Genomic DNA, 57,671 nt, shown 5'->3' on the forward strand with positions numbered 1-57,671 from the left:
CAAGTAGCGAGTTGATTGCACGAACCTCTCCAACTATTTGGGATGTTCTCATTGCTATTGCTGGTGGGATAGCAGGTGTAATTGGTTCAAGGAAAAAAGAAGCAAACAATATCGTGCCTGGCGTAGCCATTGCAACAGCTCTGATGCCACCTATCTGTACTGCAGGCTATGGTTTAGCTAATGGAAATGTGCGATTTTTATTCGGGGCTCTCTATCTTTTCTTGATTAACTGTGTCTTTATCATGCTAACCAATATTGTTGGAACAAGAATTTTAATGAGAAAATCTCCTTTAAGTTCATTTAAAGAGCTAAACATTAAAATGAGAATTGGGCTGATATCCTTGATTGTATTATTGGTTCTTCCAGCCAGCTATTCAGCAGTCACTCTGACGATGGATCAAGCACGAAAAGAAGGGATTAAACAGTTTGTAGGCAAAGAGTTCTCTAATCATACGATCATTAATCAAGTCTACAAGTCAAGTAGCAATGAATTAGTCTTGACAGTTGTTGGAGATCCGATTTCAGAAGAAGAATTAGAAACAATTCGCCAAAAGCAAGCCTCATACGGTATTCAATCTGTTCAATTGAAAGTCAATCAAGTCCATAATTCGACAAAATTAGATAGTGAGATGACCAAGGAATTTTATGAAACCATTAACAAGTATATCGATCAAAAACTCTCTGAAAAAGATTCTCAAAAAGATCTCGTAAAAGAAAATGAAGCAGACAAGGATTGAGGATATTGACCTTATCTAACTCGAGGAAGCAAATCTTGGGAGGATATCCTATATCCAAAAGTTAGTGGATAGAAAGAATTGTTGATGAGGATACTATTTGTGGTGGTTTGACAGATCACTACTAGCTCAGCTTAATCAAAATGTAAAAAAGCAACAACTATTTCAGTTGTTGCTTTTTAGGTGGCTAGGATTTTGTCCTAGGTTTTATCTCTTATTTCTCAACACGAGATTTGTTGGCGATATCTGCAAGAATCAATTCGACAAATGCATCTACTGGCATGGTTTCTGTTTCTTTTTGACCATAACGACGTACGTTTACAGCCTTGTCTTCCATTTCCTTGTCACCAACAATCAATTGGTAAGGAATTTTTTGAGTTTGTGAAGCACGGATCTTGAACTGCATTTTTTCATTGCGTTCATCCACATCGGCACGAACACCACGGTCACGAAGTTTCTTCGCTACTTCCCAAGCGTAGTCCACGTGTTTTTCGTTCGATACTGGGATAAGGGTTACTTGGTGAGGAGCAAGCCAGGTTGGGAAAGCTCCCTTGTAGTTTTCAATCAAGATCGCAGTAAAGCGTTCCATGGTTGAGATAACCCCACGGTGGATCATGACTGGACGGTGTTCTTCCCCATCTGCTCCGATGTAATGAAGATCAAAGCGTTCTGGAAGCAAGAAGTCCAATTGGATAGTTGAAAGAGTTTCTTCTTTACCAAGAGCTGTTTTCACTTGGATATCCAATTTTGGTCCGTAGAAGGCTGCTTCACCTTCAGCTTCATAGTACTCAACACCCATATCATCAACAGCGGCTTTCAACATGCGTTGAGCATTTTCCCACATCTCATCGTTGTCAAAGTATTTGTGTTTGTCTTCAGGATCACGGTAAGACAAGCGGAAACGGTAATCTGTCAAGTTAAAGTCTTCATACACATCGATGATCAATTGAAGGATCTTCTTGAATTCTTCCTCGATTTGTTCTGGAGCCACAAAAGTATGACCATCATTCAGAGACATTTCACGCACACGTTGAAGACCAGTCAAAGCACCAGATTTTTCATAACGGTGCATCATACCGATTTCAGCGATACGGATTGGCAATTCACGGTAAGAGTGCACATGATGTTTGTAGACTTCAATGTGGTGAGGACAGTTCATTGGACGAAGAACAAACTCTTCTCCATCCCCCATATCCATTGGTGGGAACATGTCTTCACGGTAGTGATCCCAGTGACCTGAAGTTTTATACAGTTCTACAGAAGCAATTGGTGGAGTGTAGACGTGTTGGTAGCCTGCTGCTACTTCTTTATCAACGATATAGCGTTCCAACTCACGACGGATGGTCGCACCATTTGGCAACCAGAATGGAAGACCTTGACCAACTTCTTGAGAAATCATGAAGAGGTCAAGCTCTTTCCCAAGTTTACGGTGGTCACGTTCTTTGGCTTCTTCACGCATTTGAAGATAGTCCTTCAAATCTTTCTTATCAAACCAAGCTGTACCGTAGATCCGTTGCATCATGGCATTGTCGCTATTACCACGCCAGTATGCACCTGCCACATTAAGAAGGTGGAAGATTTGGATGCGACCTGTTGATGGCACGTGTGGGCCACGGCAAAGGTCTACGTATTCCCCTTGACGGTAGATGGTCAAGCCACCTGCATCTTCAGAGTGTTCTTCGATCAATTCCAATTTGTATGGATCGTTTTTGAAGATTTCGCGCGCTTCATCCTTAGTCACTTCTTCACGAATTGATGGGAAGTTTTCTTTCACGATTTTCTTCATTTCTTCTTCGATACGAGGAAGATCTTCGTTAGAGATTTGACCAGCTTGATTGTCCGTATCGTAGTAGAAGCCGTCTTCAATAGCTGGACCGACACCCAAGTGGATATCTGGGAAAAGACGACGAGCAGCTTGGGCAAATAAGTGAGCCGCTGAGTGACGCAAGATTGGAAGGGCATCTTCGTGATCAGGTGTCACGATTTCAATGCTTCCATCTTCAGTGATGGCACGAGTAGTGTCAATCAATTTGCCGTTAAATTTACCAGCAAGAGCTTTTTTAGAGAGGGAATTGCTGATGGATTGGGCAATTTCAAAAGTAGTAACGCCAGATTCGAATTCACGAACAGCGCCATCAGGGAAAGTAATCTTAATCATGGTTTTCTCCTTATAAAGTTTTTAGTAGCTAAATGGGTGGGAGGTGTCTTTGAACATTGGAATCGGCACTCCTTTTGATGTCTTCATTAAGAAATCAAAAAAGCGACCTCCTCGAAAGGACGTCGCAACGTGGTTCCACCTTCATTTATGTTCCTCAAAAAAGAGGGACACCTCTGATTGGCTCTAACGTAGCCACCGTTTTATGTTTGCATAAAAGAATCACGAGTAGTCCCAAACCTATCCTCTACGCGATTTCCAGCCCCACGCGCTCTCTATCAGATTTCCTAGATTTGATATGTCTCTGTCAGTTATTATAGCACGATTGAAAAATTTTGCAAGAAAAAGTTTCATTTTCAATCAAAGAAATGCGTGATTTTACGGATTTTCTTCACTTGTTTGACCGAAGCCTTCATCATCTTCACAGATCCATTGACCGGAAGAGCAATCACCTTGGTCGGGATTTTCACGATGGTCTTAGACATCCGCTTGACCCGACTTTGCTCAGGATTCAAATCATTTGAAAAGTCTTTAGAGATGATTTTATCCAGGTAAAATTCGTAGACCCGACGGCCAAAGGTTGCTGCAGAAATATCATCAATCTTTTCTGCCCACTTGGTCTCATCGATTGCAGGCATCTCGTCAATCGCTTCAAGAATCGCTTGTGCCAGATCGCTCTCTTCATAAAAGAGCTTTCCAAACATAGGGTCATCAATCACATGATCGAGATAAGGATTGCCATGAGCGATGATCGGGGTACCACTCGCAATACTCTCTAAATAGGTCAACCCTTGCGTCTCACTCGTTGAAGCTGAAATAAAGAAGTCAGCCGCCTTATAGTAGAGAGCTGTCTCATTTGGTGGGATCATCCCTGTAAAGACAACCGCATCTGAAATCCCCAGTTTCGCCGCTTGTTTTTTCAAATCATCCAAATAAGGACCATCTCCAGCCACGATCAACTTAACTTTTTGATTGACCTTGAGGACACCAGGAAGGGCCGCGATAACAGCCTGAATATTCTTTTCATAGGAGACCCGCGACAGGCTCAATAAAAGCGTTTCATCTTCTGCGACTTCATATTTTTCACGAAGGGCTGCTGTCTCTGTCGGAGTGATTTCCGGTCGGTCAAACTTGGCCAAATCAATCCCTGTCGGAATAATGCGTTTTTCTGCCTTGACCTTGTACTTTTGGAGCAAGTCATAGACGATCTCACTAGGACAGATCACTCCATCCAGATCATTCATATAACTTCTCACAATGTATTTGACCATACTTGGGCGAATGACCATACCTCTCGCAATATAGCGGACATAGTCCTCATACTGGGTATGGTAGGTATGAATAACTGGAATCCGCAACTCGCGTCCAATCCACACTCCCAAAAGGCCCAGTGAAAACTCAGTCTGGGTATGGATAATATCCAGCTGGTATTGCTTGGCAATGGCAAGCGCCTTTGAGAAGCCACGATAAGCAACGCGGCGGTCCTTAAAGGCGAAGAAAGGCACACTTGGAATCCGAATGATCTGCCAATCTTCATAGCGGTTGACATCTTTATCCGTTGTCGTAAAGATAAAGACCGTGTGTCCCAATTTTTCTAATTCTGTTTTGAGCGTCCGAATACTGGTCGCTACTCCCGAAACTTGCGGGAAATAGGTATCTGTAAATAACCCTACACGCATCTTACATCTCCAAAACTGTTTGATAGGCTTCGACCAATTGATAAGCCACTAAGTCAATCGAACGACTTTCAGCGACCTTGTAGCCTGCCTCCCGCTTGTCTACTTGTCCGTTCAAGACCTTGTTCAAGGAATCCACAAATTCGTCTACATTGTGGCACAATTCAGATGACGTCTCGTCGATCCAGCCATTGTATACGGGAATATCCCGCAAGACCGTGTGCTGATGACTGGCCAAGGCTTCCAAAACAACGATTCCTTCTGTTTCTTCATAAGATGGGAAGAAGAAAGCATCTGAACCCGTCATAGCCCCTTGGAAGACTGCTCCCTTGAAGTAGCCAGGGAATTCCACATTACTCGGATGATCCTTTTCCACGATACGACGAATCTTACGCGGAATGATCCATTTGTTGATAGAACCTAGCCAAATAAAGCGAACATCCGGCATGCGACGGGCCACTTCTACGAAATCTTCAATCCCTTTGCGTTTAAAATAAAGCCCTGCACAGATGACAACCTTTTGGCCTTCTTGGATATTAAAATGCTTTCGAAAGACCTCTTCTTTTTTCGGATCCTTCTTGTATTTTTCCAAATCAATTCCATTGGAGACCGCGATAATCGGTGTGGTCACCCCATAAGACTGAATCAGGTGTTTAGAATATTCAGATGGCGTGATCACATAGTCTGCCTTTTGGTACATGTGAGCCAAATACTTTCCAAACAAGGGCGCAAAAAAGTTAGACCCGATAAAGGAATTTTCAAAATCCTCACGGGTTGAATGGCCATGCATGATGACTTTCTTTCCACGACGCTTTGCTGCATGGAGCAAAAGGAAACTCCGTGGGCCATAGGTATTGATATGCACCACATCATAATCTCCTAAAATATCTGTCGTATACGGAATCCCAGCCAAATCAAGCGCATGCATTTGATGCTGCAAGGCTCGACCAATTCCTGATTTTTGTAATACGGATTTTCCTTCTAAATACAGTAAAACTTTCATACCTTCTATTATACCGAAATAAAGAGTGCCCAGCAAGTCTCTACCTGTTTGCAGTATAAAAAAGAGGCTAGAACAGTTCTGTTCGAAATTTAAAATTCTATTTTATTTATATACGATATACAAAATCCAATTGCGATTCTGTTTTTCCTCAATTTTTGAAAAACCAATACTTGTTAGTAACTGACTAAATTCATGACTTGTACGATAATCTGTCATATGATAATGTATTTTTTCTTTTTCAGAAGCAATTATCAAAGTAGAATTGCTGGACAGGACTCTATAAACTTCTTGAAAACTCTTTTTTATATCCTTCCAAAAAATATGGGTCTGAATAGCAAATATTCTATCAAAATAGTTATTTTGATAAGGCATATTCTCCACATTTCCAATCTTAAGTTGGACACTACCTTTTCTTATGGAATCTGAATGAACACGTTGGGCAGTTCTATATGATTCCTTAGAAATATCAATACCATGAATCTCAAGATTTTTATTTAAAGCAAGAAGGTTCTTGATAGTACTCCCGCCACCGTAACCAATTTCTAAAATTCTATAATTATCTGAAATAGTAGTCTGTTTAATCGCCCAAAGACTAAGTTTTTTAAAATAGAATGACCATATTTTTGTGATGACTCTACCAATAAGACCACTAGGTTTTTGAGACTGCTTAATAAGAAATTCAGTTAACATTAAATATCTTCCCTCAATTATTATAAGTTTGAAATATCATTAATTATATTTCAAACTTAATTGTATTGTAAATATCAGATATCGTCAAGAATTAATGAAATAATCTGAGATAAATTTCAAAGTTGTGCTATAATTGATATCAAATGGAGTGTTCAAATGAATCAATATCAAAAAACAACAGAAAAAAAGAAGCAAGCTATTATTCAGTCTGCTCTTTCTTTATTTAAAGAAAAAGGGTTTAAAGAAACAAGTATACAATCAATTGCAAAAGTCGCAGAAGTTTCTCCTGTGTCAATCTACAATTACTTTGATAAGAAAGATAATTTAGTAGCTTTATGTATTAATGAATTGTTTAAAGACATCATACAAGAAGCTGAAAACATTCTACTCAGTAATATAGATTATAAATCAAAATTAAATCAAGCCTTAGCTTTATGTCAGAAAAAAATAAGCCAACAGATTTCTAACTACTTTCAAGAAAAAACGTTAGAGGATCCTACTTTTACGAAACTTATGACAAAAGCGATAGATGAGAAAAAGCGTGAAATATATCGTGCATATATTGAGCTAGGTAAAAATGAAAATATAATTGCTAAAGATTTGTCAACAGAGGTTATTTTAAACGTCATGAGTGCTCTCAATAGCACAGGAAATCATCTATCTCCAAATAAAAACATAGAAGACGAAACAAAACAAATTCATCATATTTTGTTGTATGGTATTTTAACAAACTCTAGAACGATTTAATTGTAACTTACACATCAATATTTGAACCAACACTCATTCAATTTCACTTCATCATTACTTATGATTAATGACACATATAAAAAGAGGCTAGAACAGTTCTGTTCTAGCCTCTTAGACTAGTAGACACGTCTTCCCAAGTCGAGACTCTAGTCTACTAATCCTTATTTTTTGGTCGTTCCACGTTGGTTGATCGTATGAGACAACAGTACTTCGCGTTCTTCCAACTCTTCTTTATGCATGATCTTGGTCAACATGCGCATACTGATCGCACCAAGGTCATACAAAGGTTGGCCAATCGTTGATAGATTTGGACGCGTGTAACGAGTTACTTGTGAATCATCGCTGGTGATAATTTCAAAGTCTTCTGGTACCTTGATTCCCTTATCAGACAAGCCGTTCAAGAGACCTGCAGCCAATTCATCCCCTGTTACAAAGGCAGCTGTTGCTTTTGACGCAATGATGCGTTCTGCCAAGTTATAACCTTCATCGTAACGGTACTTGGATTCAAACACAAGTCCTTCGCTATAGCTCAATTTTTTCGCTTTCAAGGCTTCTTTGTAACCTGTCAAACGAATTTTTCCATTGATATCATCCACCAATGGGCCACTTACAAAAGCAATTTTCTTGTTGTGTTTTGCCAACTGTGTAACAGCATCAACGGTCGCTTGCTTGTAGTCGATATTGACACTTGGTAATTGGTGTTCAACATCCACTGTCCCAGCAAGGACAACTGGCGTCCGAGAGCGTGAAAATTCTGAGCGAATCTTTTCAGTCAAATGATAGCCCATGAAAATGATCCCATCCACTTGTTTTGAAAAGAGGTTGTTCACCACTGAAACTTCTTTGTCATCGTCTTCATCGCTATTTGCAAGAACAATATTGTACTTGTACATTTCAGCAATATCATCGATCCCCTTAGCCAATGTAGAGAAATAGCTGTTCGTGATGTTTGGAATCACAACACCGACTGTTGTTGTTTTCTTACTAGCAAGACCACGCGCAACAGCATTTGGACGGTAATCCAAGCGTTCGATCACTTCTAATACTTTTTTACGTGTATTTTCTTTAACGTTCTTATTTCCATTCACTACACGACTAACGGTTGCCATTGAAACCCCTGCTTCACGGGCGACATCATAAATCGTTACTGTATCGTCTGTATTCATAAGATTTCCTTTCATTATTGAAAATTTCGTTTTCACTCTCTAATTAATCCTATTTTATCATGGATTGTAAACACTTTCAAGTATTTTGGTAAAATTTTGTAAACTCTTGCTTTTTTGGGGAAAATTTGACAAAATAGATCCATAGAAAGAAGGTAGCATTATGTCTAAATTAGATCAAATCGTCGATTTTCTTGAAACTGAAAAAACAGATGTCGCTGTTGTATCCGATCCTGTCACCATCAATTACCTGACTGGATTTTACAGTGATCCCCACGAACGTCAACTCTTCTTGTTCATTTACACAGACCACGAACCACTTCTCTTCGTTCCTGCACTTGAAGTGGAACGGGCGACTGCAGTTGTGGATTTCCAAGTGGTTGGCTATGTGGATTCTGAAAACCCTTGGGAAAAGATTAAAGGGGCTATCGCAAAACCAGATGCTAAAACCGTTGCACTTGAATATGATAACTTGATCCTTACCAAATACAATGGCTTGCGTACTGTCTTTGAAAAGGCTCAATTCACCAACTTGACACCACGGATTAACCGGATGCGCTTGATCAAATCTGCTGATGAGATCCAAAAAATGTTGGTGGCTGGTCAATATGCAGATAAGGCTGTCAATATGGGATTCGACGCCATCTCACTGGATAAAACAGAAACTGATATCGTAGCAGAAATCGACTTTGGTATCAAACGCTTGGGTTATGAAATGAGCTTTGAAACCATGGTCTTGACTGGAAATAATGCAGCTAACCCACACGGAATTCCTGGAAGCAACAAAGTCGAAAACGATGCCCTCTTGCTCTTTGACCTTGGCTGTATGGTGAATGGTTATGCGTCTGATATGACTCGTACTGTTGCAGTTGGAAAACCAGATGATTTCAAAAAAGAAATCTACCACTTGACGTTAGAAGCTCAACAAGCAGCCATTGACATGATCAAACCAGGTGTAACAGCACATGACGTAGACCGTGCTGCACGGAGAGTCATCGAAAAAGCTGGTTATGGTGAGTACTTCAACCACCGCCTCGGACACGGGATCGGTATGGATGTGCATGAATTCCCTTCTATTATGGAAGGAAATGACATGGTGCTTGAAGAAGGCATGTGCTTCTCAGTTGAACCAGGAATCTATATTCCAGGTAAAGTCGGTGTCCGTATTGAAGATTGTGGTTACGTCACAAAAGACGGATTTGGACTCTTCACAGAAACCAGCAAAGACTTACTTTACTTCGACTAATCCTTTTGCAATCAATTACAAAAAAGAATCAGGTCACTAAAGTGTACTGACCCAAAAAAATTAGACAAATAATTTAATTAAAGGATTTAGTTCTGTACTGTACAGGACTAAGTCCTTTTCTACCATTTGTGAAGTATATCAAGGTATTTGATTGAATTCCATAGTTAAACTACGGGAATTGCCTTCTTTTTGAACTAAAGTTTAGTGAAAAAAAGTGTACACTAAACCAACACCTCATTTGGTGATTTTTAGTGCCTTTTTATAAGCTTCACTATCCTTTTTGTATGCAGTGTTTTTATTGCTAGAAGTAAAATAACTGCCTGTATCATATTTTAAATTACCACCTGCTTTTAAATCATAGGTAACGACAATGTCACGACTATTAACAGAAAATGTAAAACTCTTGTTTTTTGTATCAACATTAGTTATAGCACGAGTTTCAATCTCGTAGAATCTTCCACCATTTTCATTAAACTCTAAGATAAGTTTAGCTTTACCATCATAAATATCATAATACTTTCCATTAAGAGTATTTTGTTTGGAACACGATATTAGAAATATAGTAGCAATTCCTATAATTAACAAAGTAATTAGTTTTTCATTTTGCAAGCCTCCTATAATAATATTACACTAGAAAAATGTTACAGTTATTTAATACATATACTAAGAATAGAAATTTAGAAATATACAGGCTGAAGAAAAAGTCCATTTTGGAAAATTTTCTTCAGTCTTTGTCTTTTACTAGAGAAAGTAAAAGTCTCTTAAGAATAGCGCTACATCAGTATTCCTAAGAGTTTTCACTATAAAACTAACAACCTCCAACAGGTCAATTTTTTTACTGCAGATAGGATTTGTATACATTCTGAGAAATTTATTCTATTTTGTTATTCTAATCATTGGTTTTTAAATCCTTTAGAGATACAATACAACTAGATAAAAGCGCTTCGATTATTATAGAGAGAAGAGAAGTAGGTATATGACTCCCCGTCATGTTTAAATGAAAAGGATTAAAAGATGCATTGTTAATTAATACTAGCATTTATTCTTATTCAATAGAAAATTTGAGTGTTTACTTAATATATGTAAAGGGTAATATTTACTTATGTTAAAAAAGCACTAGTTCCACTAGATAAATTATAATACAACAATAAAGATTTAACATTTTTATCCTTTGTGTGGTTTAATTTAGCAAAGAGAAAGGAGAAAGTTATAATATGAAAAATTTGGGATTATTTTTTTCTATTGTTTTTATATTGGGTAGTATACTTTTATCATATTATGGTTTTAAAAATGGGAATATTTTTTAGTACTTTCTGGCATATTAGGGATTATTGTTTTTTTAACCAATATAGTAAAATTAGAAAAGAAGTAAGGTTATGAAAGCTAGGAGAAGTATTTGGGTACTAATAGCTCTGTCTTTAGGAGTTGTATTTTGCTTTATATTTTCCAAACCAGTAAATGCTGATATATATAATGTTGGAAATTATACAGTTACAGAAAATGGGAATGTAATTTCTGCAACTAATCAAGAAACAGGTTTATCAGCTTATTTAAACAGAGATACTGGCTTACTCACAGATATTGATGGTACACTCTCTTATGTTGACATAAACAATGACAATGGTGCTGATTATATTCCAGCATTTTCTAGTACTGATTTCTTAGTTGCTTCAGGACTTCGTCCTGGTGTTTGGAATTATGTCACAACCGTCACATATAATTTAGGATATCTCCAGTCAGTACAATCATTTATCTTAGGTTTGATTGCTTTAATACCGAGTCCAGCAAGCTCTTATACTAGTGGAGCAAGTCTTGCACTTGGGGGTGCTTCTTTAGTGAACAGTAAAGTTACCGTAAAATTAACTCAATATTATGACCCTGCTCAATCAAGAAAAATTAAAGAAGTCGTAGTCACTTATTCAAATGGACGAAAAGTCGGTTCAACTTCTTATGTACGTGATATTTTTTTAAATTTATATTACGCCTTAATATTCATGTACTAAATATTATCTCATTTTAGAGAGTGGGACAGAAATCGGTAATTCGTTAGAATTCGATTTCGTTGTCCCACCTCCGCACAGTTGAGTAAGGCTGTAAAAGCTGATGAAATCAGTGTAGTATATCCCACTCAACCACTGCGTCTTGCTCGACAGTCCAAAAACAATTGAGAGGCCAGGACTTTTGTCCAGCCTCTTTTCAATATAATCAAAAAAGATAGTATAAGACTTTATTGAAACGTGAATCTTATAGCCTTCTTTCAAAAGAGGTCATATAACCTCTTTGAAAGAACTTAGAAATAAAAAATTATCTTATTTAAATAAGATAACCTCTATGAACTGCAAAAAAGTACACCCTATTTGAACCTCGTCCCTAGAATTTTCCATTGTCATCAAATGTTCTTCCTATTTCCTGAAAAATCGATGAATCATCCATAGAACATCTTTAAGTCCTTCTTTATAAATGAATGATGCCTTAGTCAGTTTTTCTTGCATAGAAATCCATCCATATCCTCCTTACTTCTTCTTTAACAAGATGCTTCGGAATTCACAACTTAATTTTTTTATTGAATAGCTTAGTCACTTTCTAATTATTTTCTTTTTGTACAGGAAAAACAGCTATTATACTATAAATAATTGATTGTAAATCAACCGATTTTAGTTTATAATGCAGATGAAAAGTTTAACAAATTTCTATTTTTATAATGGAAATTTTGATTACATTTAGGAGACCTCATCATATGAAAAAATTAACGAAATTAGGTATCGCATCGATTTCCGTATTTGTATTAAATACTTATACTCATACGATTGTGAAAGCTGATGAGAATAGGAGTTCAGAGACTTCTGTAACAGTAGAATTATCAACAACTGAAGCAAATGCACCACAGGGAGAACATTCTATCGTAACGAACAATGATTCTTCGAGCGCTGAGGACAATGTTCCTTCTAGTGTTGGAGATTATACTCTAGCTACAACCACTTCGGAAACTACTAGGAGTACAGCCACTCCTCCAAAAAGTAATATCGTAAACGAAGATGGATATGTCAATGTTGAGGGACATCCCGCAGCTTTAACAGATGATGGTAAGAATGTTGTCTATTCTTATACCGTTGCGTTTAAAGGAATGCATTCTAGCGATCATGGACAAACAGTTCGCGATATCAGACTCCGTATTCCAGACATTCCAGGCGCTAAAGTTGATTTCACACTAATAGGAACACGAGATGCCAATGAAAATCCTGTTCCCGTCAATGTACCAATGAAAGTCATTCTTCCTGATGAAATTGTTTCGGATTCTGACACTGATCCTACTACTACCCTTAATTCAGATTCCTCAATTGTTCCAACAGCAGAAGAATTAAGGGCAGGAAAAAAACCGGCAATTGTTAATATGGATGAGAGTGGATATAACTATTCTGGCGATGGAATTGTTCACTTATATGGAATTAGTTCTAAAACTCTAAAAAGTACTGCTTTTCGTGTAGCTATCACACTTCCATTAGAGGAGGCAAAAAAAATCAAATACTTACCGATTGATGCCCGTTTTGCATGGAAATGTAGCCAAGAAGGTGGGATAGCCAGTTATGAAGAAGGCTGTCAGAGTTTAGAAGAATATAAATCTAATCAGGTTTATTTTGCTGATGAGGATGGTAATCTAAGTTATGGTGGGTTGGGCAATCCTACCCTAGTGGATGAAAGTTACGTACAGGATGGTCATCTCATCAAGTCCGTTGCAAGTCCAAATACCTACATTACACCTAATAATGGGGACTGGACCAAAATTCCAAATGACACCAATATTGATCCCGATACTTTCTTTAACTATGTGAAAATATTTTCCTTAAAGGAAAATAAATCTATTACGTATTATGCATCTGAAACAGAAGATATGGCTGATCAAGACGTATCTGCTTTTTACCAAGGAAACGTTCTGATCGACTATGTGATCAACGGATCCAACCAATCCATCAAACCTACATATACTGATATTGCCATGACTTCTGTCTATGGATTGGATGGTAGACTTAAAAACTACAACACAACAGAAAATAATCTCGAACGCCCAGACTATATTATTTTTAATGGACAAAAATATCTTCTAGTAGGGATTTCATCCTCATCTGCACCAGAGATTGGTCCTATGAAAGAGGGGACGCTCCATGTAGTATATGAATATGTGAAGGAAGCTTATAATCCTGTTACTCCCGTAACACCAACTCCAACACCCGTTTCACCAATAGTCCCTGAACCAGTTCAACCAAGCCAAGAAGAAGTTAAAAAAGAAAATCCGCTCTCTCACGAAGGAACTGTAGATCCTCAACCATCTCAGAATTCTGTTACTAAATCAGTAATGGATTTAAAACAAGTAGGATTGCCAAAAACCGGAGATTCTAGTAGCAATGTATTCTTTAGCTTCTTGGGTGCCTTAACAGGTTTCCTTGGATTCTCCCTCATCAAAAAAAGAAAGAGTGAAAGATAATAGAAAATTCTAAGCCGTTCACCTGTCTGGAAGCTGGCAAATTCTAATAAGAGGTTATTTTAAACCCTCAAAAGTCTTTCCCTCTACTTGTTGATCGCAACAGTCTATTTTCTCTTTAACTTTGCTCTCTCTAGCTTTCCTCACCACTTATTCATAAAGTGGGCAGAAGCTGTAGACTAATAGAGGCTCAAGTTCTGATCTCAGCAAAAAAGATCGAAGAAGGTTACACTTCTTCGATCTTTTTCTTATGAAACGGATTCGAGATTCATTCTTTTCTGCGTATCTTCCACGACGTCTTTTAAAGTGATTTGGGCCATTTCTTTTTCCATAGCAGTCTGAATGTCCTCAAGCTTCCCATCTAAAACATTGTGAATATTGTGGCCAATCGGGCAGGCTGGATTCGGATTGTCATGAAAACCAAATAATTGACCTGTCGAACCTAAGCATTCTACCGCTTGATAGATATCCAGCAAGCTGATCTCATCGGCTGCTTGTGCGAGCTCAGCTCCGCCTGTCCCACGCGCTACATGGATCAATCCTGCTTTCTTCAACTGAGACAAGGTCTTTCGAATAATAACAGGGTTCACGCCGACACTTCCTGCCAAAAAATCACTGGTTACTTTTGTTTTTTCTCCTTGTAGAGCAATCATGATCAAGACATGAGTCCCAATGGTAAAGCGACTCGAAATTTGCATAACTTCACTCCTTTCTACCCGTTTTGAAGGTAGAGTCTATTGAACAACCGTCAAGGGACGACTTTCGTTATTCCTATTATACTCTTTTTAGTTGTAATGTCAACAGTTACACTATTGGAAGAAGTCCACTAGCCAAGCATCGATTTCTCGATCATGACCTTCTCTCTGCTCAATTTCATGAAGGAGCTCATGATTGTGGGTATGATGAATGCCATTGACCAAACTTTCATAATACACTTGGTAATAAGGAAGATGGAGGTCTTTTGCGAGTTGCAGTTCTTTTTGGACATCATAGTCCACCCGTCTAAAATCGACATCTTTTAACCCCATTCGATCAAATTCAAGAATAGCATACATGGCCCGAAGGTCCTTGCGAAGATTCTTTTCCAGAAAGAAAGGTTGACCGATCGAGCCAGGATTGATAATCAGTTCTCCGCCTGTCCCGTAACGGAAAAACTGCTGGTGAATGTGTCCGTAGACTGCAATATCACAAGACGGGTTTGTCACCAAGCGATCAAAATCCTTCTGCTCACCAATGTGGATCAATTCGCGACCCCAATTCTTATCAGGTAAGTGGTGGGTAATGCCGATCTTTAAACCTGCGATTTCTCTATGGACCTGCATGGGCGTTTTCTGCATGTCTTCAATTTCCTGGGGTGTGATTTCTTCCAGAATATATTGACACTGGCGCATGAGGTAGCGATGACTGGGTCTGGTCTCATCCAACATCCCCCTCATGGCCCGCCAAAGACTATCTTCCCAGTTTCCAAGGACTTTGACCGTAATCGGTAACTCCTCTAACAGCTCCAAGAGGGCCCGTCTCCCTGTTCCTGGCATCAAACTATCTCCTAAGAGCCAATATTCATCCACCTTGGCTTTTCGACTATCCCCTAGGACAGCTTCCAATGCTGTCGTATTTCCATGAATATCTGAAAGTAAAGCAATTTTAGTCATGATCTTCTCCTTCTCTCCATTATAACAAAGAGAAGAAAAACTTCCACCCAAAGGTGAAAGTTTTATGAACATTCCATGCTGCTCGAAATGAAAAATAAGGCTAGAAGCGGACGCTTCGTCGTTGGATTTATCTTTTTCCAAAGAGTTGCTTAACGGCTTTGTATCTTAGTCTACTGATTTGAGGGCTTCGAGCATGTCTACTTTTCGAAGATAATGGTCAACATAAATTCCTAACAGGATCAAGAGAAGGATCATTCCTCCGACAGGAAATAGGAAAACGCCAAGTCCTACTTTAGGGTAAAAGAGAATGGCATCTGGTGCAATCATGGCAATGAGGAATTGATGAAGATAATAACCACCCACTAATCCCATGAGGATCCCTATGATAGACAATAAGATGGTTTCGCGGTAAATATAGAGCGTCACTTCCTTATTATGGAATCCTAAGACCTTAATGGTCGATAATTCACGGATCCGCTCTGCCACATTGATATTGGTTAAATTATACAAGATCACGATGGCTAGCAAGATCGATACGACTACTAGAATCATCATAGTAGTGTCCAAGGATTTAGCAACTGAATTAAAGAGGGAAATCATCGAAGCGTTCTGACTAACCGCCTTCACAGCTGCAAGATTCATCATATCCCGACTGACAGCCTGCACTTGTCGTGTAGAAGGATTTTTCAACTGCACCAAATAGCTATTTGCTGAAGTCCGCTTTCCGTAGATTTTTTGGTAACTTGCCTGACCCATATAGATAAAATGGCCGACATAATTTTCAGTGATTCCCGCCACCTTAAAAGTGTGACCATCTAAGGTCAGTCGATCACCGACTGTAACCTGGGCTAGTTGTGCTAGCTTACTACTGATGATGACCCCTTTCTTGAGAGACAAGGACTCTTCCTGCTTGAGAGAACGCAAGCTTACAAAGGGAGAAAAATCTGTACGATCCGTTACCATCATCGTAATGGTCTGCTTGTCGCGTCCACCCTTTAAAGATGCTTCGATGACCTTACTATAGATCGGTCGATAATCCTTGATATCTGATTTTTCCAGACGATTGGTTAGTTCCTTGCTTTCTTGGCTTGATGCATTCGTTTTTTTGGCTACAATCAACTCATAGGATAGGATCTCTTGAAATTGGCGTTTGGGAACCCCTCCTACAGAAGATTGAATCCCTAGCCCTGCAAAGAGGAGAGCAACAGAACCTGCCACTCCAAATATGGTCATCAGCATCCGTTGTTTGTAACGAAAGAGATTACGAGCAGTGACCTTGTGGGTGAAACTCAGACGCTTCCAAATAAAATGGAGACGCTCCAGGAAAATCTTCGAACCGGATACCGGTGGTTTAGGAAGCAATAAAAGATTGGCTTCTTCTTTTAATTCCTTGCGAGAAACCCAGTAAGCCGGAAGCACACTCGCGATGAAAGATAGTCCGAGCGCAATCAGAGTCATATCCCCATAAAAATACTCTCTGCTCTCTCCAATCACCATCCCTTGCGTGATAATGTTGGAAATGATCCCCGATAGGAAATAATGGCCCAGCAAGGTTCCTAGAAGGGTACCGATCGTCCCTGCAAAGAATCCATAGAGAACAAATTTGAGAATGATGTCCCTGGTACGATAGCCCAGCGCCTTAAAAATACCTGCATTGGTTCGCTCTTCATCGACAAAGCGGGTCATCGTGGTAAAGGTCACCATGGCTGCTACCAGATAAAGAACGACCGGAAAAATATTTCCAACAGCAGAGATACTACTACTGGCATTGCTATACATCAAGTAACCTTGTCCACCTGACATGGTCTTGCGGTCATAGACATGATAAGTTGGGATTTCCAGCTGATCTCGCTCCCTTTGGGCTTTTTTCAGCTCCTCCTCTTTTTTTCCGAGCTCCGATTCACCTGTAGCCCAGTCCTTCTTTTTCTGATCCAGTTGTTCTTTGGCTTGATGGAGCTTTTCTTGACTGGCTACTTGCTCTTTAGCTGGCAGAAATGGAGCTAGTTTTTTGAACTGCGCCTCCTGCAAGTCTAATTGCTTTTGAGCCTGATCGATCTGATTCTTGGCTGACTGGAGTGTTTCCTTGGCACGACTGAGTTCTTTCTGGCCTTTTTGAATCTGGCCATCTGCCTCCTGCTTGAGTCTTTGATAGCGAGCCTTTCCATTATCTTTCAAAAGTTTTTCTAACTCTTCTTGATGAGCTTCGAGCCCTTTTTGGTAGACTTGCGAAAAAGAATCTAAAGACTTCAGATCATCAAACTGGATCCGCGCCATCGCGGGAAGTTTGGTGGTGAAGACTTTTTTTGAAACCAGAGCATAGGCATCCAGATTCCCACTGCCACTCATGGCAGTGCCTAAATTCTTTTGAGACCACATCTCAGAGGATTGTACAAAGCCAACAATGGTGAATTGATTTCGCTTTAAACTTGAGCGAGTTCCAGACTTTTCTTCAAGTGTGAGGGTATCCCCTATCTGATAGCGATCCTCCCAAAAACTTGCTAGGGCCAGTTCCCCTTCTTTTTTGGGCAGACGCCCCTTGGTCACACGAAAAGAAGAAAGGCTTTTTGGGGCAGAAAAAAGTCGAATTGCCTCTCCTGTCCCTTTCACTGTCAAATCCAGCAGTGAACCAAATTCGACACGCGCCCCTTTGACTCTTAAAAGCTCCTCTTGGTCTACCTGGTCTAATCCCAAGTCCCCCATAACAGCAAGATCTAGCATCTTTTGTTGCTGAATAAACTGGTTAGCCGTTCGGTGCATATTTGGAGTAGTCACCTTTAGGCCTACCAAGGCCAAACTTCCCAACAACATCAAGGTTAAGATGGAGAGAAAGCGTCCTTTTGAATGTGTAAAAGAAGCAAATAAATCCTTCCAATAGACTTTTCGTTTCATGCTACCACCTCTTCTAATACTCTAGTGTAGCAATATCTTGAGGAAGCTCATTGATTTCTACCGACTTGACCTTGGCATCATGCATGCGAATCACACGGTCTGCAATAGGAGCTAGAGCAGCATTATGGGTTACGATGATGACCGTCGCTCCTTTTTTACGAGACATATCCTGTAAAATCCCCAATACTTGCTTACCCGTCTGGTAATCCAAGGCTCCCGTCGGCTCATCACAAAGGAGGATTTTTGGATTTTTCGCCACTGCCCGAGCGATCGCCACCCGTTGTTGTTCTCCGCCTGACAATTGGGCAGGAAAATTATCAAGACGATTGCCAAGTCCTACTTCTTTCAAAACAGCTTCCGGATCTAGAGCGTCAGAAACAATTTCTGAAGCCAACTCAACATTCTCCTTAGCTGTCAAATTAGGGACCAAATTATAAAATTGAAAGACAAAACCAACATCATCTCGTCGATAATTGGTTCGTTGATGGGCATTGAGCTTTGCAATATCCACCCCATCAATCAGAACCTGACCCTCGTCATTGGTGTCCATCCCTCCTAAGATATTGAGAACCGTTGATTTCCCAGCTCCTGAAGCCCCTAAAATAATGACCAACTCGCCTTTTTCAATCTCAAAGGAAACATCCCGGTTAGCGAAAATCTCTGTCTCTCCACTCGTATAGCGCTTGTAACAATGCTGCATTTCGATGTAGGGCATTTTCTCTTTCCTCCCTCTACTTCCTATCTATATTATAATCCTTTTCTGATAGATTACAAAGAAATCGAGGTAGTAAAAAACAAGGTTATCCTAAATTATCATGAACTATTTTAAATTTTATGCTATAATTAGAGACAAATTTGATTTATTCTTAGAAAGAAGGCTCATTGTGAGTTTACAACAGTTTGAAAGGAAATCACTTCAAGAAATCAACCAATCTATTGACGTGCCAAAAGGGATCCCTTTTTGGAAGACCCTCCTGCTCTTTTCAGGACCAGGAAGTCTAGTAGCTGTCGGCTATATGGATCCGGGAAACTGGATTACTAGTGTCGTTGGAGGGGCCCAATACCGCTACCTCCTCTTATCAGTAGTTCTTCTCTCGTCTTTAATCGCCATGCAGTTGCAACAAATGGCTGGTAAACTAGGGATTGTCCATCGTAAGGATCTGGCCCAAACAACCGCCCACCATTTGCCAAAATGGCTTCGCTATACCCTTTGGATTGTGATTGAGCTTGCCTTGATGGCGACAGATTTAGCAGAAGTCATCGGATCAGGGATTGCCCTTCACCTCCTCTTTGGCTGGCCCTTGCTCTTTTCCATCCTGATCACCATCTTTGATGTCTTCCTATTACTAGGACTCATGCATCTAGGATTTCGAAAGATCGAGGCCATCGTATCAACCTTGATCCTCACGATCCTTGCAATTTTTGGCTATCTGGTATTCCTATCGAAACCAGATATCGGAGGAATCTTCGCTGGCTTCCTCCCTCAAAAAGAGGTGCTAGGAATTGGACTTCCAAAAGGAAATGAAGCCTTAACCTTGGCGCTTGGAATCATCGGGGCAACCGTAATGCCCCACAACCTCTATCTCCACTCTTCCATTTCGCAAACGCGAAAGGTGGACTACAAAGATCCAGCAGATATCAAACGGGCAGTGCGCTTTATGACCTGGGATTCAAATATTGAATTGAGTTTGGCCTTCGTCGTCAACTCCCTCCTCTTGATTCTTGGAGCAGCCCTCTTCTTTGGTCACGGAGATAAGATCGGTGCTTTCTCTAGCATGTATAATGCCCTCAAAGATAATCATATTGCCGGCGCTATCGCTAGTCCCTTCTTGTCCACCCTCTTTGCCATCGCTTTATTAGCCAGTGGTCAAAATTCAACCATTACCGGGACCCTAACCGGTCAAATCGTTATGGAAGGTTTCTTGAGATTCCGACTGCCACAATGGGTCGTTCGTCTCATGACTCGGATCATTGCCCTTCTTCCTGTCATCATCGTTGCGATCTTATTTGGAGATCAGGAACATGTCCTCGATGACCTTCTGGTTTATTCTCAAGTCTTCCTATCAGCGGCTCTTCCATTCTCCATCTTCCCTCTGGTTTATTTCACCTCCAACAAGGAAATCATGGGAGAGCATGTCAATGCGAAATGGAATACTTTCTTAGGCTATCTCGTTGCGATTGTCTTAACTATCTTAAATTTCAATTTGATCGTGACAACTTTTATCAAATAAAGAGAGAGTGGGACAGAAATCGGTAATTCGTTAGAATTCGATTTCGTTGTCCCACCTCCGCACAGTTGAGTAAGGCTGTAAAAGCTGATGAAATCAGTGTAATAGAGCCCACTAAACCACTGCGTCTTGCTCGACAGTCCAAAAACAATTGAGAGGCCAGGACTTTTGTCCAGCCTCTTTTTTTTATTACACTCCCTTTTCCATCTTGCTCCTCCATTTCCTAAAAATTTCCTGACCATTTTTTTAGGAGGGAATTATTTTAAATCACTAATTGTTGTGAGATTTTCACAAAATCTTGTCAGTGCCCGTCATTCATAAACTTATAAAATTTTTGTACACTTTTCGTTATCTGTACAAAAATGAGAATTGTTGTCTAATTTATTCTTTTGGAGTATAATGCTCTTTGTTAGTGTCGTGAAATTATTTAACATATAAATTATTTTAACGTCAAATAAATAAGAATAAATTTATACAACTACAGAAAGGAACATATGGTACGCCAAAGACAAACAACAACCAAGTCAGACTTACGAAATGCGCTCTCAAAACTCCTCTTGCAACAACCTTTTGACAGCATCACTATTCGACAATTAACCGAAACCGCTGGGATTAACCGCGGGACCTTCTACTTGCACTATGTCGATAAATACGACATGTTTGAGCAAATGAAAATGGACATGATGCAAGAATTGGATAGCCTCTTCGTTGAAGGAAGCCCTGTCAATGTAAACTTTCTCAATGTCTTGACTACTATTAAAGAGAATTATGATTTTATTTATGCATTGTCCCAATCCTGTTGCTCGGACTTCCGTAAATTGGTAAGAAGTTTTACCCTCCATGCACTAGACGATACTCCTCATGCGAAAGAACACATCATTTCAGACTTTCAAGTTCCATACAAGTATGGTCTAGAAATTTTCATTGCTACCATCGAATCTGTGATTGTGACCTGGCTAGAATCAGGTACGAAAGAAGAGCCAATCGAAATTGCAACCATTATTCTCAGTGTCTGCGACTTTGCTAGCTGGAACTAAATCCCCCAACCTTTTCCTACCTTTATGGAGAAGGTTTTTCTTTTTGGCAAATGAACAACATATAGATCACCTTGTTCAACTTGTTTGTAGAAAGCAAAAAAGCAGGATCCTAACATCCTGCTTTTAGAATGTAGACAAATTACTTTAAAGTAAAATAAGTTAAGCGATTTTGCAAAAAAAAAAATAAAAATGAGTTCCAATTTTTAAATCGATTCAAGAAAATACCGAAACTTTCCGCTGTGAGAAAAGTGCCTGAAACAATCAGTTTCAGGCACTCGGGAGTTTTGAGACCCTAGGCTCAAAACTAAGTCTTAGAACTTCGAAGAAGTTCGCTGACGTCCGTACTCACCTAAGGAAAGTTTTTTATATGACTTTGTCTTCAATCTGAAGGCAGGATCTTAACATCCTGCTTTTTCTTTATTTTTTCTTTGCCAACATGGTTGCAAATCGAAGTTGAATCCGATGGCCATTCTCATCTCGACGATGGAGATGGCCTGGATTTTCATTGTACTTGACCAATTCCCAATCCTTGTAATACTCCGCCAATTCTCCTTCTTTAAAGGTGAACGAGAAGGGCATCTGGCAGGGATAATCTTCCGTATCCATGGCACAGACAATGAGATTGTAGCCCCCTGGATTGGTATGCTCTTGCATATTGCGGATAATCGCTGGAATCCGATCAGCCTCTAAAAACATGAGGACCACAGTCGATACGATGAAGTCATAGTTTTGAGTGAGTGCAGCAGCATTGATATCATAGAGTCCCACTGTCATCTCTAGATCTTCCTCAGCGACAATACTTTGTAATATCTCAAGAGCCAGTTCATTTTGATCTACAGCTGTCACGTCAAAGCCATGTTGGGCCAAAAAGAGGGCGTTGCGGCCTTGCCCGCATCCTAAATCCAGTGCCTTTCCAGCTGGGACAATTCCCACTGCTTCTAGCACTTCTGAATGGACAGGATTGGTGTTGTATTTTTTGGGGAAATAATCTTTTGGCTCACAGTAAAATTCTAAGTACCACTCCACATCGTCCGTCGCTGCTTCCACACGATGCCAGGCCTGGGGCTCGGCCATGGGGTTCTCTGCTCCTGCTTCAAAGAGGTGGCTCGCGATTTCTTCCCCCTCTTCGGTCAATTCAATAAATCGTAACTGACCCTTTAAAACTGTAATCTTTCCCCAGGTTCCTACCTTGGTATTGTGCTTTCTTTGAAGAGCTTCTGGCATGGTATCCTTGGTCCAGATAGGCATGCGCTTGTAGGCGATCAATTTTTGTGTCATGCTGCTTCTCCTTTTTCTTTCAGTACCCTTATCATACAGGAAAAGGGGCCTCTTTTCAAGTTGGAAAAGGAGAGCCCATCTCTAAGAAAAAAGACAGATCTGAAACAAGTTTCAAAACTGCCTTATTCTTTAACGTGTATTGTATTGTTTCATGACCCGCGCGATGTCGCGGTTTTGTTCCCGACGCTTGATGGATTCACGCTTGTCATAATCATGTTTCCCTTTAGCGAGCCCCAAAAGCAATTTGGCATAGCCATCCTTGAGATAGACCTTCAAAGGCACCAAGGTCATTCCGGTCCCTTTGGTGTCTTGGTCCAGCTTTTGGATTTGCTTTTTGTGAAGAAGGAGCTTGCGACGACGATCTGGATCTTGGTTCCAGATATTGCCTTCCTCATAAGGAGCAATGTGGACATTGCTAAGCCAAACTTCGCCATTTTTCACTTGCGCAAAGCCATCTTTCAAGTTAATGCGTGCTGCACGGACACTTTTGATCTCTGTCCCTGTCAGCACCATCCCTGCTTCAATCGTATCCACGATGGTGTAGTCATGTCTCGCCTTTTTATTTTGCGCGACCACCTTTCCTTCGCCCTTTGCCATGTTTGGCTCCTTTCTTTGCTACTTCCTTGTAAAATGGTTTCTTCCCATTTTTCTTTTTGGATTTAGAGGAAGAATCTTTCCGCTTGTCATCTTTTCTAGCGGTTGATCCCATAGAAACTTTTTTATCCTTGCGTCTGCGATCCCGGCGATTGCCATCTCGGTCACGTCCTTTGGCCTTGAGGCCTTTTTCGACGACATCCCATTCACTTGGAATATAAGAGAAATCAATCTCTCCTGTCATCTTGTCGGCTCTTTCTACCTTGATCCGGATTTGCTGACCGACACGGAAGGTCACTCCTGATTTTTCTCCGCGAAGGGTTAGATCCCGTTCGTTAAAATGGTAGAATTCAGGAAGATTGGTAATATGGATCAAGCCTTCAACCGTATTTGGCAACTCCACAAAGAGGCCAAATTTTACCACACTGGAAACCACGGCATCGTATTCTTCCCCAACATAGTCTTCCATGTATTCAGCCTTCTTCATGGCTTCTACTTCGCGCTCCGCATCAATAGCTCGGCGTTCCCGACTAGAGGATTGGCTGGCAATGTCTGGAAGGACTTGTTCAAAGTGCTCTGCCACTTCTTGGGATTTGCCGTATTCGCGCACCATTCGATGAACCATCAGGTCCGGATACCGACGGATGGGACTGGTAAAGTGGGTATAATACTCAGCAGCAAGCCCATAGTGGCCATGGTTGTGCTCTGAATAGCGAGCTTGCTGCATCGAGCGCAACAACATCATTGAGAGAACGTCTGCGTAGGGTTCTCCTTCGACCTTGCGCATAATTTCTTGCAGGGCTTCTTGGCTCATCTCACTAGCCGTTCCGTAGATTTGGATTCCAAAGCTGGAAGCATAATCGATAAACTTCTGTACTTTTTCTGCCTTTGGATCTTCGTGGATCCGGTAGATGAACGGCAGTTTCAGTCTCGTAAAGTGCTCCGCCACTGTTTCATTGGCAATCAACATAAAGGACTCAATCATCCGTTCGGCAATCCCTCTTTGGCGGAGGACGATATCGACCGGTTTTCCTTCTTTATTGACTAGGATTTTAGCCTCATTGGCATCAAAATTAAGGGCTCCGCGGCGAATCCGCATGCTTTCTAAAATGCCATGCAAGGTGGCCATTTGATGAATACTTGGGACAATTTTCTTAAAGGTTTGAGCCTTTTCTTCGTCGCCCGCTAAGATATCATTGACGTCGCTATAAGTCATTCGGAAGGTTGTATTGATCACTGTTTGGGTAATGGTATGTTTGACGACCTTGCCATGAGGATCAATCTCCATGATAGCAGACTGGGTCAGGCGATCCACATTCGGATTCAAAGAACAGATCCCATTGGAGAGACGCTCTGGCAACATGGGTACTACTCGGTCAGTCACATAAACAGACGTTGCACGATTTAGAGCTTCCTTGTCGAGTGCTGAACCTTCTGTAACGTAATAAGAAACATCTGCGATGTGAACACCCAGCTCAAAATTGCCGTTCTTGAGTAACTTGATATGGACCGCATCGTCCAAGTCTTTGGCATCTGCCCCATCGATGGTAAAGGTGATCTCCTCTCGCAGATCTAACCGTCCCTCTATATCCTTTGCAGGCGGTGCATCTGGAACCTGCTCAGCCTCTTTCAGCACTTCTTCTGGAAATTCTGAGACAATGTCCATGGATTCTAACACTTCCAAGACATCGATTCCTGGATCTGTCACATGCCCGACTACATCCCGTACCGTCGCCACAAAATAATTGTGCTTGCGGCTCGGGTATTGATCAATTTCGACCTTGAGGATTTCGGTCCCTTCCAATTGAATGGCTGGCTTCTTCACATAGATCAGCTGGCTGATCTTTTGATTTTTCGAACGAATGTAGCCAGCATATTTAGGTTTTTCCTCATCCAGGACAATTTGTCCAACTACCGTTTTGATGCTATGTTCCAAGACATCAATAATCTTAGCTTCTGCCGCCGTTCCTTTGTTTCGGTCTGCTACCTTGGTAATGACGATCTCAACGGTGTCCCCATCGATAGCGTGGTTGACATCATTTCGGCCAACAAAGAGATCCTCTTCTTCGCCTTCTAAACTGACAAAACCAAAGCCATTCTTATGCGCATGAAAGATCCCCTTAAGGGTAATAGCTGGGGCCTTCTTTTGAGCCAAACGAAGAGAGCCATCATCTTCGAATTTCAACTCATGGCGACGTTCCATCAGCGAGATGGTTTTGACCAAGTCACGGAAATCCTTAGACCCTTCTTTTCCTAGAGCTGCTGCCAGATCATTGATCTGGGCTTTGTCATGCTCTTGTAAATATTCTTTAATACTTGTTTTCATTGATTTATTTGCTGGTTATCCAGCCTCCTTTTTTTCTATCTACTTGTGTCTTTGTTTTGCAAAATAAAAATAGGCAAAGACATTGTCTGAGCCTATCTTATCTACTAGAAAGTACCATTAAGATCATCGCGATCAATAACCAAAAGAAGATCATAATAGCTGTTAAACGCTGCATCACGGCTTCAAACCCGCGCGCTTTTGAACGTTCAAACAAGTCATTTGAGCTTGCGTCAAAGACGTTGCTCGATTGGTTTTTTGTTGGTTGCATAAAAATTGCGATAATAATCAATACTGATAATACTAGTAAAATAGTTGTTAATGCTCCGCTCATATTCAAAACTCCTTAAAATCTTCACTATTATACCATGAAAATCATTTTGATTCAATATGTAAGGTTACTTTTCTTTCCTTGGGACAATACTTCAAGACCTCGATCTTTTCGGGATGGGTTTTGGTATTTTTACTGGTCAAATAATTCTGACTCCCACAGCTGGTGCAGGTCAATTGAACTTTAATTCGCACGTACGTCTCTCACTTTCAAATACTTTCTAAATAAGAATAAGAGGAACATCAAATCGGTAAAAGCCAAAAGGGCTGTACCGTAAAATACCCAATGATAGCCAAAATGCATGAAAATACTCGACCCCATCATTGGCCCTAATACACCACCTAAGTAATAAAAGAGCTGGTTGTAGCTAAAGATCCGAGAAATCCCTTCAGGAGGGGTTAAACGATTCAATAATGCAGAAACTCCAGGTAGTAGGGCTCCTGTCCCGATCCCAAAGAGGAAGCGTAAAATCCCTAATTGAAGGGGTGATTGCGCTTGGGCACAAAGAATATAGAGACAGCCACTATAGAGAAGGGCGATTAATAAGAGCCGGTGATTCCCGATTCGGTCTCCGAGTTTTCCCATCCAACCTGAAAAGAGCATACTAGAGACTCCCATAGCCGAAACAATCATCCCCGATACAAAGATCAGGTTATCTCTTTGTCCCAAAGCTCGCACATAAAGAGGCAGGATCGGAGAAATAGATTGGGCGATCATTTGAATGGTCATGCTGGTCAAAAAGAGTCCCAAGAGGATATCTTTTTGCTGAATGGACATGAGCAACTCCCAACTGGATTTTTGTTCTTCTTTTGGAAGGGGTTCATAGTCTTCCTCAATGCCCCAGAAGGTTAAGAGGGAAACCAAAAATAAGAAGAAGCCGACCAAGAGAAAGACATTGCGCATTCCTAGATTTTCAGCAATGAGTCCTCCAATCAAAGGCCCCATCAAGGTTCCAGCCACGACACCGGTCGACAAAGTCCCTAGGGCATAGCCGGATTGGTCCTTGGGAACTTGACTAGCAATCAGGGCTGTACTATTGGGGACAAAGCCTGAAAAAACCCCATTGAGCAAGCGCAGGACCAAGAGCCAAAAGACGGATGGGACAAAGGCAATACCTCCCATGGTCAGCGTCATGGCAATAGAAGCTCTAAGCATCATAGGTTTTCGACCATAGCGGTCGGCTAAGCTCCCCCAGATGGGAGACATGATCGCAGAAGTTACAGAAGAACTTGCGACGGCTATCCCAGCATAAAAGGGAACAGCCTTGCCCGTAACACCCAACTCTTCCACAAAGAGGGCCATAAAAGGAACGACTAAAGAAAGGCTGGCTCCGATGAAAAAGCACCCGATCCAGGCAATATATAGATTTTTACGCCAATTGATTTCTCTTGTGATAAAATCATCTTCTTTCTAATTGTTGTAGGGCTGCATCTAATTGGGCATAGAGGGCAGCAAGATCGCCATTATTGTCTAAGACCAGATCTGCATGGGCGCTTTTTTCATCTAGCGGCATTTGAGACGCAATACGTTCTTGGGCCTGCAGTTCTGATAAGTGGTTGCGTTCCATCAGGCGCTTGAGCTGGGTTTCTTTTGATACAGCTACCAACCAGACAGATTCAAACCACTCTTCATAGCCTTGCTCGATTAAGAGTGGAATATCCATAAAAAAGAGATCGGATTGTGCAGCTTGTCTATCTCTTACCTCAGCTAGAGCCTCACGAATAAGCCTTCCTTGGACGCGATTGGACCAGTCTCTTTCACTAGGGTCTGAAAAAATCCGCTGTCCCAAAGCGACGCGATCCAGCTCTTCTTCTTTGGTAAGAATCTCTCTACCAAAATGATCCACTAGGACACGGTAGAGGGCTCCTCCTGGTGCTTGCAAATCATGAACCACTTGATCCGCATCAATGACAGGATACCCTTTTTCTTTCAAATAGGAGGTGACAGTGGACTTTCCTGAAGCAATTCCTCCTGTTAATCCAATGATTCTTGCCATCTAGTTCTCCTTTTGACAGTGAGGACAAAAATGGGTTCCACGTCCCCCCAGCTGGATTTTCTCAATCGGCGTCCCGCAGCGCAAACAAGGCTGGCCTGTTTTCCCATAGACCTGGTGTTCTTCCTGCATGGTGCCGTCTTCTCCAAAAGCATTGCTGTAGGAGCGAATGGTGGAGCCACCCTTTTCAACAGCTTGAGCAAGCACAGCAATCGTTTCTTTGCGGATTGCTTTGGCTTCTCTAGCAGTCAAGCTTTGACCCAAACGGGCTGGATGAACCTTGGCTCGATAAAGGACCTCATCTACATAGATATTGCCCAGACCAGCCACTAATTTTTGGTCCAAAAGAGCTGATTTAATGGGTTTCTTTGATTTTTTAAGAGCTGCTTGGAAGGCAGGCTCTTTAAGATCCGCTTCCGTCGGCTCTGGACCAATTTTTTTCGTCAAAAAATAGCTGTCGACAAGCTCAGGTACTAGGACTTCCATGGTCCCAAACTTGCGGACATCTTCATAAACCAGAGTGCTGCCATCTGTAAAATGAAATAAGACATGGGCGTGCTTGCGAAGAGGGACTTCGTCTGGATAAAAGAAATACTTGCCTTCCATCCGCAAATGCGAGATGAGGACCAGATCCGTCAGATAAAACAAAAGGTATTTCCCGCGGCGCCCCATGGCTCGAATTTCTTGACCTAGAAGATCTTGACAAAAAGCATCTAGATCCGTATGAATCATCTTAGGATACTTTACTTCCACTGACTGAATGGTTTTTCCAAGAATTAATTTCTCAAGACCGCGTCGAACCGTCTCTACTTCTGGTAATTCAGGCATAGAACTCCTTTCAAAAACAAGAAGCAGGCTTCTGCCCACCTCTTCTTAATATTCTTTTTCGTTGTATCCGAAATCGGCAAGATCCAATTTCTTATCCCGCCAATTTTTTTTGACCTTGACCCATGTTTCTAGGAAGACCTTGTCCCCTAGCATGAGCTCAATATCCTTACGCGCAAGGGTTCCGATCTTCTTGAGCATGGCGCCACCTTTTCCGATGACAATACCTTTTTGGCTATCGCGCTCGACCATGATGGTTGCACGGATATGGACCTTATCTGTCTCTTCATCCCGCTTCATAGAATCCACTACTACTGCCACAGAGTGGGGAATTTCTTCCCGCGTCAAGTGCAAGACCTTTTCACGGATCATTTCAGAGACCAAGAAACGCTCTGGATGGTCAGTAATCTGATCAGCAGGGAAATATTGGAATCCTTCTTCTAAGTTTTCGCTCAAAATATCAATCAAACGCAAAACATTGTTTCCTTGAAGGGCTGAAATCGGCACAATTTCCTTGAAGTCCATCTGACTACGGAAGTCATCGATTTGTGCCAAAAGTTGGTCAGGGTGCACCTTGTCGATCTTGTTGACCACGAGGATGACAGGCACTTTAGCTGCTTTAAGGCGTTCGATGATCATATCATCACCCTTGCCCCGTGGTTCATCTGCTGGCACCATGAAGAGTACGGTATCGACTTCTCGAAGGGTGCTGTAAGCTGACTCTACCATGAAGTCTCCAAGCGCGGTCTTGGGTTTGTGAATCCCTGGGGTATCGATAAAGACGATCTGTTCCTTATCGGTCGTGTAGATTCCCATAATCTTATTGCGCGTTGTTTGCGCCTTGTCACTCATGATGGCAATCTTTTGCCCCATGACGTGGTTCAAAAATGTTGACTTCCCGACATTGGGACGTCCTAAAATGGCTACAAAGCCTGATTTAAATGTCATAGTTTCCTTTCACGAGGGCATGCTCCCTCTTATCCAAATACCAAGGCCCAGAATTTGGGCACAAAAATCACCAGTCCTGTCAGTAGGGCAAAGCCTGATACGACCAGGACTGCTCCAGCTGCCATGTCTTTGGCATTCTTTGCCAACATGGAGAAATGGTAGTTACTAGCTAAATCCACCACATTTTCAATGGCTGAATTCATAATCTCAAAAGCAATCACCAAGGTGATGCTGAGCAATAAAAAGAGCCATTCTGTCGCAGAAATCCTAAATACCAAACCAGCAAGAATTGCTACAAGGGCTGATAAGGCATGCTTGCGCATATTGCGCTCTTCCTTAATCGAAGTAAAAATTCCTGTTATCGCAAACTCCAGGCTTGAAGTGAAGTCCCGATTTTTCCATTTTCTCTTATTGTCTTGTGAGTCCATAGGCTGTCAAAATCTCTTCCTGTAAGCCAAACATTTCCTTTTCTTCTTCCGGCGTATAGTGATCATAGCCATTGATGTGAAGAAAACCATGCACTGCTAAAAATCCCATTTCGCGCTCAAAGCTGTGGCCATATTCTTCGGCTTGTTCACGCGCCTTATCAATTGAAATAAAGAGCTCACCAATATAGGTATCGAATTCAGCCATCATCTCTGCCAATTCTGGATTTTCTGCAAGGTCTTCCTCATCAAAAGAAATCTCCATCTCTGGCTTGTATTCTAAACTGATGACATCCGTCGGACGATCCGTATCACGGTATTCAAGATTTAGTTCATGACTGCGTTCATTGGTTACAAAAGTCACAGCCATTTCCTTGTCTTCTTTCCCAATTTTTTGAGCAGCAAATTCTAAAATTTCTTGCGTTTGTTTTAAGATTTCGTCAGAGACTTGACCAGTCTCATCTACCATTTCAATATACATCTGGATCACCTCACTATTATCACTTTATTATATCACAAAAACCAGCCTATATACTAGATACAGGCTGGTTTTCAATCTTTTTCTTTGCAGGACAATCTTACACCACTGTTTGCTGGATGGCATTCATCTGGGCATAGATCCCGCCTTGTGCGACTAGTTCCTCGTGTCTACCACGTTCCACAATGCGTCCTTCGGATAAGACTAAGATCTGATCCGCATCTTGGATAGTGGACAAGCGATGGGCAATGATAAAGGTGGTCCGACCCTTTTGCAGGACTGCCATAGCCTTCTGGATGATTTCTTCTGTTTCCGTATCGATGTGAGAGGTTGCCTCATCCAAAATCAGAATTTGCGGATTCATATAGAGCGTCCGCGCAAAGGAAATCAATTGGCGCTCACCACTTGAAAAGGCGGATCCTTTTTCTACAACTGGATGGTCGATTCCCTTTTCAAGGCGCTCTACAAAGGGCCAAGCCCCGACTTTTTTCAGCGCATCTTGGACCGCCTCCCGATCAATGTGATCCTGACTCATGGCCACATTACTAGCAATAGTCCCTGTAAATAGATAAGGATCCTGCAGAACAATCCCCATGTGGCTTCGCAGGCTCTCACGAGAAACTTGGCGAATATCTTGACCATCGATCAAAATCGCTCCTTCTTGAGGATCATAAAAACGATAGAGCAGGTTCATAATCGAAGACTTACCTGATCCAGTATGACCCACAAGAGCGATGGTTTGACCTGGACTTGCTTGAAAGGCAATATCCCGCAGAACTGGCTTGCCTTCTTCATAAGCAAATTGAACATCGTCAAACACGACTTCTGCCTTTTCTATCTTCAGTTCCGATGCACCATCGTCCTCTAACGGTTGATCTAAGAAAGCAAGGACGCGGCTCCCCGTTTCTAAGGATCGCCGAATATTTGGGAATTGACGACTAAGATTGGCCATGAGATCAAATAGATTAATCACATAGTTAATATTGATAAATAAGAAACCGGCCGTCACACCGATATTGCCTTGTAGGAAAGAAATCCCAGCAATGGTCAAAATGCCCGCAATCACTAAAAACTTGAGCAATTCCGTCAAGGTCCAAGAAGCAATGGAATCGGCTAAGAGGATTCGATCATTGGCTCCTAACATTTTCTGAGTAGTAGCTTCAAACTCCTCCACCACACCAGGTTCTTGATGATAGAGCTGAATCATACTGGCACCATGCAAGAGTTCATTGACCTGGGTATTGACCTCGCTTCTCGCATCAAAGAAATCCTTCATAGGCTGGTCTGTCATGACCTTGTAGAGATACTGAATCCCATAGAAAATTGGAAAGACCAAACACAAGAGAAGGCCCATCATAGGACTCAGATAAAAGAGAATCCCTAGGATAAAGAGGAAACGCACCAAGTAGATGACTAAAATCATACAAGAGTTATAAAACTGGGTCCGCAAGGTCTCCGTATCATTGACAATTCTTGTCGCGATCTTCCCAGCCGGCTTATCATCAAAATAAGAAATAGGCAACCCTTGCATGACTTGAAAGGCTTGGTCTCTTAGGTTAGCCGTCACTTGATTGCTTCCATGTAGCAAGATCCGATTGCCCATGTAGCTTATCAGCTGTCCGATGCTCAAGACCAAGAGATAGAGTGCTCCCATCTGAAGCAAGTCCCCTTGCCCTCCACCGTGGGTCAGCGCAGTCAAAGGCCCATCGATCATCTTTTGGAGAAGAAAGGGAGACAATTCAGAAAAAATGGTGGCTAGTAAGAGGCAAATAAAGCCAGCAAGAAAGACAGTTGGATAAAGCGTGATCCTCGATAATAATCGTTTCAAAACTTTCATCTTATTCTCCTTCCTGTTTTTGTTGCCGTTGGTATTGTTCATAATACCAGCCCTCTTGAGCTAATAAATCACTAGCCCTGCCTTCTTCGACAATCTGTCCTTGATCCAAGACGATGATCCAATCCGCCTTATGGACAGCCGACAAGCGATGAGAAACAATGATGGTCGTCTTGTCTTTTCGTTCTTTTTGAATCGTGTCAATGATGGCCTGTTCAGTCTTCGCATCCACTGCCGAAAGGGAATCATCTAACAGCAAGAGCTCTGCATCTCTTAAGAAGGCACGCGCCAAAGAGATCCGTTGTTTTTGACCTCCTGATACAGAGACCCCTTTCTCACCGATCAGGGTGTCCATTCCATGAGACATCCGCTCGAGATCATCCGCAAAAGCAGCTTGGGCTACTGCTTCCACCAAGTCTTCTTGGCTGGCTCCTTTTTTACCAAGCGCTATATTCTCACGGATAGACTTGGAGAATAAAATATGTTCTTGGGAAACATAACCAATTTTTTCTTCGATGGAGTGTCGGTTGTAGTCCACGATCGGTTGCTGGTTGACCAAGAATTCTCCCTCACCAACTGGGTACTGCCGCAAGAATTGTCGAACCAGGGTAGTCTTTCCTGCACCGGTACGACCAACAATTCCAACCGTCTGTCCTTTCTGAATGGTCCAATCAATGCCTGACAGGCTCTTTCGCTCAGCACCAGGATAGCTGAAAGAATAGTCCTTAAACTGCACCAAATCAATCTGCTCTAAGTAGTGAGGACCATCTGGCTCCAGATCATCCGTTTCATCAATCACTTCTTTTAATTTTTTATAGGACATTTGCCCTGTCTGGTAGACCAAGATCAAGTCCGCCATCATCCACATAGGCTCAATTAAAAAGACCAAATACAGCTGTAAAGCCAATAATTTACCAAGGCTTAACTGTCCGCTTGCCAGGGACTGGCCTCCAAATAGCAAGAGCAAGACTGTCGAGAATCCAATAAACAACAGGGCTAAAGGTCCAAAAGAATACTGGATAGAGGCAATTTTATCCCCCGTTTTGGATAGACTGGCTGTTTTTTTCTGAAACTGTTTGACCTGCTGGTCCCGTCTACTATAGGCCCGCATGACCCGGATCCCTTCGATGGACTCCAAGACTTCATCATTCAACTGAGCGACCGCTTCCCGGTTTTGCTCAACATACTCCTCCTGCTTTCTACTCAAAAAATAGGTAGAGACGATGAGGAAGATCATGGGAATAAAGGAAATCAAGGTTAATTGCCAAGAAATGAAAAACATGGTCGGAATAATAAAGGCAAACAAGCCACCGCCAAACAGGAGCACCATCATCCCGTAACCAGCCATATCGGCCATGCCATCGACATCTGTCGTAAAGCGCGTCAAGAGATCTCCTGAGCGAAATTTCTCAAAAAAAGGGCGCCGCATGGCTACTAGCTTACGAAATGCTTGCTCCTGAAGGGTCGCCTTGAAATGGACTGACGACTGAAAGAGTCGCAACTGCCAATAAAAAGCCGTTAGGTAATTGAGGATGGCTGATCCTACCAAGAGGACCATATCCCATATAAAGTTGGATTGCGTCAGCGTCCGCTGACTCAAATGATCCACTAAGCGCTGGATGACTTGCGTCGGGATCAATAAGGTGTAATCATAAAGAATCAGGACCATAGCGATCTTCACATATCGCCATTTGCGCTCCCTGATATACTCCCAAATAGCTCTGATCATATATTCTCCTTTTCAAAATGGCACAGAAAAAACCCAAGCAAGGAGCTGAGTACGTGCTCAGTCCACACTTGGGCCTTCTGATGCCTGTCACCAATTCAGTTAAGGCAGGTAAAAATGCATACAAAAAACCCAAGACAGACTCCTCCATCTTGGGTTCCATTTATAGTTTACATCGAACTCAACTGAGATTGGAGAAGCTGTGTATTCAATTGTGTCATCAAAACATCTACTTTGTTCATGATGGTTTTCTCCTTTCTCTTTGTTGTTCTAACTTTACCACGTATTTCCTTGCTTGTCAACGCTTTTTTGAAAATTATTGAAAAAAGCAAAATTTTTAAGATGGACTCGCAAAAAAAGAAGCCTAGATCTTCTCTAAGCTTCTCTCTTCTGCTATGCTAGTTGCCGGGATTGAACCGGCGACCTCATCCTTACCATGGATGCGCTCTACCGACTGAGCTAAACCAGCAGTACCTATCTACTATATCATGGAGATAGGTCTTTTGTCAATATCCTGACTCATTTTTCTGCCAAATATTCTTCCTTAGTGAGGACATAATGAACTCTCGTCACCATTCTCCCTTCTTCATGCAAGTCTAGCATCGCGTAGGGCTCCTCGTGAGAATATTTCATACCTGATTTGGCCATCACCCGTCCAGAAGCTGGGTTGTCCTGATCATGAACAGCAATGAGCTTGTTCATCCCTAACTGTTCAAAAGCCAAGGCAATGACTTCCTTGGTAGCCTCTGTCGCAAGACCCTGGTTCCAATAGTCTTTATTCAGAACATAGCCGATACTCCCCTTCTTCAGACAAAGATCCAAATCCAGTAAATCAATCGTCCCGATAAATTTTCCATTTTCTTTGAGCTCGATCCCCCATTTTCCAAGTGGGCTCGCTAGGTAAAAGAGGGCAATATTATTACGCGTCTCTTCTAGACTTTGATTGGTTGGAAACGTATAGCGCGTAACTGTCTCATCAGAAGCATACTCAAACATAGCCGGTGCGTCTTCAAGAGTGACCGGACGCAAGTGTAAACGCTCTGTCTCCACTTCACGATAAGCCGCTAACTTCACATATAAATTTTCCATTTGACACTCCTTCTTTAGGTACTAGTTTAGCAAATAACCTAAAGGAAGGCAAGCTCAAATTTTTCTTGCTTTTTAATCCACTTTTCTATACAATAAAATCAATCAAAACAATCGGATAAGGAGTAAAAAGGTCATTGAGTCAAGAGAGCCATCTCACACCAATGGCCTTTTTACACCTAAATCTGAGCAAGGAGGCAAGAATGCTCATTGGAATTCCTAAAGAAATTAAAAACAACGAAAATCGGGTCGGTTTGACACCTGCAGGTGTACAAAGCTTGGTGAAGAAAGGTCATCACGTTTTGGTAGAAACAAATGCTGGACTTGGTTCTGGCTTTGCGGATGAAGATTACACGAAGCAAGGGGCAACCATCGTTGCAACTGCTGCAGAAGCTTGGGCAGCTGAGATGGTGGTCAAAGTCAAGGAACCCCTCGCTGAAGAATATGCCTTCCTTCGCGAAGACCTCTTGCTCTTCACTTACTTGCATATGGCTGCTGCTCCTGAATTAGCAGATGCCATGGTCGCAGCCAAGACAACTGGGGTGGCCTACGAAACGGTGCGTGACCTTGATGGACAATTGCCTCTCTTGGTGCCAATGAGTGAGGTGGCTGGACGGATGGCCGTGCAAATCGGTGCTCACTTCCTGACCAAACAAGAAGGTGGATCAGGAGTCCTCCTAGGTGGGGTACCAGGTGTTCCCAAAGGGAAAGTCACCATCATCGGAGGCGGGGTCGTTGGAACCCACGCAGCTCGTATCGCCCTTGGACTCGGTGCCCAAGTGACAATCTTAGATATCAGCGCTAAGCGTTTGGCAGTTCTGGAAGATGTCTTTGGTCATCAAATCCAAACCCTTATGTCTAATCCATTTAACATTGAAGCCAGCGTCCGTGATGCCGATGTTGTCATCGGAGCCGTCTTGATTCCTGGGGCTAAAGCGCCTAAATTAGTGACAGACGATATGGTTAAACAAATGCGTCCCGGTTCAGTCATAGTGGACGTAGCTGTGGACCAAGGTGGGGTTATTGAAACAGCAGACCGTGTCACAACGCATGCGGAGCCAGTTTACGAAAAACACGGCGTGCTCCACTATGCCGTTGCCAATATCCCTGGGGCCGTTGCTCGTACCTCTACTATCGCCCTTACCAATGTGACCCTTCCTTATGTTGAATCCCTAGCTGACAAAGGTTTCCACAAGGCCATCGCACTCGATGAAGGCCTGCGCCAAGGGGTCACCACTTACCAAGGTCACATCACAAGTCAACCCGTTGCTACTGGTTTAGAACGTGACTTCACACCAATTGATGAATTGGTTTAATTTCTAACATAAAAAAGCAAAGATCCGATGATCTTTGCCTTTTTTATTCTGCTTTTTCTTCCACATCCGGTTTTTCTTTGAGGACTGGATTTGGGATTGGCTCGTAGGCCCGGATAATCTCTGCTACTACTGGATGGCGAACGACATCCTTGGCAGAGAAATGCACAAAGTCAATTTGAGAAATGTTCTTCAATTTCTCCTGAGCATCAATCAAGCCGGATTTAACATTTCGAGGAAGGTCAATCTGGCTGGTATCCCCATTGACAATCATCTTGGAGTTAAAACCAAGACGAGTCAAAAACATCTTCATCTGCATGATGGTGGTATTTTGCGCTTCATCGAGGATGACAAAGGCATCGTCCAAGGTCCGCCCCCGCATATAAGCCAAAGGCGCAATCTCGATAATCTCCCGCTCCATCATCCGAGTTGTTTGGTCTTTCCCTAAAATCTGGTAAAGAGCATCATAGACCGGACGTAGATAAGGGTCTACTTTTTCTTTGAGATCCCCTGGTAGGAAACCAAGGCTCTCTCCAGCTTCTACAGCAGGACGCGTCAAAATGATCCGCTTGACCTGACCACGCTTGAGGGCAGTCACGGCCAAGGTCACTGCTAGGAAGGTTTTCCCAGTCCCAGCTGGTCCAATCCCAAAAGTGACATCATGGTTCTTGACACTATCCACATAGATCTTTTGACCAAGCGTTTTAACTCGAATGGGCTTGCCGTAACTATCCTTGATAATCTCTTCTTCATAGAGAGCGATGAACTTATCCAATTCCCCATTTCTGACCATGGTAATGGCGGTCACCACATCTGGCGTACCAATGGTCATGCCACGGTTAACGAGGACCAAAAGAGCCTGGATGACTTGACGAACCTGCTCGCAGGTTTCTTCTTCCCCAATGATTTGGACGATTTCTGTCCGGGCATGAATAGTTACCCCAAATTCTTGCTCCATCAAACGGAGATGGCGTTCGTTAGATCCAAACAAATGAAAGAGATCGTCTGGATGCGTTAATGTAATTTCAACTGAATGTTCTTGCAAATAAAGAACCTCTCTACCTGTGTTTTTCTATTATTATAACAAAGAGGCCGAGAAAAAACCATCCTCGACCTGTCCTTTTCTAGTGGGCTTGGTATTCTTCCCAAATCGCATCAAAATCGCCAAGATTAAAGGAAAAGCTGGCATGCTCTTCTAGATAGCGACTGACCACATCGAAGTCATCTGTATGCTTGGGAAAAGCAGACTCGTGAAATGCAAGATCTGCTAGAATGGCCTTAGGAGCATTGCTTTTAGGATTGCGCTCCGTCATCAACCAAGTATAAAATGATTTTCGCATAAGCCTCCTCTTAGATCAACTCTGTTCCAAACTGGTCTTGCTTGATTTTCTTCGCCTTCATCAAACCACCCAAAGCTTTTTTGAACTGGCCTTTTGAAATCCCAAAAGTTGCTTTGATTTCTTCTGGAGAGGACTTATCATTCAAGGTCATAAAGCCACCATTGGCTTCCAAATAGGTCAAAATCATTTGGGCATCGTTTTCCAACATTTCAAACGAGCGTGGCTTCAAAGATAGATTCAAGGTCCGGTCTACCTCACGAAAACCGATGACGCGAGCATTTACGACCTCTCCCAAACGAGGTTCTGCATAGCGCTCACTTGGGTGGATAAAGCCTAGCATATTGTTCTCTGGAAGGTAAACAAAGGTTCCAGACAATTTCAAGCGGTAGACAATGGCTGGCCAGTTTTGGTTTTGCATATTGTTATAGGCTGGACGAGCCAAACGCTGGAAATCTTCCTGGTAGGCTAAGATCCCCCAAATCCGATCTTTCTTATCGACTTCTAAGCGAATATAGAGACGATCGCCCTTTTTAGGCCATAGATCTTTGATCTCCGGTAGGATATCTAGTGAGACAACAATCTGCTTATCTGGAAGCCCTGTATCCACGAAGACTCCCAAATCCTTGCGCACTTCCGTGACCGTTCCCCAGCCAAAGCTTTCTTGAGTTGCAGTGACTTCAAGTGTGGTGAGTCGGAGCTTTTGCTTCATATCTGTATAGGCAAAGCCCTTGACACTTTCTCCGACTTGATGTGGGCCTTCTGCTTTATCAAGCGCGTAGGTCTGGCCATCTTTTTGAACAAAATAGAAGTGATCATTTTCATCAATGACCATTCCCATGATGTAGCTTGCTAGATTCGTATTCATGTTTCCTTCTTTCCTCTTGCCTCTTCACAAGAATAATGGAAATAAAACCCAGCCAGCAGTGCCAACTGAGTCTTTCTTTCCTGTAATGGTTGGGATGGATTAAACTTCCATCAATTCTTTTTCTTTGTGCGCTGTCATTTCATCCACATGTTTGACAGCATCATCCGTAACTTTTTGGATCTCTTTTTCAAGACCTTTCAATTCATCTTCTGTGATTTCTTTTGCTTTTTCTTGTTTCTTCGCTTCATCCATAGCATCACGACGGATGTTACGGATCGCTACTTTAGCATTTTCACCCACTTTTTTCACTTCTTTTGCCAAGTCACGACGAGTTTCTTCTGTCAAAGCTGGGATAACCAAGCGGATAACAGATCCATCGTTGGCTGGAGTGATGCCAAGGTCAGAAGCATTGATGCTGTGCTCGATGTCTTTCAAAGATGATTTATCAAATGGAGTGATCAACAAGACACGCGCTTCTGGAATGGTGATAGATGCCAATTGGTTCAATGGTGTCTCTACTCCGTAGTATTCTACGAAAATACGATCCAAAAGACTTGCGTTTGCACGTCCAGCACGGATGCTACCAAATTCACGTCCCAAACTTTGGTGAGACTGAGTCATTCTTTCTTTTGCTTTTTCTACGATTGGGTTTGCCATAATCTTCCTCTATTTTCTATTATTTTTCTACGTTATTTGATACGGTTGTACCGATATTTTCACCAAAGACAACGCGTTTGATATTGCCTGGTTCATTCATATTAAAGACAACCAAGTCAATGTCGTTGTCCATGGAGAGAGTAGAGGCTGTTGAGTCCATGATGCGAAGACCTTTGTTGATCACATCGCGGTGAGTCAATTCCTCAAATTTCACAGCTGAAGCATCTTTTTTCGGATCGGCATTGTAAACACCATCGACCCCATTTTTGGCCATGAGAATGGCATCTGCTTCAATCTCAGCTGCACGAAGGGCTGCTGTCGTATCTGTTGAGAAGTAAGGAGAACCGATCCCTGCACCAAAGATCACGATCCGATCTTTTTCAAGGTGACGAAGGGCACGACCACGGATATAAGGTTCTGCGACTTGTTGCATGGCAATCGCTGTTTGAACACGGGTATCCACGCCAACTTGTTGAAGCGAATCAGCCATCACAAGAGCGTTCATGACAGTACCAAGCATACCTGTGTAGTCTGCTTGAACACGATCCATCCCTGCTTCAGCAGCAGGTTCTCCACGCCAAAGGTTTCCCCCTCCAATCACCAAGGCAATTTCAATTCCAAGTTCATGAACTTCCTTGATTTCTTGGGCCATATTTTGGACAGTTTTGATATCGATTCCGACACCACGTTCGCCAGCAAGAGCCTCACCAGATAGCTTGATTAAGATACGTTTATACTTAGGTTCTACCATTTTCTCTCTCCTTTTTTGATCTGTATTATTTTACCATAAATTACGTTTTTTATATAGTCATATCCATCAAAATTTTCTTTTTTCCATCCGATTAGTTTTACCAACTGTAGCAAATAAAAATGGAGTACAAAAAAAAGCTACCCGAAGGCAGCTTTTCATTTCAATTAAAGTGAGTTAACATCCACTTTGATACCAGGACCTTGAGTTGTAGTCAAAGTCAAGCTAGTTACGTAAGTACCTTTAGCTGTAGCTGGTTTTGCTTTTTGGATTGTGTCGTTGAAAGCTTTAAAGTTTTCAACCAATTTAGTATCATCGAATGAAACTTTACCGATGATCGCTTGAACGATACCTGCTTTATCAGCACGGTAAGTGATTTTACCACCTTTAGACTCTTCAACTGCTTTCGCAACATCCATTGTTACTGTACCAGTTTTAGGGTTTGGCATCAAGTTACGTGGTCCAAGGACACGTCCAAGACGTCCAACAAGAGCCATCATGTCAGGTGTAGCGATAACAACGTCGAAGTCCAACCAACCATCGTTGATTTTCGCAACAAGGTCATCTTCACCTACGAAGTCTGCACCAGCAGCTTTTGCTTCTTCAGCTTTTGCACCACGTGCAAATACAAGTACGCGAGCTGTTTTACCAGTTCCGTTTGGCAATACCATTGCACCACGGATTTGTTGGTCAGCTTTTTTCACGTCGATGTTCAAGTTGTAAGCAACTTCTACAGTTGCGTCAAATTTTGCAAAGTTAGTTTCTTTTGCAAGAGCTACAGCTTCTTCTACGCTGTAGACTTTTGTGCTGTCGATTTTTTCAAGAGCAGCACGAAGTTGTTTGCTTTTTTTAGCCATTTTATCTTTCTCCTTGTAATGTGGTCATATCGATTTTCATCTCCCACGTCACTCGTCATTTGATCAAGTGTATTGCGGGCAAATAGGATTGTTACAATTAGTCAGTAACAGTGAATCCCATAGAACGAGCAGTACCTTCGATCATACGCATTGCAGACTCAATGTTTGCAGCGTTCAAATCTGGCATCTTAGTTTCAGCGATTTGTTGTACTTGTGCACGAGTTACAGTTGCAACTTTCGTTTTGTTCGGTGTACCTGAACCTTTTTCAACACCTGCAGCTTTTTTCAAAAGAACAGCAGCTGGTGGTGTTTTTGTAACGAAATCGAATGATTTGTCTTCATAAACAGTGATAACAACTGGGATGATCATACCAGCTTGATCAGCTGTACGAGCGTTAAACTCTTTAGTGAATCCCATGATGTTGATACCTGCTTGACCAAGCGCTGGACCAACCGGTGGAGCTGGAGTAGCTTTACCAGCAGGGATTTGCAATTTTACAAGTTTTTCGACTTTTTTAGCCATTTCTTAAATCCTCCTTTGTGGTTTTGGCGGTAATTACAGATTTTTACCTCCCACAAGTATGCTTTGTGCATACCTTTCTATTATACACGATTTCTCTTTTTTTGCAAGAAAAAATTAAAATATAGTAAACTTTTTTTTCGTTTTATGATAGAATGAAGCTATGTTAATCAAAGTTGCTTCTGTATTATTTATTTTTTTAACGCTGATTCTGAGCGGCATCATTGTTCACCTCTTTAAACTCCAAAAAAGAGGATGGCGATCCACCGATATTGCCTTTCCTTTATTTGCCTTGGAGTACTACCTGATCTCAGACAGCGCTTTTTACCACAGCCTCTTACCACTATTAGCCTTGAGCCTTTCGCTTTTGGCCTTGGGACTAACGGTTTATTTCTTAAAAAAGAAAAAGAGTTTTTATTATCCGAAATTTATCAAATACTTCTGGCGCGCTGGGTTTCTGGTTACCTTCTTGCTCTATCTGATCCTAACCGCTAGTTTGTTTATCTAATACCAAAAGACAACTCTATCTTTAGAGTTGTCTTTTTTTTATTTCTTCCGATGAAAGAACTTGCCCACCAACTTCTTGAAGACTTGAATCAAGATGAGAGCTAGAGCTGCCATGATGGCGCAGATAAGCAGCGTTTGAAGTCTCAAGGGGCTCATGTTAAAGAATCTACCTAGGATACTACTTGAAACCAGGAAGGCTAGGATATTTCCTAGAAGAACCAGTCTCTTGTAGTGATTGAGAGGCTGGGATTCTTGGTAGATGATGGTAAATCCAACAAAGGCCATCAAGCAGATGGCTGCACTCGAGAGTTCTTCTGACCTCATGCCAAATGTTGAAGAGAGCAATACCAGACTGAAGATCAGTATAAAATCCGTCAAGGCAGCAGGTAGCGCATTTTTAAAGACTGTTTCGATAAAGCGCCCTTTGATGCGCTCGCTATTGGGCTCAAGCGCTAGGAAGAATCCTGGGATCCCAATTGTAAAACCACTGATCAAAGACATCTGCGACGGCATGATGGGATAGGTAAAGGCCAAGAGCGTCACTGAGATGGCTAACAAAATAGAAAAGATATTCTTGATCAAAAAGAGACTGGCTGATCGTTGAATATTATTGACCACCCGCCGACCTTCTGCCACGATGGACGGCATCTTCCCAAAGTCAGAATCTAGCAAGACCACTTGCGCCATCTTTTTGGTCGCATCATTTCCAGATTCCATCGCAATACTACAATCCGCTGTTTTGAGGGCCAGAATATCGTTGACGCCATCTCCGGTCATGGCGACTTTATGCCCCTTTGCCTGCAAGCCTTCTACAAGGCTTTTCTTTTGCTCTGGTGTCACCCGACCAAAGACCGTATATTGGCTCGCCGCTTGGTGCAAATCTTCTTCCGTCAGTAAGGTTCTGGCATCGATTATATCTTCTGCTCCTTTAATGCCTGCTTTTTGTGCAATAGCTGAGACTGTAGCAGGGTTGTCCCCTGAGATAACCTTAATGGTCACTCCTTGTTGTTTAAAGTAGGCGAAGGTTTCTTTGGCATTTTTTCTCAAAGGATTGGAGAGAATAATCCAGGCTACCAAGTCTACAGGAGCTTCTAAAGTCTCTCCCAGGTGTTCTCCCTTATATTTCCCAAAGGCCAAGACCCGATTCCCTGCCTGAGTAGCAGGAGCTATCTCTTGTTCAAGCTCAGAGAAGCCCTCTCGTAAGACAAATTCTGGAGCCCCCAATACATAGATCCCAGATTCAAAGGCAATGGCCCCATACTTTTTCTTAGACGTAAAGGGCTGTATTTCAAGAGCCTTCCAAGGCTGACTGACTGGAGTCTTGTGAAATTTTCGGATGGCATCCATGGTATCGTTTTGATCCATACTAGCTCCTACATACTGAGCTAGAGCTTCCAAGTCTTGAGCGTCTTTAACTGGACGAATCTCTGTTACTTCCATACCCGGCTCTGTAATAGTCCCTGTCTTATCGACACAAAGGACATCCACGCGCGATAAGGTCTCAATCCCCTTCATGCTATTGAGCAGGACCTTTTCCTTGGCCAATCTGACAGCACCCAGAGCCAGCGCCAAGGTCATCAAGAGATACAAGCCTTCCGGAATCATCCCGATCAAGGCCCCGACTGTTGAAGTCACACTGATCTTGAGGCTATCACCTAAGCTGATATAGCTGCGAAGAAAAAGGAGCGAACCTAGCGGAATGATAAGGAGACCAATGATCCCCACGATTCGGTTGACCGCATGGACCATATCGGACTCCTCATGAGACTTGACCTGCTTGGCTTCCAGGCTCAATTGGTTGATGTAGGAGTCGTTCCCAACTTTTTCCAATCGCGCTAGTCCTTGACCAGCGATCACAAAACTACCTGACATGAGCGCATCTTGTGCTCCTTTTTTGACCTCATCAGCTTCACCTGTCAATTGCGACTCATCGACTTTTAGATCGCCCTCCAGCAAGACCCCATCCGCATAGATCTGGTCTCCAGCTTGAAAACGAACTAGATCTCCCTCCACCAGCTGGTCGATAGGTAGAGTGACTTCTTTTCCTTCACGAAGAACGATCGCCTCACTCATGTGTAGAAATTGCATCTGACGCAAGATCCGTCTAGAGCGTACTTCCTGCACAATTCCTACCAAGGAGTTGACCACGACGACCGGGACAAATAAGAGATTGTTCCAAGACTTCACTGCAACAAGTAAGACCGCTAAGACCAGGAAAATCAGATTAAAGTAGGTAAAGACATTGTCTCGAATGATCTGCCCAATACTTTTTTCTGTCTTAATCGTGACCTTATTTTGCTTGCCCTCTTGGATCTTTTTCGCTACTTCTTCCTGACTGAGTCCTTCTAATCTAACCATTGCTTTCCTCACTCATGTATTTCTAAGGGCAATCCTTCTGGATCGAAGAAAAATGCCATCTTCTTGCCATCAAAATCATCATAGCGAAGGCCTGTATTCTCAATACCTAGCTGATCCAATCTAGCTAGATAGGTCTCTACATCGTCCACTTTAAAGGCCAGATGACGCAGTCCCGTATGCTCGGGCAAGGGAAGCTTAGGCCGTTCTGGGGCCGTCGGTTTGATAAAGAGTTCTAAAGTCAGCTCCTCCTGGCGGAGATTGATCAAGATATCTCCGCGTTCAGGACGGTCATACTCACTGACAATCGCAAATTCCAACTGGTCCACATAAAAATGCAACATAGCGTCGCGATCACGTCCAATGATGGCAATATGATGAATCGTGTCTAACTTCATCTGGTCCTACTTTCTATTTTCTATAAAAAGAAAAGGGAGTGGGGCATATGCCCTTTTTCCCTATCCTTATGATTGTTGCAATACTTTTCGAGGCTTGGTCCCTTCAGCTGGTCCAATCACACCCGCTGCTTCCAACTCTTCCATGAGGCGAGTCGCACGGTTAAAACCAACCGATAAGCGGCGCTGGATCATCGAAGCACTGGCTTTTTGGGTCTCGATGACGAGCGCTTTGGCCTCTTCAAAGAGAGGATCACCTTCGTCTGAGCCACCCATACCTCCATCAAAGTCTGACTCGGATACTTCTCCTGGATCAAAGGCATCATCATAATCGGCTTCTGCCTGCTCTTTGACAAAATTGACAATCCGCTCCACATCGTCGTCTGAGATAAAGGATCCTTGTAAACGGATTGGATGATTTTCATCAATCGGTTTAAAGAGCATGTCTCCGCGACCGAGCAATTTCTCTGCTCCATTTTCATCCAAGATGGTCCGTGAGTCGGTTCCAGATGATACCGCAAAAGCGACACGGGAAGGCACATTAGCCTTGATCAAACCTGAGATAACGTCAACCGATGGTCGCTGAGTCGCAAGGATCATGTGGATCCCCGCTGCACGCGCCTTCTGTCCAAGTCGAATAATAGCATCTTCCACTTCTTTACTTGCGACCATCATCAAGTCTGCCAACTCGTCGACAATGACCACGATCAAAGGAAGTGGCACTTGCTTCATCTCAGACTGGACATTGTACTCAGCTACCTTGGCATTAAAGCCAGCAATATTACGAGCACCCACTTTCGAGAAGAGCTCATAGCGATTTTCCATCTCATCAACGACCTTCTGCAGGGCTCGACTGGCCTTGCGTGGGTTGGTCACCACTGGGATCAAAAGGTGAGGAATATCATTGTAGACAGAAAGCTCCACCATCTTAGGATCGACCATCATAAACTTGACTTCGTCCGGACGGGCCTTCATCAAGATACTCGAAATAATCCCATTGACCGCTACTGACTTACCAGATCCAGTAGAACCCGCTACCAAGAGGTGGGGCATCCGAGCCAAATCAAAGGTTCGTGCCGAGCCATCTACAGCCTTCCCAAGAGGAATCTCAAGGAGTTTAGCTGGGTCTGTTTTGGACTGCTCCCACAATTCACGGAAGGAAACAGTCGCAATCTCTGAGTTGGGCACTTCAATCCCGACCAGAGACTTCCCTGGAATCGGTGCTTCAATCCGCACATCCTTGGCTGCTAGTGCCAAGGCCAAATCATCTGCTAGATTGGAGATGCGGTTGACCCGCACACCGACAGCTGGCTTGACCTCATACTTAGTGACAGAAGGACCGATTTCTGCCCGCTCCACTGTCGCCTTGATATTGAAGCTTGCAAAGGTTTCTTCCAAAATACGAATGTTCTGGCGAACGATGTTTTTCTCTTTGGATTGGTTTTTCGGCTTATCAGGTGCGAAGAGATCAATGGTTGGAAGCTTGTACTGGAGGAGTTCCTTAGGTGTGAAATCCACTTGAACTTCTTCCCCATCATCCTCGAATTCTTCGGCTTCCGGAAACTCTTCGTATGCTTCAGGCTCTTCAGGCCATTCTTCATCTGGCAGGTAGATCTCTGGTGTTGTTGGTGCGACAATTTCGGCTTCTGGGAAGGACTCTGTGAACGGCTCCTCCGCCAACACCTCTCCCGTTTCAGGGTCTACAGGATGCCCTTCCATTGAAAGGGGAGTTGGAAGAACTGCACTTGCTTCTTCTTGCTCTCTTTCAGCTGCCGCAGCTTCCTCAGCAGCTCTCGCTTCCTTTTCAAGGAATTTCTGCTCGCGACGTTCTTTGCGTTTTTCCATAGAAGCGTGGAAGGCTTGCGACCCCTTTTCAAACAAATCATAGATGGAGTAAGGACTCATCAAGAGGATCCCCAATCCGATAAAGAGAAGGCCAATAAAATAAGAGCCAATATTTGAAAACAGGAAGGAAATCGGAGCATAAAGAAAGGCACCGATCATACCACCACCAGCAAAGCTCTCCACCCGCAGATGAATCAGGTCTGCCATGATTCTTGAAAAGGTGACCTTGATTCCATTATTGTCTAAATGAAGGGAGGATACAAAGAAGGCCTGAAACATCAAGAGAAGCCCAGCAAAGAAGCTTAGAAATCCTGAAATAACTCCTTCGTGTTTGTCCAGCCATTTAAAGGCGTAGAGGTAGAAAAAGGTCGCTAAAATAGCCAAATAAGCCAAACTCCCAACAAAGAGTCGGATCAAGTTGTAGGCCAAGACCCCTACTGCTCCCAATTTCAAGGCCGCAAAAACTAAAACCAGACTAATCAGAATGGTCACAATCATGCGATGAATTGCTTTTTTTCTTTCTAATTCTGCTTTGGGCAGTCGTCTCGTCGACCGTGTTTTTTTTGATTGATTATTGTTTGCCATAACTTTTATTATATCACAATTCCAAGCCAGTTCTCTAGTAAAATCATTTCCTCAATTTTGCAGTATAAAGTAAAAAACAGCACCGAGTAGGCACTGTTTTAGATGTTTTTCTTGGGGTGGCGGTCAATGGTGGCTTGATAGTCTTTCAGCGCTTGCTTTCCTTTGTCCGTTAACTGATAGCCTCGAATCGCGAACTGTTGCTCCAACTCTTCTTCCGTAAAATGGTCAGCCAAAGTTTGATTCAAATCCTCTGCTTTCATCTTGGACAGACCCACGACTCCCTTCTTTTTGAGAATGGCTTTTTTCATGGTCGCATTGATATGGTCCAATGAATCAAAAGCGGATTCAATAAAAGCATAGCCCTTGTCCACCAAAGCCTTCAGGTGTTCTGAAGCATGAATCCCATAGGTGTATTCAAAATACTTGGGAAACCAAGTCTCTGTCGTAAAGGTTCCAAAATGGATCCGCCACAAAAGAATGATATCTCCAGCAAGCAAATCATCGTGAAGGAGCTCCATATTTCTTTTGGAAACAGGCTTTGGATCCAACAACCAAGCTTCCAAATCTCTCTCAGGTGAAATATAAGGTTTCACCTCGTGATCAGCGTAAAATTTTTCCATTACATCTGAAATAGTCGTCATAAGTCTCTCCTATCTATCATTGATTGTATCATAACAAAATAAAAAGAACCTGTCGATCAAGAAAGATTCCTGATGACAGGTGCCTAATGTAAAATGGATCTTATTCAGATTTTTTATCATCTGGAGTGATGGTATCTAGAACTTGGTCGAATTTTTGCTCTCTTTCCAAGTCATGATCCATTTGAATGATATCTATTTGATCTTGTAAATTTGTCTGCGGAACTTGTGGTTTGTATAGTGAGACAAATCCTACTCCAATCACCAGTAGACTCGCTCCAAGGACGCAAAGTCTTTTGAAATGCCAAGCCATAGGCAAGGGAATTTTTGCTCCGAAACCTGATTTCTTAATCCAATCCGGATGGTCTCGCATCACGCGATTAGCTGCCATCAGAGGCATCAGGTAGCCAAAGAGCGCAATGACCGTTGTCAAACCAATCACCCGAAAACGATTCTGATTGGACGTAGAAACATGGTTCACTTCCATCAAGACCATTCCCACAATCACTAAAATAATGACCAGTAATAAGCCCAAAGATCTCCATAGACCTTCTCTGCGGTAACATTTCAATTCATCAAACGACATCTCGTTAAAATTCTTATCCATTTTTTAACAACTCCTTGTGTTTTTTCAGGCTCTTTCAATTTATCTCAATTTCGATTGGAGGATTTACAGATACCTGTCCTCATCCTTCAAGTATTGTTGCGCCTTTCGAACGATATAGAGCGACTCATCTTCTGAGACTAACTTGCGAAAGAGATCATTGGCTCTGTGCTGATCACCTTTAAGAGTAGCATTCAAGGCTTGGTAGTAGATAATTTCCAACTGCTGGTACTTGAAATCATTGCTTAAATCTTCGAAATAGTCATTGCTTTGATGCGCAATGGTTAAATCATAAAGGGCAAGACAGACCTTTCTTGTTTTCTCAGCCAGTGTCGGGTCTGTGATAGTCAATTCATTCAACCGACCCTCCAGTTCTCCTCTAGACAAATCAGGATCTGTCAGGACAGTTGATCGCATGAGATAACTTTCAAAAAAGTTTTTATATTTCTGCGGATAATCCGTCTGACTAAGTGCTTCCCTAGCTTCTTTTATGACAGTGTCAAAATCTCCCATCATAAAAGAATAGGCAACCGATGTCAGCTTAATATCTATCTGTGAAATAGCTTTTTTCACATTCTTGTTCAACTGAAGGTATTGCTGCCAAAAAGCTAAATCTAAGTCTACATGGAGCAAGGTGTTGCACTTGTTGGTGTAGCTTTTCTTGAGCAAGTGGATAAATAAAAACAAGCCTGCAAGAACCAATGAGACTCCAACAGTCTGAAGAAGAGTATCTCTGACCACTAATCCTATACAAATAATCAGAAGCATTGCCAACAAGCCAGCAGATCTAATATAGAGTCTATAGTTTTTGCGCATTTGACCATAATTCATACAAATCACTCTTTTCTATTCCTGTTTTCAATGTGGCTAGATTCAGTCCTGAAATTCGCCACCTTTTCCATTATATATTGTTTAAACTCTTCATAGGAATGGATTTCATGCTCTTGACCATCTTTTGAGTAGTAAGCATCTATCTTTACTCCAGTAATTCTATCTTGACCGGTAGGAGCAAACCAGTGAAGTAGTTGATCAAAATACTCCGCATTAGAAATAGAGTCTTGACGTGGATATAAAGTATAACCTTCCTTTGAAAGCTTTTCTTTCAATTCAGGATGTTCTTTAAAAATATTTAGATTTACGCTATTTTTATCTCTATACCCATTAAGCTCTATTCTTGACCCAATACGATACCCTGATTTTTTCACTACCAAACCACCTAAATTAGTATAGGAAGTAAGGATTGCGTCAATAGTTGTCACTTCTGTATCTATATTTTCGGGATCAATAAATTTATGATGATCCAAATCATAAAATAATTCATATGATTTTTCTGAATCCTTTGACTCATAATAGCGTAACCATACAAGACTTTGACCTTTATTATTTATCACATCGAAATTTTTCGAGTAAGCTTTTGGAAATTTTTTTCGAATATCTTTTATGAAATTAACTTTCGTTTCTGCCATATCTCTACTTATATCATAATATCGAAATCCAGTGTTCTCTTTCTGTAAATTGTTATTATCTTGTGTTTCATTATAATTAAAACTGACCAAATAACGATTCCCTACAAAATAGAAATCCTTAGCTAAAATATACTCCTTATTATCGCCCCAGTATGAAACATCCTTAATATTCCCTGATTCTACATATTTTGAAGCAGATTCAGTTTTCTTGTGCTGATTCGATTTTGGATATACCAACACGAAAACACACCCTAAAATAAGTAGCAAACTTAATAGCACCACTGCCATCTTACTCTTTAAACATTTTTTCATTCTTTTCCTCTATGAAACCTATCGTTTCTTTCTTAAACAAAACAACTTATCTCCCATCATACCGAATTTTCCATCTATACGCAACTTCCTTCTTAATTAGTGATTTAGTCCAAAAAGAAAACACCCTCGTGGGTGTTGGCATTGATAGACTGAACCGCAATATCATCTTTTAAGTTCTACTTTTCTACCACTATCTATTCTGAAGAAGTCAGCAGACTATTTCCTACTATACCGATGATCACAATGAAGACCCCTAAAAATCCTAGTGGGGTTGGGATCTGATCTCCCAGAAAGAGACAGCCTCCAAATAGGGTGAAGAGGACCTCGCCAGCCTGGGTAGCTTCAACAACAGCTAACTGCTGATGGTTGTGTTTCACCAAGTTGGTTGCTTCAAAGAAGAGCATGGTCGCGATGACTCCGGAAAATACAGCTACGATCAAGGATTGGAGCATTTGTCCACCTGATGGCAAGCCTGCATCTACTCCTGCAAAGACGGATAAGAGCAACCAAAAAGGAACACTCATTAAGGTCATCCCAAAGACCCGTTGGGTCGTTGATAATTGTTCTTCTTTACAATGAGCCAGCATCTTGCGATTTCCCAATGGATAGGAAAAAGCTGCGATCAAAATTAAGATACTAGCTCGCACCACGCCTTCTCCGAGACCTCGTCCAAAATATGGAATTTGAATCAATACGATTCCTAACAAAATCAGTAAAGTCATTCCTAACTGTTTTCTTGGAATCTTTTGGCCAAAAAGTGGGGTCAGAAGGAGACCAGCTAAAATCGTAATCTGCCAGGTCGCAGCAACAAACCATGATTCTCCATAGATAGAAGCCATCGATAAAGGCGCATAAAAGAGACCAAAGCCGACCGTACTCCAGAGCAACCAAGTCCACAGGGCTCGTGCAATTGCTGACAAGACACCCTTCAACTCGCCTTTCTGCCAAACTAAAACAGCCATTATGGGCAAACTAAAAAGGTAGCGTAAACTAGCACTCCACATCCAGGAACCAGCTGCCAGGTTCATACTTCGATTAAAAATAAAGGTAAATGCAAAAAAGAGAGCACCTAGGATACCAAACCAAAGGGCTCTCGCAAAATGTGATGATTTCATTTTTTGATGATCGTTCTCCTGTAGTCATCCTATTATACAGGAATTCGGAATTACTTTCATCTATTTTCTGCAAATTTTCAGAATAGTGTTTTCGCCTTAAATTTTATCCAGATTTGAAAGTATCGCAAAATTAAGGTACAATAGAGAAAGACAACTATGTTGGAAAGGAAGAATATGAAAAAATTAATCGCACTACTATTATTTTCCGGCTTGGCTTTGACAGCTTGTTCGTCTAATAAGACTGACGCTAACTCTTCAAGCTCAAGCAAAGAAAAGACAGAGCAGACAGCAACTTCTAGCTCTAGTGAAAAAGATCAAAAGAAAATTGAACAAGAACAAAAGAAATTAGAACAACTGCGCAAAGATTTTAACGATGCCATGACCAATGAAAATGCCGTCTTCCCACAACTCTCAACTGATGTGGCTGAAGACGAAGCAGAGGTTAAAATCACAACAACTGAAGGCGACATCACTGTGAAGCTCTTCCCTAAATATGCGCCCCTTGCAGTTGAAAACTTCTTGACCCATGCAAAAGAAGGCTACTACAATGGCTTACTTTTCCACCGTGTCATTAACAACTTTATGATCCAAACTGGGGATCCTAAAGGAGACGGTACGGGTGGCGAATCTATCTGGAAGGGTAAAGACAAATCCAAAGATTCAGGTACTGGTTTTGAGAATGAGTATTCTCCATACCTTTACAACCTTCGTGGAGCCCTTGCCATGGCCAATTCTGGTCCAAATACCAATGGTAGTCAATTCTATATCAACCAAAATAAGGATGATATTTCAAGTAAACTCCCAACTGACCGCTTCCCGGCTAAGATCATCGATGCTTATAAAAATGGTGGAAATCCAACCCTCGATGGTGGTAACTACACTGTCTTTGGCCAAGTGATCGATGGCATGGATGTGGTGGATAAAATCGCCTCTGCCGAAACCGATGATAAGGACAAACCAAAAACAGATATCAAGATTGAAAAAATCGAGATCTTAAAAGACTACAATTTCAAGAAATAATGAAAAGAGAACCATGCGGTTCTCTTTTTGTCTTTACGTCAATTCATTAAAGTCCCAGATTTGGTCCATCCAGCCTTCATAGAAGTCTGGCTCGTGGCAAACCATGAGAATCGATCCCTTGTATTCTTTCAGGGCCCGTTTCAATTCATCTTTGGCATCCACATCCAAGTGGTTGGTTGGTTCGTCTAGTACCAAGACATTGTTTTCACGATTCATGAGGAGACAGAAGCGTACTTTGGCTTGCTCCCCACCGGATAGTACCTGAATTTGGCTCTCGATATGCTTGGTCGTCAACCCACAGCGGGCAAGGGCTGCACGGACCTCTGCTTGGTTGAGAGCCGGAAAGGCATTCCAGACTGCTTCAAGCGGCGTCTGACGATTGCCTCCTTCGACCTCTTGCTCGAAGTAGCCAAGCTCTAGGTAATCTCCACGTTCTACTTCTCCAGCGATCGGTGGAATGATTCCCAGCAAGCTCTTCAAGAGAGTGGTTTTCCCGATCCCGTTGGCCCCGATGATGGCTACCTTTTGATTGCGCTCAAACGTTAGGTTCAAAGGCTTGGTCAGAGGGCGATCATACCCAATCTGGAGATCCTTAGACTGGAAGATAAAGCGTCCCGGAGTGCGGGCATTTTTGAATTCAAAGGAGGGTTTTGGTTTCTCACTTTGCAGCTCAATAAGTTCCATCTTATCCAGCTTCTTCTGACGAGACATGGCCATATTCCGAGTAGCCACACGCGCCTTATTGCGGGCTACGAAATCTTTCAAATCAGCAATTTCTTTTTGCTGACGCTCATAAGCCGCTTCTAATTGCGACTTCTTCATTTCATAGACTTCAAGGAATTGGTAGTAGTCTCCAGAATAGCGGGTTAACTGCTGATTTTCCACATGGTAGACGATATTAATCACATCGTTCAAGAATGGAATATCATGGGAAATGAGGACAAAGGCATTTTCATAATTTTGCAAATAGCGCTTGAGCCAATCGATGTGCTCTGCATCCAAGTAGTTGGTCGGCTCATCTAATAGCAAGATATCAGGTTTTTCAAGGAGGAGTTTGGCCAAGAGGACCTTGGTCCGTTGCCCACCTGACAAGGAGGTCACATCCGTCTCCATCCCAAAATCCATGACCCCAAGAGCACGCGCCACTTCATCGATTTTGGCATCCAAGGTATAAAAATCACGACTTTCTAGACGCTCTTGAAGTTCTCCGACCTCTTCCATGAGAGCATCGACATCAGCTCCGTCTTCTGCCATGGCCATATAGAGGTCATTGATCCGAGCTTCTGCTGTGAACAACTCGTCAAAAGCTGTCCGCAAGACATCGCGCACCGTTTGTCCTTCTTTTAGGACAGCGTGTTGGTCCAGGTAACCAGCAGTCACATACTTAGACCACTCGACCTTTCCTTCGTCTGGCTGCATCTTACCGGTCACGATACTCATGAAGGTCGATTTTCCTTCACCATTGGCCCCGACCAGACCGATATGCTCTCCCTTTAACAAACGGAAGGACACATCCTCAAAAATCGCACGGTCCCCAAAACCGTGACTCAAATTTTTCACTTCTAAAATACTCATGCTTGACTCTCTTTCATTGATTTCACTCGTATGATTATATCATCTTCAACTCAAAATGAAAAGGGAGTCCAACCCCCTTTTCTTTTACAAACCTAAGTCTGCGTATGGTTTCCGGTAGCCCACTTGAACCACTTTTCCGTCTTTGACAAGCAGAGGCCGTTTGATCAGCATACCGTCTGAAGCAAGGAGATCCGCTGCTTCTTTCACTGTCAGTTGATCCACCTTATCTTTCAAACCGAGTTCACGGTATTTCATCCCGCTAGTATTGAAGAAAGACTTGATCGGTAGGCCAGACGCTGCCATCCAGTCCTGTAATTCTTGACTAGTCGGTGTTTCGGTTACAATATTTTGGCTCTGAAACTCACATTGGAGACCGTCCAATTCTGATTTAGCCTTTCGACAAGTCGAACATTTTGGGTATTCAATAAAGGTATACATCGATTTCATTTCTCCTTCCAGGTAATTCCTTCGTGTTGTAAGAGCCAGCCTTTGCGATCGAGTCCAGACGCATAGCCTGTCAATTCTCCATTTTTTCCCATCACGCGGTGACAAGGGACTAGAATTGTCAAGGGATTGCACCCAACTGCTTGTCCCACGGCCTGAGCAGAACCACAAGAAAGATCCTGAGCCAGCTGGCCATAGGTCTTGGTCTCACCGTATGGGATCTCTTGCAATAACTGCCACACCCGCTCTTGAAAAGCTGTCCCTTGCGGTGCTAGTGGAAAACTGATAGCGATTGGATCTCCCGCAAAATAGTGGTCCAACCACTCCTTCACCTTCTCATGGTAGGGATGGATCTGCTCCAGCGCCCCAAAAGGATCGGGCGCATCCTCTTTCGGGTCGTAAAAATCAAGCTCTACAAGGCCTTCCTTACTGACAATGATCGAAAGAAGGCCCATAGGGCTCTCATAGAATTGTTTAAGATAGAGTGTCATTGTAGGCCGCCTCTGCTCTTTGGTCCCAGCGGTCCTCTTCTGAGACCACTTGGAACAAACTGGTTTCTGCTTTTCGTTTGATCTTTTGATAAGCCAGACGGACGCCATCAATTGGGACCTTTCCACAATAATGGTAGCCTAATTTTTCAAGCAAATGTTGCATGACCAGATTATCCGGATGCGTATCGCAACGGAAATCAGGCCCTTTTTCCCCTTCGATTAAACCTTGAAGGAAGGTCTGAGCTACCCCTTTGCCAGCAGCTTCTTTGGCTACAGCGACTCGGTGAAAAGTGACATACATATAGTTGTCATGCTCCCACTTGCCATCGTAAATCTCATTATAGGCTGCTTCATTTCCCTTGTGGACGGCAGCATAGGCGACGATTTCCTGATCTTCAACGGCAACATAGCCGCGACTTTCTAGAATATCCTCAAAAATGATCTCTTCATCTGGATAACCATCCTGCCACTGATCGACCTGTCTTTGAGCCAGGCTTTCCTTAGCATCTTGGATGATTTCCATAATTCGCTGGATCTCATTTGGATAAGCCATTCTAATTTCCATCCTGCTTCCAACCTTTCCTACTCTTGATGGTAACGAGCATAAAGCTCACTCTTTTGCAGGCCGTATTGTTTGGCGACCTGTTTGATTGCTTGATTCTTCTTCATGCCCTCTTGGACCAAGGTATCGATCTCTTGGATCAAGTCAACCTCTTCTAAGTCTAACTCTTCTTCTTTGGCTCCTTCGACGATCAAGAGGCACTCCCCTTTGAGGGGATTTTCTTCCAGAAATGCGACTAACTCAGAAATACTGCCACGAGTATATTCTTCGTAGATCTTGGTCAATTCACGAACCAAGACAACCGGACGATCCCCATAGACAGCCAACATATTCTCTAAGGTCGCCTTCACCCGATGGGGCGACTCATAAAAGATCTGGGTCTCCGGATAGGCCACTTTTTCTTGGAAAAAGGCCTTTTGTTGCCCCTCTTTGCGAGGTAGAAATCCATAAAAAATATGAGGTTGAGGGGCTAGGCCACTGGCAATCAAGCCAGTAATCCCTGCACTTGGACCAGGAACAGCTACGACAGGAATCTCGCGTTCAATCGCTGCCTTAACCAAATCATGACCAGGATCAGAGATACTTGGGAGTCCTGCATCTGAGACCTGCGCCAAATCTTTTCCAGATTCTAGATGAGCGATCAGATCTGGAATTTTCTCCTGGGCATTATGCTCATGAAAACTAGTCTGGGGAGTCCTAATCTCAAAATGCTTGAGCAAGAGGCCTGTATTTCTGGTATCCTCAGCTGCGATCAAGTCCACATCCTTTAAGGTCTGGACCATGCGGTAACTCATATCTTCACGATTGCCGATCGGTGTTGGAACCAGGTAGAGGACCCCTGTTTTCTTTTCCCCTTTAAAACTTCGTTGGATCTGCATGCTTACTCCCTAAATAACAACTCGTCACAAAACATACACTCTTCATCGTTCTCACGGCGTTGGCCGTAGGAATAAGTACAAATATGAAAACCATCATTGTAAATTCGTTGCAAATTTTCACGGCCATGGTGTTGTGACTTTGTGGAGGAGGTCTTCTCAACTTCCCCCAAACGCTCTCTCAATTTATCATTTTCTAAGCGAAGAGCTGTATTTTCTTCGATGACTTGTTTCAAATTTTTCTTGATGGCTTCGACTTCAGCCAAGGTGACCAACAAATTCTGAGAAAAGCCGTCTAAAGCATCAAATAATTCTTTTTTATTCATTCTGACTCCTTAACTTTCTAAGCTCAAAACCATATATTCTAGAGCATTTTGAAAAGAAACATTGGCCTTCCACATCCTGCGAGCAAGACTCAATTTTCCCAGTAGCTGCTGGGATCTGTTCAAGCGCAACTGCTCTTCTAAAGCCAACTCCATCAAACGAAAGGCCTGGCTTTGTTTTTCCTTATCATCTGCTAGGCTCACTAAGCGGGTCACTTCCAAATAGGCACGATTCAAATTGGATTGACAACGTTCGATGAACTGATCACAAATTTTGGCCAGTTCAAAAAACGTAGCATTCTTTTTTTGTTGCTCTGCTTCTTCGAGACTAAAACTAAAACGAGCTACTAAATTTGCCTGTGATTTAATCAAGCCTTCTTTTTCTAGCAGTTCGGTTAGGTAGGCTTGCTTTTTAGGAAAATGGACCTGCTGGGCCCGACTTTTGATGGTCGGTAAGATCAAGTTTTCATCGGATGTCAACAAGAAGAGATAGATCTCACTCTGGGGTTCTTCCATGACTTTTAAGAGAGAGTTGGCCGCATTGGTATGCATCTTATCCGCATCTTGGACGATAAAGACCTGCCGACTGCCTTCAAATCCTGATTGAGAAAAATCTTGAACCAGCGAGCGAATGCGGTCAGTCTTAATGATCTGGTTGACTGGACGCACGATCTTTACGTCTGAGAATTCTTCTTCGGCAATCAAGCGGCAGGAACGGCAT

The 57,671-nt window shown here is 42.4% G+C and carries 55 protein-coding genes, 1 tRNA gene and 2 pseudogenes (1 of these 58 running past the window's edge); 10 read left to right on the forward strand and 48 right to left on the reverse strand.

Annotated features, from left to right (window positions below; translation table 11 throughout):
- Positions 1–737 (forward strand): DUF389 domain-containing protein (locus HMPREF2832_RS08675; protein ID WP_070506707.1); only part of this gene is annotated, 737 nt, incomplete at its 5' end.
- Between the two features lie 211 nt (positions 738–948).
- Here the strand turns inward: HMPREF2832_RS08675 and thrS are convergent.
- The 4 genes from thrS to HMPREF2832_RS08695 form a co-directional block, all read right to left on the reverse strand.
- The gene (thrS, locus tag HMPREF2832_RS08680) at positions 949–2,892 is read right to left on the reverse strand and encodes a threonine--tRNA ligase (protein WP_070506712.1); all 1,944 of its coding nucleotides are present in this window, start codon (positions 2,890–2,892) and stop codon (positions 949–951) included.
- 353 nt (positions 2,893–3,245) lie between these two features.
- A complete protein-coding gene (locus tag HMPREF2832_RS08685) occupies positions 3,246–4,568 on the reverse strand; it encodes a glycosyltransferase family 4 protein (RefSeq protein WP_070506717.1) in 1,323 nt (440 codons plus the stop codon).
- 1 nt (position 4,569) lies between these two features.
- On the reverse strand, positions 4,570–5,568 hold the full coding sequence (locus HMPREF2832_RS08690) for an LTA glycolipid anchor biosynthesis glycosyltransferase, IagA/BgsA family (protein WP_003008161.1): 999 nt from the start codon (positions 5,566–5,568) through the stop codon (positions 4,570–4,572).
- A gap of 102 nt (positions 5,569–5,670) precedes the next feature.
- A complete protein-coding gene (locus tag HMPREF2832_RS08695; protein ID WP_049485661.1) occupies positions 5,671–6,258 on the reverse strand; it encodes a class I SAM-dependent methyltransferase in 588 nt (195 codons plus the stop codon).
- 156 nt (positions 6,259–6,414) lie between these two features.
- Between HMPREF2832_RS08695 and HMPREF2832_RS08700 the strand changes: the two genes are divergently transcribed.
- Positions 6,415–7,005, forward strand: coding sequence for a TetR/AcrR family transcriptional regulator (locus HMPREF2832_RS08700; RefSeq protein WP_024055141.1), 591 nt, complete (start codon positions 6,415–6,417; stop codon positions 7,003–7,005).
- A gap of 161 nt (positions 7,006–7,166) precedes the next feature.
- On the opposite strand, the gene ccpA is transcribed toward HMPREF2832_RS08700, so the two are convergent.
- Positions 7,167–8,171 carry a catabolite control protein A gene (ccpA, locus tag HMPREF2832_RS08705; RefSeq protein ID WP_003005429.1) on the reverse strand — a complete coding sequence of 335 codons (1,005 nt, stop codon included), beginning with the start codon at positions 8,169–8,171 and terminating at the stop codon, positions 7,167–7,169.
- Between the two features lie 160 nt (positions 8,172–8,331).
- On the opposite strand from ccpA, the gene HMPREF2832_RS08710 reads away from it, so the two are divergent.
- Positions 8,332–9,414 carry a M24 family metallopeptidase gene (locus tag HMPREF2832_RS08710; RefSeq protein ID WP_070506723.1) on the forward strand — a complete coding sequence of 361 codons (1,083 nt, stop codon included), beginning with the start codon at positions 8,332–8,334 and terminating at the stop codon, positions 9,412–9,414.
- A 234-nt stretch (positions 9,415–9,648) separates the two neighbouring features.
- Here HMPREF2832_RS08710 and HMPREF2832_RS08715 read toward each other — a convergent pair whose 3' ends face one another.
- Entirely contained in the window at positions 9,649–10,023 is a 375-nt protein-coding gene (locus tag HMPREF2832_RS08715) for a hypothetical protein (RefSeq protein WP_049496976.1), read from the reverse strand.
- Between the two features lie 767 nt (positions 10,024–10,790).
- On the opposite strand from HMPREF2832_RS08715, the gene HMPREF2832_RS08720 reads away from it, so the two are divergent.
- The gene (locus tag HMPREF2832_RS08720) at positions 10,791–11,417 is read left to right on the forward strand and encodes a hypothetical protein (RefSeq protein WP_070506726.1); all 627 of its coding nucleotides are present in this window, start codon (positions 10,791–10,793) and stop codon (positions 11,415–11,417) included.
- 734 nt (positions 11,418–12,151) lie between these two features.
- Positions 12,152–13,894: an LPXTG cell wall anchor domain-containing protein gene (locus HMPREF2832_RS08725; RefSeq protein ID WP_070506732.1), complete on the forward strand. Its 1,743-nt coding sequence runs from the start codon at positions 12,152–12,154 to the stop codon at positions 13,892–13,894.
- Positions 13,895–14,139: 245 nt separating this feature from the next.
- On the opposite strand, the gene HMPREF2832_RS08730 is transcribed toward HMPREF2832_RS08725, so the two are convergent.
- The 4 genes from HMPREF2832_RS08730 to HMPREF2832_RS08745 form a co-directional block, all read right to left on the reverse strand.
- Positions 14,140–14,589, reverse strand: coding sequence for an Rrf2 family transcriptional regulator (locus tag HMPREF2832_RS08730; RefSeq protein ID WP_070506739.1), 450 nt, complete (start codon positions 14,587–14,589; stop codon positions 14,140–14,142).
- Between the two features lie 111 nt (positions 14,590–14,700).
- A complete protein-coding gene (locus HMPREF2832_RS08735; protein ID WP_070506744.1) occupies positions 14,701–15,543 on the reverse strand; it encodes a metallophosphoesterase family protein in 843 nt (280 codons plus the stop codon).
- 165 nt (positions 15,544–15,708) lie between these two features.
- Entirely contained in the window at positions 15,709–18,432 is a 2,724-nt protein-coding gene (locus HMPREF2832_RS08740; RefSeq protein ID WP_070506750.1) for an FtsX-like permease family protein, read from the reverse strand.
- Positions 18,433–18,445: 13 nt separating this feature from the next.
- Entirely contained in the window at positions 18,446–19,147 is a 702-nt protein-coding gene (locus tag HMPREF2832_RS08745) for an ABC transporter ATP-binding protein (protein ID WP_013903920.1), read from the reverse strand.
- 169 nt (positions 19,148–19,316) lie between these two features.
- On the opposite strand from HMPREF2832_RS08745, the gene HMPREF2832_RS08750 reads away from it, so the two are divergent.
- Entirely contained in the window at positions 19,317–20,663 is a 1,347-nt protein-coding gene (locus tag HMPREF2832_RS08750) for an Nramp family divalent metal transporter (RefSeq protein ID WP_003013089.1), read from the forward strand.
- Between the two features lie 491 nt (positions 20,664–21,154).
- Positions 21,155–21,697: a TetR/AcrR family transcriptional regulator gene (locus HMPREF2832_RS08755; protein ID WP_061455038.1), complete on the forward strand. Its 543-nt coding sequence runs from the start codon at positions 21,155–21,157 to the stop codon at positions 21,695–21,697.
- Positions 21,698–22,114: 417 nt separating this feature from the next.
- Here HMPREF2832_RS08755 and tehB read toward each other — a convergent pair whose 3' ends face one another.
- The 15 genes from tehB to HMPREF2832_RS08830 form a co-directional block, all read right to left on the reverse strand.
- Positions 22,115–22,975: an SAM-dependent methyltransferase TehB gene (gene tehB / locus HMPREF2832_RS08760; protein WP_070506755.1), complete on the reverse strand. Its 861-nt coding sequence runs from the start codon at positions 22,973–22,975 to the stop codon at positions 22,115–22,117.
- A gap of 129 nt (positions 22,976–23,104) precedes the next feature.
- Positions 23,105–23,572 (reverse strand): SsrA-binding protein SmpB, encoded by a 468-nt coding sequence (smpB, locus tag HMPREF2832_RS08765; RefSeq protein ID WP_003005443.1) that lies wholly within the window; start codon positions 23,570–23,572, stop codon positions 23,105–23,107.
- Complete coding sequence (gene rnr, locus HMPREF2832_RS08770; protein ID WP_070506759.1) at positions 23,535–25,895, reverse strand: ribonuclease R; 2,361 nt, start codon at positions 25,893–25,895, stop codon at positions 23,535–23,537. Before rnr ends, smpB begins: the two co-directional genes overlap by 38 nt.
- 97 nt (positions 25,896–25,992) lie before the next feature.
- Positions 25,993–26,226: a preprotein translocase subunit SecG gene (gene secG / locus HMPREF2832_RS08775; protein WP_003008189.1), complete on the reverse strand. Its 234-nt coding sequence runs from the start codon at positions 26,224–26,226 to the stop codon at positions 25,993–25,995.
- A 41-nt stretch (positions 26,227–26,267) separates the two neighbouring features.
- The gene (rpmG, locus tag HMPREF2832_RS10010; RefSeq protein WP_003005699.1) at positions 26,268–26,417 is read right to left on the reverse strand and encodes a 50S ribosomal protein L33; all 150 of its coding nucleotides are present in this window, start codon (positions 26,415–26,417) and stop codon (positions 26,268–26,270) included.
- The gene (locus HMPREF2832_RS08780; protein WP_311638419.1) at positions 26,407–27,606 is read right to left on the reverse strand and encodes a multidrug efflux MFS transporter; all 1,200 of its coding nucleotides are present in this window, start codon (positions 27,604–27,606) and stop codon (positions 26,407–26,409) included. Before HMPREF2832_RS08780 ends, rpmG begins: the two co-directional genes overlap by 11 nt.
- A 16-nt stretch (positions 27,607–27,622) precedes the next feature.
- Entirely contained in the window at positions 27,623–28,219 is a 597-nt protein-coding gene (gene coaE, locus HMPREF2832_RS08785) for a dephospho-CoA kinase (RefSeq protein WP_061455035.1), read from the reverse strand.
- A complete protein-coding gene (gene mutM, locus HMPREF2832_RS08790) occupies positions 28,220–29,044 on the reverse strand; it encodes a DNA-formamidopyrimidine glycosylase (RefSeq protein WP_070506769.1) in 825 nt (274 codons plus the stop codon).
- A gap of 45 nt (positions 29,045–29,089) precedes the next feature.
- On the reverse strand, positions 29,090–29,989 hold the full coding sequence (gene era, locus HMPREF2832_RS08795) for a GTPase Era (protein ID WP_070506774.1): 900 nt from the start codon (positions 29,987–29,989) through the stop codon (positions 29,090–29,092).
- Between the two features lie 29 nt (positions 29,990–30,018).
- The gene (locus HMPREF2832_RS08800; RefSeq protein ID WP_003005463.1) at positions 30,019–30,417 is read right to left on the reverse strand and encodes a diacylglycerol kinase family protein; all 399 of its coding nucleotides are present in this window, start codon (positions 30,415–30,417) and stop codon (positions 30,019–30,021) included.
- Positions 30,398–30,895, reverse strand: a complete 498-nt coding sequence (gene ybeY / locus HMPREF2832_RS08805) for an rRNA maturation RNase YbeY (protein WP_003005431.1) — start codon at positions 30,893–30,895, stop codon at positions 30,398–30,400. Before ybeY ends, HMPREF2832_RS08800 begins: the two co-directional genes overlap by 20 nt.
- 97 nt (positions 30,896–30,992) lie before the next feature.
- Positions 30,993–32,729: a tetracycline efflux ABC transporter Tet(46) subunit B gene (gene tetB(46), locus HMPREF2832_RS08810; protein ID WP_070506778.1), complete on the reverse strand. Its 1,737-nt coding sequence runs from the start codon at positions 32,727–32,729 to the stop codon at positions 30,993–30,995.
- A 1-nt stretch (position 32,730) separates the two neighbouring features.
- On the reverse strand, positions 32,731–34,455 hold the full coding sequence (gene tetA(46), locus HMPREF2832_RS08815) for a tetracycline efflux ABC transporter Tet(46) subunit A (protein WP_070506784.1): 1,725 nt from the start codon (positions 34,453–34,455) through the stop codon (positions 32,731–32,733).
- Positions 34,456–34,848: 393 nt separating this feature from the next.
- Positions 34,849–34,921: transfer RNA gene (locus HMPREF2832_RS08825), tRNA-Thr, on the reverse strand.
- A gap of 50 nt (positions 34,922–34,971) precedes the next feature.
- Complete coding sequence (locus tag HMPREF2832_RS08830) at positions 34,972–35,541, reverse strand: GNAT family N-acetyltransferase (protein WP_070506792.1); 570 nt, start codon at positions 35,539–35,541, stop codon at positions 34,972–34,974.
- 200 nt (positions 35,542–35,741) lie between these two features.
- Here HMPREF2832_RS08830 and ald point away from each other — a divergent pair, with 200 nt between their 5' ends.
- Positions 35,742–36,854 carry an alanine dehydrogenase gene (gene ald, locus HMPREF2832_RS08835; RefSeq protein WP_070506798.1) on the forward strand — a complete coding sequence of 371 codons (1,113 nt, stop codon included), beginning with the start codon at positions 35,742–35,744 and terminating at the stop codon, positions 36,852–36,854.
- Between the two features lie 43 nt (positions 36,855–36,897).
- Here ald and HMPREF2832_RS08840 read toward each other — a convergent pair whose 3' ends face one another.
- From HMPREF2832_RS08840 to rplK, 7 genes are all read right to left on the reverse strand, one after another.
- On the reverse strand, positions 36,898–37,896 hold the full coding sequence (locus HMPREF2832_RS08840) for a PhoH family protein (RefSeq protein WP_070506803.1): 999 nt from the start codon (positions 37,894–37,896) through the stop codon (positions 36,898–36,900).
- A 79-nt stretch (positions 37,897–37,975) separates the two neighbouring features.
- Positions 37,976–38,191 carry a YozE family protein gene (locus HMPREF2832_RS08845; RefSeq protein WP_049472907.1) on the reverse strand — a complete coding sequence of 72 codons (216 nt, stop codon included), beginning with the start codon at positions 38,189–38,191 and terminating at the stop codon, positions 37,976–37,978.
- Between the two features lie 10 nt (positions 38,192–38,201).
- On the reverse strand, positions 38,202–39,056 hold the full coding sequence (gene cvfB / locus HMPREF2832_RS08850; RefSeq protein ID WP_049472906.1) for an RNA-binding virulence regulatory protein CvfB: 855 nt from the start codon (positions 39,054–39,056) through the stop codon (positions 38,202–38,204).
- A gap of 99 nt (positions 39,057–39,155) precedes the next feature.
- Positions 39,156–39,713: a ribosome recycling factor gene (gene frr / locus HMPREF2832_RS08855; RefSeq protein ID WP_003005165.1), complete on the reverse strand. Its 558-nt coding sequence runs from the start codon at positions 39,711–39,713 to the stop codon at positions 39,156–39,158.
- Positions 39,714–39,732: 19 nt separating this feature from the next.
- Entirely contained in the window at positions 39,733–40,464 is a 732-nt protein-coding gene (gene pyrH / locus HMPREF2832_RS08860; protein ID WP_003005706.1) for a UMP kinase, read from the reverse strand.
- A 164-nt stretch (positions 40,465–40,628) separates the two neighbouring features.
- Complete coding sequence (gene rplA / locus HMPREF2832_RS08865) at positions 40,629–41,318, reverse strand: 50S ribosomal protein L1 (RefSeq protein ID WP_003005355.1); 690 nt, start codon at positions 41,316–41,318, stop codon at positions 40,629–40,631.
- Between the two features lie 97 nt (positions 41,319–41,415).
- The gene (gene rplK, locus HMPREF2832_RS08870; RefSeq protein ID WP_003005369.1) at positions 41,416–41,841 is read right to left on the reverse strand and encodes a 50S ribosomal protein L11; all 426 of its coding nucleotides are present in this window, start codon (positions 41,839–41,841) and stop codon (positions 41,416–41,418) included.
- A 160-nt stretch (positions 41,842–42,001) separates the two neighbouring features.
- Here rplK and HMPREF2832_RS08875 point away from each other — a divergent pair, with 160 nt between their 5' ends.
- Complete coding sequence (locus HMPREF2832_RS08875; protein ID WP_049472904.1) at positions 42,002–42,346, forward strand: DUF3397 family protein; 345 nt, start codon at positions 42,002–42,004, stop codon at positions 42,344–42,346.
- 38 nt (positions 42,347–42,384) lie between these two features.
- Here the strand turns inward: HMPREF2832_RS08875 and HMPREF2832_RS08880 are convergent, their stop codons facing one another.
- The 9 genes and pseudogenes from HMPREF2832_RS08880 to HMPREF2832_RS08915 all read right to left on the reverse strand — a co-directional run bounded on the left by HMPREF2832_RS08880 (position 42,385) and on the right by HMPREF2832_RS08915 (position 51,660).
- Positions 42,385–44,703 (reverse strand): HAD-IC family P-type ATPase, encoded by a 2,319-nt coding sequence (locus HMPREF2832_RS08880; RefSeq protein ID WP_070506808.1) that lies wholly within the window; start codon positions 44,701–44,703, stop codon positions 42,385–42,387.
- 8 nt (positions 44,704–44,711) lie between these two features.
- Positions 44,712–45,098, reverse strand: a complete 387-nt coding sequence (locus HMPREF2832_RS08885) for an SMU1112c/YaeR family gloxylase I-like metalloprotein (protein WP_049495991.1) — start codon at positions 45,096–45,098, stop codon at positions 44,712–44,714.
- A 66-nt stretch (positions 45,099–45,164) separates the two neighbouring features.
- Positions 45,165–46,619 (reverse strand): annotated as a pseudogene (locus HMPREF2832_RS10605) (DNA translocase FtsK); the annotation flags it as partial.
- Between the two features lie 149 nt (positions 46,620–46,768).
- Positions 46,769–47,525 (reverse strand): annotated as a pseudogene (locus HMPREF2832_RS10610) (DNA translocase FtsK); the annotation flags it as partial.
- A 98-nt stretch (positions 47,526–47,623) separates the two neighbouring features.
- Positions 47,624–48,166 carry a hypothetical protein gene (locus HMPREF2832_RS08895; protein ID WP_049495989.1) on the reverse strand — a complete coding sequence of 181 codons (543 nt, stop codon included), beginning with the start codon at positions 48,164–48,166 and terminating at the stop codon, positions 47,624–47,626.
- Positions 48,167–48,266: 100 nt separating this feature from the next.
- Positions 48,267–48,770 (reverse strand): hypothetical protein, encoded by a 504-nt coding sequence (locus tag HMPREF2832_RS08900; protein WP_049495986.1) that lies wholly within the window; start codon positions 48,768–48,770, stop codon positions 48,267–48,269.
- Positions 48,771–48,833: 63 nt separating this feature from the next.
- Entirely contained in the window at positions 48,834–49,598 is a 765-nt protein-coding gene (locus HMPREF2832_RS08905; RefSeq protein ID WP_070506812.1) for a hypothetical protein, read from the reverse strand.
- 5 nt (positions 49,599–49,603) lie between these two features.
- On the reverse strand, positions 49,604–50,545 hold the full coding sequence (locus HMPREF2832_RS08910) for a hypothetical protein (RefSeq protein ID WP_070506817.1): 942 nt from the start codon (positions 50,543–50,545) through the stop codon (positions 49,604–49,606).
- A 194-nt stretch (positions 50,546–50,739) separates the two neighbouring features.
- Positions 50,740–51,660 carry a DMT family transporter gene (locus HMPREF2832_RS08915; protein WP_070506821.1) on the reverse strand — a complete coding sequence of 307 codons (921 nt, stop codon included), beginning with the start codon at positions 51,658–51,660 and terminating at the stop codon, positions 50,740–50,742.
- A 174-nt stretch (positions 51,661–51,834) separates the two neighbouring features.
- Between HMPREF2832_RS08915 and HMPREF2832_RS08920 the strand changes: the two genes are divergently transcribed.
- Positions 51,835–52,680, forward strand: coding sequence for a peptidylprolyl isomerase (locus HMPREF2832_RS08920; protein ID WP_070506826.1), 846 nt, complete (start codon positions 51,835–51,837; stop codon positions 52,678–52,680).
- A 33-nt stretch (positions 52,681–52,713) separates the two neighbouring features.
- Here HMPREF2832_RS08920 and HMPREF2832_RS08925 read toward each other — a convergent pair whose 3' ends face one another.
- From HMPREF2832_RS08925 to HMPREF2832_RS08955, 7 genes are all read right to left on the reverse strand, one after another.
- Positions 52,714–54,255, reverse strand: a complete 1,542-nt coding sequence (locus tag HMPREF2832_RS08925) for an ABC-F family ATP-binding cassette domain-containing protein (protein WP_070506831.1) — start codon at positions 54,253–54,255, stop codon at positions 52,714–52,716.
- Positions 54,256–54,339: 84 nt separating this feature from the next.
- Positions 54,340–54,693 carry an arsenate reductase family protein gene (locus HMPREF2832_RS08930; protein ID WP_003013024.1) on the reverse strand — a complete coding sequence of 118 codons (354 nt, stop codon included), beginning with the start codon at positions 54,691–54,693 and terminating at the stop codon, positions 54,340–54,342.
- Between the two features lie 5 nt (positions 54,694–54,698).
- A complete protein-coding gene (locus HMPREF2832_RS08935) occupies positions 54,699–55,190 on the reverse strand; it encodes a methylated-DNA--[protein]-cysteine S-methyltransferase (protein ID WP_070506837.1) in 492 nt (163 codons plus the stop codon).
- Entirely contained in the window at positions 55,174–55,755 is a 582-nt protein-coding gene (locus tag HMPREF2832_RS08940) for a GNAT family N-acetyltransferase (protein ID WP_049516212.1), read from the reverse strand. The genes HMPREF2832_RS08935 and HMPREF2832_RS08940 overlap by 17 nt, the downstream gene beginning before the upstream one ends.
- A gap of 17 nt (positions 55,756–55,772) precedes the next feature.
- Positions 55,773–56,630 (reverse strand): 16S rRNA (cytidine(1402)-2'-O)-methyltransferase, encoded by an 858-nt coding sequence (gene rsmI / locus HMPREF2832_RS08945; protein WP_049497827.1) that lies wholly within the window; start codon positions 56,628–56,630, stop codon positions 55,773–55,775.
- Between the two features lie 2 nt (positions 56,631–56,632).
- Positions 56,633–56,953 carry a DNA replication initiation control protein YabA gene (gene yabA / locus HMPREF2832_RS08950; RefSeq protein WP_049497826.1) on the reverse strand — a complete coding sequence of 107 codons (321 nt, stop codon included), beginning with the start codon at positions 56,951–56,953 and terminating at the stop codon, positions 56,633–56,635.
- Positions 56,954–56,962: 9 nt separating this feature from the next.
- Positions 56,963–57,671 carry the 3' portion of a DNA polymerase III subunit delta' gene (locus HMPREF2832_RS08955; protein ID WP_070506842.1) on the reverse strand. 185 nt of this gene lie beyond the right edge of the window, so 709 of the gene's 894 nt are visible here — the last part of the coding sequence; its start codon lies beyond the right edge, outside the window; its stop codon occupies positions 56,963–56,965.

Origin of the sequence: Streptococcus sp. HMSC073D05, from assembly GCF_001812015.1 — a bacterium.
GTDB lineage: Bacteria > Bacillota > Bacilli > Lactobacillales > Streptococcaceae > Streptococcus > Streptococcus parasanguinis_D.

Excerpts from the sequence above, each read along its gene's own strand:
- thrS (WP_070506712.1), bottom strand. The coding sequence starts at position 2,892 with ATGATTAAGATTACTTTCCCTGATGGCGCTGTTCGTGAATTCGAATCT.
- HMPREF2832_RS08685 (WP_070506717.1), bottom strand. The coding sequence starts at position 4,568 with ATGCGTGTAGGGTTATTTACAGATACCTATTTCCCGCAAGTTTCGGGA.
- HMPREF2832_RS08690 (WP_003008161.1), bottom strand. The coding sequence starts at position 5,568 with ATGAAAGTTTTACTGTATTTAGAAGGAAAATCCGTATTACAAAAATCA.
- HMPREF2832_RS08695 (WP_049485661.1), bottom strand. The coding sequence starts at position 6,258 with ATGTTAACTGAATTTCTTATTAAGCAGTCTCAAAAACCTAGTGGTCTT.
- HMPREF2832_RS08700 (WP_024055141.1), top strand. The coding sequence starts at position 6,415 with ATGAATCAATATCAAAAAACAACAGAAAAAAAGAAGCAAGCTATTATT.
- ccpA (WP_003005429.1), bottom strand. The coding sequence starts at position 8,171 with ATGAATACAGACGATACAGTAACGATTTATGATGTCGCCCGTGAAGCA.
- HMPREF2832_RS08710 (WP_070506723.1), top strand. The coding sequence starts at position 8,332 with ATGTCTAAATTAGATCAAATCGTCGATTTTCTTGAAACTGAAAAAACA.
- HMPREF2832_RS08720 (WP_070506726.1), top strand. The coding sequence starts at position 10,791 with ATGAAAGCTAGGAGAAGTATTTGGGTACTAATAGCTCTGTCTTTAGGA.
- HMPREF2832_RS08725 (WP_070506732.1), top strand. The coding sequence starts at position 12,152 with ATGAAAAAATTAACGAAATTAGGTATCGCATCGATTTCCGTATTTGTA.
- HMPREF2832_RS08730 (WP_070506739.1), bottom strand. The coding sequence starts at position 14,589 with ATGCAAATTTCGAGTCGCTTTACCATTGGGACTCATGTCTTGATCATG.
- HMPREF2832_RS08735 (WP_070506744.1), bottom strand. The coding sequence starts at position 15,543 with ATGACTAAAATTGCTTTACTTTCAGATATTCATGGAAATACGACAGCA.
- HMPREF2832_RS08740 (WP_070506750.1), bottom strand. The coding sequence starts at position 18,432 with ATGAAACGAAAAGTCTATTGGAAGGATTTATTTGCTTCTTTTACACAT.
- HMPREF2832_RS08745 (WP_013903920.1), bottom strand. The coding sequence starts at position 19,147 with ATGCCCTACATCGAAATGCAGCATTGTTACAAGCGCTATACGAGTGGA.
- HMPREF2832_RS08755 (WP_061455038.1), top strand. The coding sequence starts at position 21,155 with ATGGTACGCCAAAGACAAACAACAACCAAGTCAGACTTACGAAATGCG.
- tehB (WP_070506755.1), bottom strand. The coding sequence starts at position 22,975 with ATGACACAAAAATTGATCGCCTACAAGCGCATGCCTATCTGGACCAAG.
- smpB (WP_003005443.1), bottom strand. The coding sequence starts at position 23,572 with ATGGCAAAGGGCGAAGGAAAGGTGGTCGCGCAAAATAAAAAGGCGAGA.
- rnr (WP_070506759.1), bottom strand. The coding sequence starts at position 25,895 with ATGAAAACAAGTATTAAAGAATATTTACAAGAGCATGACAAAGCCCAG.
- secG (WP_003008189.1), bottom strand. The coding sequence starts at position 26,226 with ATGAGCGGAGCATTAACAACTATTTTACTAGTATTATCAGTATTGATT.
- coaE (WP_061455035.1), bottom strand. The coding sequence starts at position 28,219 with ATGGCAAGAATCATTGGATTAACAGGAGGAATTGCTTCAGGAAAGTCC.
- mutM (WP_070506769.1), bottom strand. The coding sequence starts at position 29,044 with ATGCCTGAATTACCAGAAGTAGAGACGGTTCGACGCGGTCTTGAGAAA.
- era (WP_070506774.1), bottom strand. The coding sequence starts at position 29,989 with ATGACATTTAAATCAGGCTTTGTAGCCATTTTAGGACGTCCCAATGTC.
- HMPREF2832_RS08800 (WP_003005463.1), bottom strand. The coding sequence starts at position 30,417 with ATGGACTCACAAGACAATAAGAGAAAATGGAAAAATCGGGACTTCACT.
- ybeY (WP_003005431.1), bottom strand. The coding sequence starts at position 30,895 with ATGTATATTGAAATGGTAGATGAGACTGGTCAAGTCTCTGACGAAATC.
- HMPREF2832_RS08830 (WP_070506792.1), bottom strand. The coding sequence starts at position 35,541 with ATGGAAAATTTATATGTGAAGTTAGCGGCTTATCGTGAAGTGGAGACA.
- ald (WP_070506798.1), top strand. The coding sequence starts at position 35,742 with ATGCTCATTGGAATTCCTAAAGAAATTAAAAACAACGAAAATCGGGTC.
- HMPREF2832_RS08845 (WP_049472907.1), bottom strand. The coding sequence starts at position 38,191 with ATGCGAAAATCATTTTATACTTGGTTGATGACGGAGCGCAATCCTAAA.
- cvfB (WP_049472906.1), bottom strand. The coding sequence starts at position 39,056 with ATGAATACGAATCTAGCAAGCTACATCATGGGAATGGTCATTGATGAA.
- frr (WP_003005165.1), bottom strand. The coding sequence starts at position 39,713 with ATGGCAAACCCAATCGTAGAAAAAGCAAAAGAAAGAATGACTCAGTCT.
- pyrH (WP_003005706.1), bottom strand. The coding sequence starts at position 40,464 with ATGGTAGAACCTAAGTATAAACGTATCTTAATCAAGCTATCTGGTGAG.
- rplA (WP_003005355.1), bottom strand. The coding sequence starts at position 41,318 with ATGGCTAAAAAAAGCAAACAACTTCGTGCTGCTCTTGAAAAAATCGAC.
- rplK (WP_003005369.1), bottom strand. The coding sequence starts at position 41,841 with ATGGCTAAAAAAGTCGAAAAACTTGTAAAATTGCAAATCCCTGCTGGT.
- HMPREF2832_RS08875 (WP_049472904.1), top strand. The coding sequence starts at position 42,002 with ATGTTAATCAAAGTTGCTTCTGTATTATTTATTTTTTTAACGCTGATT.
- HMPREF2832_RS08880 (WP_070506808.1), bottom strand. The coding sequence starts at position 44,703 with ATGGTTAGATTAGAAGGACTCAGTCAGGAAGAAGTAGCGAAAAAGATC.
- HMPREF2832_RS08885 (WP_049495991.1), bottom strand. The coding sequence starts at position 45,098 with ATGAAGTTAGACACGATTCATCATATTGCCATCATTGGACGTGATCGC.
- HMPREF2832_RS08895 (WP_049495989.1), bottom strand. The coding sequence starts at position 48,166 with ATGACGACTATTTCAGATGTAATGGAAAAATTTTACGCTGATCACGAG.
- HMPREF2832_RS08900 (WP_049495986.1), bottom strand. The coding sequence starts at position 48,770 with ATGGATAAGAATTTTAACGAGATGTCGTTTGATGAATTGAAATGTTAC.
- HMPREF2832_RS08905 (WP_070506812.1), bottom strand. The coding sequence starts at position 49,598 with ATGAATTATGGTCAAATGCGCAAAAACTATAGACTCTATATTAGATCT.
- HMPREF2832_RS08910 (WP_070506817.1), bottom strand. The coding sequence starts at position 50,545 with ATGAAAAAATGTTTAAAGAGTAAGATGGCAGTGGTGCTATTAAGTTTG.
- HMPREF2832_RS08915 (WP_070506821.1), bottom strand. The coding sequence starts at position 51,660 with ATGAAATCATCACATTTTGCGAGAGCCCTTTGGTTTGGTATCCTAGGT.
- HMPREF2832_RS08920 (WP_070506826.1), top strand. The coding sequence starts at position 51,835 with ATGAAAAAATTAATCGCACTACTATTATTTTCCGGCTTGGCTTTGACA.
- HMPREF2832_RS08925 (WP_070506831.1), bottom strand. The coding sequence starts at position 54,255 with ATGAGTATTTTAGAAGTGAAAAATTTGAGTCACGGTTTTGGGGACCGT.
- HMPREF2832_RS08930 (WP_003013024.1), bottom strand. The coding sequence starts at position 54,693 with ATGTATACCTTTATTGAATACCCAAAATGTTCGACTTGTCGAAAGGCT.
- HMPREF2832_RS08935 (WP_070506837.1), bottom strand. The coding sequence starts at position 55,190 with ATGACACTCTATCTTAAACAATTCTATGAGAGCCCTATGGGCCTTCTT.
- HMPREF2832_RS08940 (WP_049516212.1), bottom strand. The coding sequence starts at position 55,755 with ATGGAAATTAGAATGGCTTATCCAAATGAGATCCAGCGAATTATGGAA.
- rsmI (WP_049497827.1), bottom strand. The coding sequence starts at position 56,630 with ATGCAGATCCAACGAAGTTTTAAAGGGGAAAAGAAAACAGGGGTCCTC.
- yabA (WP_049497826.1), bottom strand. The coding sequence starts at position 56,953 with ATGAATAAAAAAGAATTATTTGATGCTTTAGACGGCTTTTCTCAGAAT.